Raw genomic sequence first — 55,552 nt, forward strand, 5'->3', positions numbered from 1 at the left:
CCCGGTGCGCCACAGCGAACTCGGCACCTGCTCGTTGGTGTTGGGGCGCGGCATCGGCATGGAGATGACGCGCGCCTCCGGCGCCATGGCCGGGTTGGAGATCTCCGACAGGCGCGGCGCCTGCCCCACGTCGAGCAGCCGTCCGCAGCCGGCGAGCGCCACCGTCAGGGCGAGGAACGGAAACAGGAGGCGGGGCGGGAGCGTGCGCATGGGCGTGTCCTTGATTGGACTCAGAATTTCGCAGAAGCCGCGGAGGGCGGCATGGCGTCCGGAGGCCCGGCAACGGTGACGGTCTGCGGGCCGGTGATGGTGCCGGTGACGACGATGTTGCTGGCGATGTTCATCACCCGCACCAGCTCCCCCACCCCGCCGTCCTGCAGGGCGCGGCCACGCGCCATCAGCTGCAGCGGCCCGTCCTCGTAGACGAGGCTGACCGGCTTGTTGCGCTGGACCACCAGCGGGGCACCGACCGCGGAAGTCTGGATCAGCCGCCCGGCGGAGAGCTGGCGGCGGCTGGCCAGCCCGGCCAAGCTGTCGCGGGAGGTGACTACGGCGCCGTTCAGCCGCTCCAGCGGCATCGGGATGGTGGTCAGGTCGCTGTCGGCAATGACCTCGCCGGGCAGGATGCGGCGCGTCGGCACCGGCACCTCCACCATGATGTCGGCCTTGGCCTTCACCTCGACGATGCGCCCGTTGCTGCTGACCAGCGCGCGGACCAGCCCGCCGCGCGGATCGTAGGACAGGTCGCGCACCGCCTCCACCGGGCCGGAAAAGGGCACGGTCAGCACCAGCGAGACCCGCGCGTCCGGCGGCACCGCCGGGCCGAGCGAAGCCGCCAGCTCCTGCGCCAGCAGCGCCTCCACGGCTCCCTCGCCATCGGAGAGATAGGCCGCTTGGGCGGGCGCACCGAGCAGATGCAGGGCGACCGCGAGTCCGGCCAGATGAAGAACGGAACGCCGCATGGCGGTCACCGCATGTTGGAGAGGGTGGAGGCCATCTGGTCACCGGCCTCGACCACCTTCGCGTTCATCTCGTAGGCGCGCTGGGCGGAGATGAGTTCGGTGATCTCCTGGACGACGTTGACGTTGGAGGATTCCAGATATTTCTGCCGGATGGTGCCGAAGCCCGCCTGTCCGCCGGTGCCGTCCTGCGGCTCGCCCGAGGCGGGGGTAGCGCGGAACAGGTTGTCGCCCATCGCCTCCAGCCCGGATTCGTTGACGAACACGGTCATCACCAGCTGGCCCAGCACGCGCGGGCGGGTCTGCCCGTCGACGAAGGCCTGCACCTCACCCGACGCGTTCACGGCGATCTCCCGCGTGCCCTGCGGCACGGTGACCTCCGGCAGCACGGGGTGGCCGTCGCTGGTCACGATGGTCCCTTCCGGCGACAGCTTGAAGCTGCCGGCGCGGGTGTAGGCGGTCTCGCCCGCCGGCATGCGGATGTTGAAGTAGCCACGCCCCTCGATGGCGAGGTCCAGCTCGTTCCCGGTGGAGGTCAGGTTGCCGGTCGTGTTGATGCGGTTGACCGCCCCCGGACGCACGCCGAGGCCGACTTCGATGCCGGTCGGGATGATGGTGCCGGCGTCGGTGGACTGGCTGCCCTGGCGCCGCTCCGACTGGTACATCAGGTCCTGGAACTCGGCGCGCCCGCGCTTGAAGGCGGTGGTGTTGATGTTGGCGATGTTGTTGGAGATGACCTCGACGTTCAACTGCTGGGCCATCATGCCGGTCGAAGCGATGCTGAGCACGCGCATGGACGCAATCTCCTGGTTTTAAGCGGATTTGCCGAGGCGGTTGATGGCGGAGCGCAGCAGGTCCTGCCCGTCGTCCATCATGCGGGTGACCGACTGGTAGTCGCGCGTCAGTTCCATCATCCGCGACATCTCGGCGATGGACTGGACGTTGGATTGCTCCACCTTGCCCTGGACGATCCGGGTGTCGGGGGCCGGCAGGGGTTGGGCGTCCACGGCGTCGAACAGCACGTCCCCGGTCTGGGCGAGCGCCTGCGGGCTCTCGAAGCGGACGACGCGCAGCCGGGCGATCATCTCGTTGTCGGCGGAGACCAGCCCGTCGGTGCCGATCTCCATCCGGCTGCGGTCGGCCGGGATGACGATGGGCTGCTGGTTGTCGTCCAGATAGGGGAAGCCGCCGGCGTTCACGAGCTGCCCGTCCACGTCGCGGCGCATCCGCCCGTCGCGGGTGTAGCGCGGGCCGTCCGGAGTCTGCACCTGGAGCCAGCCGTCGCCGTCCAGCGCCACGTCGTAGGGGTTGTCGGTCGGCTTCAGGCTGCCGGCGGTGAAGTCGGTGTAGGTGGCGCGGTCGATGGTGAAGGCGATCTTGTCGGACGGCTTCATGCCGCCGCGCTCCATCGCCGCTTCGAACAGCATGCGTTCACCGCGGAATCCCGCAGTGTTCATGTTGGCGATGTTGTTCGCCACGACATCGAGCTGCCGGCGCAAGGCCACTTGCCGCGACAATCCAATGTAAAGGGGATTCTCCATCGCCGGACACCTTCGGTTTGAACGCCGCCTTAACCTAGGTGATGCAGTTTAAAGCCGGGTTTCAACCTGAGGCGCCGCGACGGGAACTGACCGGTGTCTTGGGGGATTTGATTCCGATTTAGATAAAATTTGGGGCAGTCGCGATGCATCCCTGCCGGACCCTGTCCATCTCCCTGGCCCTGCTGTCGGTCACCACCGCCCTCACCGCGCCCGCGAGCGCCGCGGACTCCATACCCGCCCCCATCACCGTGCAGACGGGCGACCACGCCGACTTCTCGCGCCTGGCGCTGGTCAACGCGCAGGGCGCCCCGGCGGTCGATGTCGGGAGCTGCGGCGGGCGCGTCGCCTTTTCGCAGGCGGTCCCCTGGCCGCTGGAGGCGCTGAACGGCACCTATTCGCGACGGCTGACCGGCTTCCAGACGGCCGAGGACGGGCGCAGCCTGACCATGGACTGGCCCTGCGGCGCCCGCGTCACCGTGCGCCGGGAGCGGCGGATCACCTTCATCGACGTCACCGACCCGCCCCGCCCGGCGCGCAAGCCCGGCGCCCCGGTCCCGGCGTCCGAAGGCATCCTGCTGGCCGAGGCGCCCGGCGCGTCGGTGTTTCCGGTGATCGCGCCGCCGGCTCCCGAAGCGGCGCCCGCTCCGGTGGTGGCGGCCCAAGCGGCGCCCGTCAGCCTCGCCGAGCGGCTGAACCCGGTCGCCAGCGCCCATGCGCAACCCATCGTCCAAGCGCCGCAGCCGGTCGCGCCGCAGCCGGTCGCCAAAGCCCCGCCTCCTGCCCCGCCGCCGAAGCCGGAGCCCGCCCGGACGGTGGCCGCCGTCCCGCCATCAGCCATGCCACCATCAGTCATGCCGCCGGTCGCGGCCCCCGCCGTCCAGACCGATCCGCCGATCCGCGCCTTTGACCTGGACGCCTGGGCCGGCGACGACTACCCCGCGCGCAAGCAGCTTCTGGAACAGCGCATCGCCGAGAGCCAGGGCCGCGCGCGGGTGGACGCGCTGCTCGCCATGGCCCGCTTCACGCTGGCCCGCGCCCTGCCGGAAGAGGGCCGCGCCGCGCTGGACGCCGCGGAGAGCCTGACGCCGGGACCGGACCAGCGCTACGAGCTGCGCCTGCTGCGCGACGCCCTCCGCGCGCTGGACGGCACCGCCGATCCCGACGACAGCCAGTTCGTCCGCGCCCAGCCCACCCCCGCGGCCGCCGACCATCATGTCTGGCGCAGCGCCACCCTGGCCCCCAGCCGCTGGACCGCGGCGAAATCGAGCCTGCCCATCGCGCTGAAGCGGCTGCTGTCCTACCCCGTCGACCTGCGCGGCCGTCTGCTGACCCTGCTCGCCGAATCGGCGGGCGAGGCGGCGGACGGCGCGTCGCTGAACCTGATCGTGCTGGAGATGATCACGCTGGACGGCATCGGCTCCACCGACGGGCGGCTCGACTTCTTCCGCGGCCGTCTGGCGGAGCTGCACAACGAGACGGCGGAGGCGCTGGCCCACTACAAGCGGGCCGCCGCCCTGCCAAATCTCTACGGTCACCGCGCCCAGGTGCGCTCCATCGAGCTGCGGCTGGCCAGCGGCGCGCTGGACGATCCCGGCGCCATCGCGGAGCTGGAAAGCCTGCGCTACGCCTGGCGCGGCGGCGATGTGGAGACGGACGCGCTGGCCGCGCTGGGCGCCGCCTACACCCGCGCCGGGCGGATCGACGCGGCGCTCGACATCTTCGGCCTGCTCGGCCGCCGCTTCGGCGCGACGGCGCGCGGCCGCGCGGCGCTGACCACCGGGCGCGGGCTCCTCGACGCGGTGATCGGCCATCTGGAGACAACCCCGGGCAGCGCGCTCGACGCGCTGTCCCTCCAGGTGCGTTACGGCCGCACAGTGATGCTGACCGACGACGACGCCGGCACGCAGCAGCGCCGGCTCGCCCGGCTGCTGGCCCGCGGCGGCTTCACGCTGGAGGCCGCGCGCCTGCTCCACGGACTTGCCGAGACCGCCCGCGGCGCGCAACGCGCCGACATCGGGCTGGAGTTGGCCCGCGTCCTTCTCGACGCCGGGCGCGGGGCGGAGGCGCTGGCCGTGCTCGACCACACCGCCGGTCCCGCGCCGGACGCCCAGGCGGCCGCCCCTGAGATTGCCAGGCGCCGCGCCCTGCTGCGCGCCGAGGCCTTCGCGGCGGAGGGCGAGGCGATGCGCGCCTTCGACGCGCTGCGCGGCCTGACCGGACCCGAGGCGGCGCGCATCCGGGCGGACAGCCTGTTCCGGGCCGGCGAATGGCCGGCGGCCCGTGCCGCCTACGCCGAGCTGCTGGGCGGGCAGGATGCGCCCCTGCCGGACGACATCGCCTTCCACGCGCTGGCCGCCTTCCGGGCGGGCGACGACGCGGCGGTCGCCGCCGCCGCGGAGCGCCACGGCAAGGCGCTGGCCGGGACTCGCTGGGCCGGTCTGCTCGACGCCCTGGCCGTCCCGCCCGACCCGGCGGGCAAGCCGCTGTCCAGCGCCACCGTCGGCGGCCAGCTCGCCGCCGCCGACGCGCTGGCCGGCGTGCTGCGCCGGTGGAAGACGCCCTGACCGCTCCCGCCCCACACGACGGCTCGCTGAGCCCGACCCCTCTTTTCGGCCGAGCCGGAGGACACACATCATGCGTTTGCTGTTCGGAATCGTCGCGGTCTTCCTGAGCGTGCTCGGCGGCTTCGCCGCCATGGGCGGGCGGATGGGCGTGCTGTGGCAGCCCGTGGAGATCGTCATCATCGTCGGCGCCGGCATCGGCGGCTACGTCATCGCCAACTCGATGGCGGTGCTGCGCGCCACGGTGCGCACCATCGGCGCGGTGGCCCGCGGGCGGAACACCAGCAAGGACGAGTATCTGGACCTAATCTCGCTGCTCTACGCCCTGCTGCGGCAGGCGAAGTCCAAGGGCGTGTCGAACATCGAGAGCGACATCGACAAGCCGGACGACAGCCCGATCTTCGCCCAGTACCCCTCGGTCTTCCGCCAGCCGCGCTGCGTCACCTTCCTGTGCGACTACATGCGCCTGATCGCGCTGGGCCAGGACAACCCGCACGATCTGGAAGCCCTGATGAACGAGGAGATCGAGACCATCGGGCGCGAGTTGAACCAAGTGCCGAAGGCGTTGCAGAATCTGGCCGACGCGCTGCCGGCGCTGGGCATCGTCGCCGCCGTGCTGGGCGTCATCAATGCGATGAGCGCGATCAGCGAGCCGCCGGAGGTGCTGGGCCACATGATCGGCGGCGCGCTGACCGGCACCTTCCTCGGCGTGCTGCTGTCCTACGGGCTGGTCGGCCCGATCGCCGCCGCCGCCCGCCATCGCCGCGAGTCGGAGCTGACGCTGTTCATCTGCGTGCGCGCGGGGCTGGGCGCCTATCTGCGCGGCAGCCCTCCGCAGGTCTGCGCGGAGTTCGCCCGCAAGGTGCTGTTCGCCGACACGCAGCCGAGCCTTGCCGAGGTCGAGGTCGCCACCACCCTCTCCTCGCAGGCGAAGGCCCGCGAGGCGAGCCAGCCCGCCTGAGGCCCCGCCATGCCCCGCAAGCGCATCGAGCCGACGATCATCATCAAGCGCCGCTACGGCGAGGAGGAGGAGGAGCACAACAGCGCCTGGAAGCTGGCCTACGCCGACTTCGTGACGGCGATGATGACCTTCTTCCTGATCATGTGGCTGATGAACATCACCACGGTGGAGCAGCGCAAGGGAATCGCCGACTATTTCAACCCGGTGGCCCTGTCCCAGTCCAACTCGGGCGCCGACGGCATGCTCGCCGGGCGGGCGGTGGACAAGACGGGGGCGCTGTCCACCCCCAACGCGCCGGGGGAGCACAGCGTGCCGGTGGCCGCCCCGCCCGTCGTCGCCTCGCTGGGCGAGAGCGACCGCGAGCCCGCCGGACGCAAGGACCCCATGCCCAACCCGCCCGGCGGCCGGAGCCAGACGGACCGCGACGCGCGGGCGGAGCTGGAGGCCCTGCTCGACCGCCAGACCGCGGCGCTGACCGAGCAGCAGGGATTGGAGAAGGCCGAGCGCGACCTGCGCACGGCGCTGGAGACGATGCCGGAGCTGGGGGCGCTGGCCGGCAGCGTCGTGATCGAGCAGACGTCCGTCGGCCTGCGCGTGCAGCTCACCGATCAGGCGAAGGTGTCGATGTACAACGTCGGTTCCGCCCAGATGAACGAGCAGGGGCGCCGGCTGATGCGGCTGGTCGCCGGCGCCGTCGCGTCGTCGCCCAACCGCCTCAGCATCACCGGCCACACCGACGCGCTGGGCTATGCGGACGGGGCGAAGTACGGCAACTGGGAACTGTCCAGCGACCGCGCCAACGCCGCCCGCCGCGAACTGATCGCCGCCGGCGTGCCGGCCCGGCGGATCGTTCGGGTGGAGGGCCGCGCCGACCTCGACCATCTCGACGCCGCCAACCCGCTGGCCCCGCAGAACCGGCGGATCAGCATCACCCTCCTGAAGGCCGCGGCGGGGGAATAGGCCCCCTCAGGTCGGGCTGGTCTTCACCACCGGCCGCGCGCGGAGGAGCTGGACGGTGGTCAGGAAGCCCAGCGCCGCGGCGGCGCTCCCCAGCAGGAAGACGCCGCCGTAGCCCACCCGGTCGGCGAGCAGACCGGCGAGCGGTCCGGTCAGGCCGTAAGCGACGTCCTGGAAGGCCGCGAAGGCGCCGAGCGCGGTGCCGCGGAGTTGCGGCTCGACCAAATGGACGACCTCTCGCCCCATGGCGGGAAAGACCAGCGAGCAGCCGAGCCCCGTCAGGAAGGCGCCGGCCAGCGCGGTGACGGGGTCGCCCGCGGTCCACAGCAGCGCCTGCCCGACCGCCTCCACCGCCAGCGACCCCATCGCCACGCGCAGGCCGCCGAAGCGGTCGGGCAGATGGCCCAGCGCGAAGCGGACGAGCACGAAGCCAAGGCCGAAGGCGGTCAGGCCGAGCCCGGCGTGGGGCCAGCCCTCGCGGACGAAGTGCAGCGAGAAGAAGGCGCCGATGGCGGCGAAGCCGATGCCCTGGAGGCTGACGATGGCGCCCTGGCGCCAGATCCGCCCCAGCACGCTGCGGAAGGGCGGCCGCTCGGCGCCGGGATGGGCCGGGGTCCCTTCCATGCGCCGGATCGCCAGAAGCCCGACGGCGGGCAGCAGCGCGCTGACCGCCATGACGCCGGAGAAGCCGAAGCCGTCGAGCAGCGCCAGCCCCAGCGGTCCGCCCGCCGCGAAGGCGCCGTAGAGCGCCGCCCCGATCAGCGCCAGCACGCGGCCCGAGCGCTGCGGCCCGACGATGCCGATCCCCCAGGCGACCACCCCGACCCCGACGAGGCTTTCGCCGACGCCGATGAGCAGACGGCCCGCCACCAGCACGGAAAAGGCCGCCCATGGCGAGAACGATAGAGGACCGGCGGCCATCGAGACCAGCCCGCCGGCCACATAAAAGGCCAGCCCCCGCCCGACCGCGCGCTTGGCGCCGCGTCGGTCGGAGACGGTTCCGGCAAAGCCGCGGCTGAGGATGGTGGCGAGGAAGGCGCTTCCCACGCCTAGCCCGGCCCAGACATTGCCCATCCCGAGATCCCCGGCGACGAACAGCGGCACGACGGGAAGGGACAGGGCGACACAGAGGTAGGAGACGAAGAGGACGGCGGCCAGGACGATCAGGCGGCCTTGCGCCGGATCGCGCGCCGCCGCCGGCCTTTGATCCGGCCCTTGCTGGGGACCCATGGTGTGCTCCACACTGGTCCCCGCCGATGGCCGTCCGTCCGAACACGCGAACGCACTCCGATCGGCGAGGATCGTTGAGTGCGTTGGTTGACGTTGAACGCTTACGGCCAGCGTGGCTGGCGATGCGGGACAGGGTACCCATCCCGCGGAGAAATGCAACAGGCCGCGACGGTCGCGGCGGGATGGTGCCGGACGACGGGTCTCAGCGGGCCACGTACCAGTCCGTCCGGTGGTTGAAGGCGACGAAGGCGTTCAGCACCGCCGCCCCCAGCATCGAGGCCAGCACGGCCTTCCCGTCGATCACGAAGACCGCCATGGAGAAGATCACCACGTCGAACATGGCCTGGAGCCAGCCGGCGCGGAAGTCCGTCTTCTCCTGGATGTAGAAGGCGAGAATGCCCACCCCGCCGCCGCTGGAGCCGTGGCGGAACAGGCCGATCACCCCGATGCCGATGCAGAAGCCCGCCAGAACCGCCGCCACATAGGGGTGCAGCGCGTCGTAGCGGATCGCCTGCGGCGCCAGCGTGGTCAGCACCGAGATGCTGGTGACCGCCAGAAGCGATTTCGCGGTGAAGCGCCAGCCGATGCGCGCCAGCGCCAGCGCGTAGAAGGGCAGGTTCACCACGAAGAACACCGGGCCGAAATCCAGCCCCGTGGCGTAGGCGATGACGAAGGACAGCCCCGCCGCCTGCCCGGTGATCAATCCGGCGGCATGCAGTATGGAAATCCCGAACGCGGTCATGATGATGCCGAACAGCTGCCCCTGCGCATTATCAAATGCGCTGTGCGCCGCCCGTTTGGTTTCATTTGTTGCAACGGCAGTGTTTGGGGCCACGGATACTGCACTTTTCTTAAGCACGCTCGGCACCTTCCAGACTTCGTTCCATATCGACAGTATCATCAAAGACCAGACCAAGAATAGAGCGGCGTGATTTCGTTCGTCATCCCCGCAATCCGTGGAGCGACGCCGCTTCGCGTTCCCGTCGCCCCTCCCCTCGCCGTCAATTCCTCCGGATGGCGCCGGTTTCCCGGGCGGCGGCGCGGGCGGCGGGACGCGGAATTGCGTGGCCTTGCGGCCATCGTTGTGCCCGCTGCGCAAGAATCGGTCGCACCGACGCCACACGCTTTCTCCGCATCAATCGCCGACACGCAACCCAAGCGCACAAAACTCACGCGATCCGCCGGATTCTTTCGCCGGATAGACCAATCGGACGGCATTCCACATCGCTACAGTCGCACCGTCTGCTGTTCACGCATCCCATGGTCGCATGAGGCTGCGCGAATGATCGACGCCACCAGCGGCCGCCTTTGAAACCGGCCCCACCAGTGAGGAAAGACAATGGCATTTCCGACCGCCGTGAACGACCAGATCACCGATTCCGTCACCCAGGCCAACACCAAGGTCCTGGGCGACGCTCCGGCGATCGCCATGGGCAACCTGTTCCAGGCCACGGCTCAGGCGCTGGCCAACGCGGCCCACAACGCCACCAACGCCCAGCAGCAGTCCTACGTGACCGCGCAGGCCGCCACCACCCAGGGCGTGGCCACGCTCTACTCGATCGACACCGCCTCCACCGGCGTGGCGACGAAGAGCATCCTCAGCACCGGCGTCAAGGGCCTCGGCTCGTAAGCCGGACCCAAGCCGCCGTCGACGTTTCAAACCACCTGCGCCACCCCGCCTTCCATGAGGGATGGCGGGCGGGCGGCAGGCAACCGAAGAGGACGAACAAATGGCTTTCCCGACCGCCGTGAACGACCAGATCACCGATTCCGTCACCCAGGCCAACACCAAGGTCCTGGGCGACGCTCCGGCGATCGCCATGGGCAACCTGTTCCAGGCCACGGCCCAGGCGCTGGCCAACGCGGCCCACAACGCCACCAACAACCAGCAGCAGTCCTACGTGACCATGCAGGCCGCCACGACCATGGGCGTCGCCACGCTCTACTCGATCGACACCGCCTCCACCGGCGTCGCCACCAAGTCGATCCTGGGGAGCTGATGAGCCGACCGGCCAGGACCGGGCGCCCGCGGGCATCCGGAACGGGCCGCCGGCCATCCATCCCGAACCATTCGCCAAGGAATAACGTCAGATGGCTTTCCCGACGGCAGTCAACAGCCAGATCACCGATTCCGTAGCCCAGAGCAACGTCCAGGTCGTTGGCAGCTCGCCGGCGATCGCCATGGGCAACCTGTACCAGGCCACCGCCCAGGCGCTGGCCAACGCGGCCCACAACGCGACCCTGGCGCAGCAGCAGATGTACGTCACGGCGCAGGCCGCCACGACGACGGGCGTCGCGATGCTCTACTCCATCGACACCGCGACCACCGGCGCCGCCACGTCGAAGCTCCTCGGCTGACCGGTCGGCGGGCGCGGCACCCGCCGCCGTCCGCCGCACCGCCGCCGGCGCTTTGGCCTCGAACCAACGCAACATCTGATGTAAGGAGCAAACACGATGGCTTTCCCGACCGCCCTGAACAACCAGATCACGGACTCGGTCTCCCAGGTCAACACCAAGGTCCTGGGCGACGCCCCGGCCGTCGCGATGGGCAACCTGTTCGTCGCCACCAGCCAGGCGCTGTCGAACGCGGCCCACAACGCCACGAACAACCAGCAGCAGTCCTATGTGGTGATGCAGGCGGCGACCACGCAGGGCCTGTCGACCCTGTACTCCGTCGACACGGCCTCGACCGGCGTCGTCACCACCCAGATCCTGGGCCTCTCCTAAGGAGAGCCGGCGGGCCGCCCTCGGGAAACCGGGGGCGGCCTCCGTCACAGGTTGAAGCGCCCGGTCGCGCAGAAGCCCGTGTCCGCAGAAGCTGTGGCGGGAGCCTGAAGGCTGGAGAGTGTGAATGCCGGACGGAAGCTCCGCCAGCCTTGCCGGATCGGTCGCGGCGAACACGGCGATACCGCTTGGCCTGACCCCATCCCTGGCAATGGACATGACCTACGTCGCCATGGCCGACAGCCTCGGCCTGGCCATGCAGAACGCCGTCGCCAACCAGCAGCGCGCCCAGGTCATCACCGAGGCCGCGCTCGCCCAGGTCCTCACGCTGATCATCACCAAGGGAACCGCAAAATCATGAGCGACGAAGGCACCGTGAACACCCAGGTGATCGACGCGACGTCGGACATCGTCACGCTTCTGACGGGACAGTCCCCCGCGCAGTCGTTCGCCATGCTCGACGCCGTGATGGTCGAGACGCTCGGCATGGCGATGCACAACGCCGTGCACCGCCAACAGAACGCCGGCATGGTCAATTCCGCCGCGGTCACCGCCGCCTGCGCCAAGATGCTGTCCGTGCCCTTCCCCACCACGCCCCCGCCGCCGCCGTCGGGGTCGTCCGGTTCGGGCTCGTCCGGTTCGGGGGGCAGCGCGTCGCCGCTGCAGCCGCTGACCCCGCTGCTGACGACCTCGCTCACCACCCTGCCCCCCACGGTCACCGGCGGCTCTGGAAACAGCACCGTCACTGGCGGCACCGGCAACAGCACCGTCACCGGCGGTACCGGAAACAGCACCGTCACCGGCGGGTCGTGATTGACCCCGCGTCCATCTCCCAGCGGCCGGCCGTCCAGGCCACAACGAGCAAGGAGCCTTCATGTCGGAGCCCACGAAGGTCAATGCGCAGATCATTGACGTCATAAACCAGACGCAGACGGCGACCATGAGCCCGCAGGTCGTCACCACCAGCGGCGCGGGGAAAGCCTATCAGGCGGTCGCCCAGTCCACGGCCATGGCCGTGCAGGACGCGACGGACACGCTGCGCAACGTCTCGACCATCGCCACCACGGCGATCGGTGTCGCGATGGCGCAGCTCCTGGCGACGGGCGACCCGAAATACGTCACCGCCTTGACCCAGGCCCAGGGAATGATGACGAGCGCCGCCAACGACTTCACCAGCATCGGTACCGCGGCCTCCACGGTCCTGAATAGCTTCCCGTCGAGCTGACCCTTACGCAGGTGTCCCCACCATGACCGTCTCTGTCGCCAACAAGATGATCCAGAACCGCGCCGGGCTCACCGACCTGGGGCGGCTTGCACTCGCCTTCATCGATGGCGGGTCGGAGTGGCTCGACTGGGCCATCAGCAACGCCGGCCCGCGCTACGATTTCCCGGACGAGAGCACGCTCGTGGAGCAGGTCCAGCAGGGTCTTCACGCGACGCGGCTGGCCCTGCTGCCCAATCTGAAGCTGATGGTCAGCCCGGTGAAGCTGATGACGCTCGGGGTGGACAGCCTGCGCACGCTGGCCGACGCCGAATCCGGCGAGACCAGCGCCACGGTGTCGGCCCAGGTCAAGCGCATCCTCGCCGACCACACTCTCCTGACGCAGGACGACTTCGCCGCCAGCGCGTCCTTCCTCGCCGGGCTGGGAGTCTCCGGGGCTCCGGTCTTCCAGTTCATGGGCTTCGACGAGCAGCTGGCGGTGCAGGAGCTGCTCTACCGCAAGGAAAGCCAGGGGACGGCGAACCCCGAGCTGCAGAAGGAGGCGGCCGCCTTCGCGGTGGAGCAGGCGCGCACCGTGCAGGAGTTCGCGGACTATTATCAGTTCTATCTCATCTACGTGAACCGGCTGGGCTCCCTGACCGCCACGCCGGACGACCGGAAGAAACGGGCCGGCGGCACACTGGACACCATCCTGCCGCAGCTGTTCGGCTTCCTGGAATGCCCGCAGGTCCCCCCGCTGGCCGCCCCGGCGGAGGTGGCGCGGGCGGTTTCCAACTGGCAGAAGCGCGGCCGGCCGGTCGGCTTCGCCCGGCTGTCGGACGGGGCGCTGCAGATCGTCCGCGACACGGCCTTCCGGGACGAGACCGGCGACGCGGTGCGGGTGCTGGTGGCCGGCTATCTCGCCGGGGCGCAGGCCCTGCTGTCGGCGACGCCGCCGCAACGCGGCATCATGGGCCAGGACGGCGCGTCCTGTCTCTTCCCCGTCTTCGGCAAGGGCATCCAGGCGGAAATCCAGATGGGGGCCGCGGGGGTGATCTCGCTGCGCTGCTTTCGCCCCGATCCCCCCGCCACCGCCACCACTGCCACCACTGCCACCACTGCCGCCGCCTGACTCGCCTCAACAGGCCGTGACCGGGGCGGTGCCTTCTGCAGCGCCCTGTGCACCGCTTTCTGCGCCGCCCTCTGCGCCATCCACACCGACCGCCGAAGCCGCGGCGGCGCCGGCGGAGACGCGGACGGCCACGACGGCACGCCCGCCGCAAAACCGAACCGGACGAAGGAGATCGAAGGATGGGCGTTTCCCAGCCCCCCAGCAGCCCGCACCCTGAACCGGCGGCCGCTCCGGCGGCACCGGACGCGGCGGTTCCGGCCACGCCCGCCGCGCCGGCGGCGCCGCCGGCCGACGCTCCGGTCGCAGCGCCCGATACGGCGCCGTTCGAGGCGGGCACCAAGACGCCCGCCGAAATCGCCAGCGCGCTGCTCGACCACGCGGTGAAAAGCGTGAACGCCGCCGCCGAGCAGGCGCTGGCCGCCGTCGAGCAGGCCATCCAGCTCGCCGGCCACGCCGTGGAGGCGATCCCCGGCCTGACCGCCCACCCCGGCGGCCATGCCGACGAGCAGGGCGCGATGTCCCAGGCGAACGAGGCGATGTCCCAGGCGCTTCAGGCCGCCAGCGGAGCCGGAGCCGGCGGTCAGGCGATGCAGCAGGCCAGCGAGCAGCAGCAGAAGGCCGTCGTCGCAGCCAACGAGGCGGCGCAGCAGGCCATGGCCGCAGCGAGCGCGCAGATCGCGCGGGCGATGAACAGCAAGGGCGACCCGGCCCTTTGACGCCGCCGCCACCGACCTGCCGCCCCGGGGTGTCCGCGACGTCGCGCGGTTTCCCGGCTCGCGCGGGGCGGAGGCGTTTCCGCCCGTTTCCGAACCTGGACGCAAATCCGGGCCCCAACCGAGCTGAAGGACATCCCGCATGCCGTCCCGCACGCGCCGGAAATTGATCGTTGTCGCGCCCGAAACTCCGCCCTCCGCCCCGCCCGCCACTCCGGTGGAGGCGAGCATGGACGCGGTGGCCGGTGCCGCAACTCAGGCGCTGGGCCTGCCGGTCGTGCCGTCCTCCCAGCGCGACGTCTCGGACGGCTGGACCGCGGTGGCCGTCCACCCGCTCCAGCCGTCCGAGACGGACTGGCTGCGGATGGTGCGCGGGGCCTCCTTCGGGATCGGAGCGCCCGGCGCGCGGGCCACCGCCGAGACCGCCGCAATCCAGACCGCCGCCATGGAGCGCCTGTTCGTGGCGGGCGAAGGAACGCCGGGCCTGCTGGGCGTGCCACCCGGAGCGGTCTATGAGGGCGAGCGCTTTCCCCTTCCCGACGACCGGCTGAGCGGCGCCCGACGCCTGCTGAAACAGACGTCGGGCGTCGTCGGCGCGGCGAAGGCCGGCCAGCCCATCGGGTCCGACGACATTTCGCGCCGGCTGCGCGGCGTCCGCGACATCCTGCTGCCGCTGATCGAGGCGTTTGCCGGACCGGCGGAGGCGGGTGGCACCGCTCCCTTCCAAGAGGAACGGCGCCAGCTTCGCGGCCTCGACCAGGACATGGCGGCGGCGCAGAGCTGGGACGCGGTGGAAGCCATCATGGCGGGCCTCGCCCGCATCATCGACGGGCTGGACGACGCGGCGCAGGCCGCCGGCGGCGTTCATCTGTCCTACACCGCCGAAGCCGCCTGCCGCCTCCGGCTCGCCATCCGCTTCAAGGTCGCGTCCGACGGGCCGCTTCCCGCGGACCGTCTGGCCGACGCCGACCGCGCGCTGACGCGCCTCCTCAACGGCGGTTATCCGCAACTGGCGGGCTGGCTGCGCAACCGCATGCGGGCGCTGGCGCAGCGGGCGGCCGAGACCGATCCGTCCGGAAACAGCCGCTTCATCGTCCTGGAGGATGGGCGCGGAGGCACCCGCGGGTGGGTCGCCCGGATTCTCGTCAACCCCGCCCTGCCGGCGCCGGCCTGGTTCGCGCTGTTCCAGCGTCTGCACAACGTCCTTGTCATGGCCCTGTTCTCGCTCAAGCTGGAGCTGTACGGACTGCTTCACCGGCTGGCCGGTGCGGCGCCCGCGGACGGCCCGGCGACGGAGGACACCGGAGGCGGGGCGTCGGGCGTCGGGGGAGCGGGCGTCGGAAGCCGGGAGAAGGCGGATTACGGACGCAACGGCTGCGCCGCCGTGCTGGTCGACGTGACCATCCCACGCCACGGCACCCTGGCCGCCCAGCAGCAATGGCGGCGCTTCACCGGCGACTTGCGGCTCGAAGACGGCCTGCCGCGGCCGGGAACAGCCTACCGGATCACCTCGGCCCTGCGGTCGGTCGATGCCCTCTGCCGCTCGGCGCCCCCGCCACGGAACGCGGCTCCGGCGCTGATCGCCAAGCTGCACGGTCTGCTGGCCAACCAGGACCAGACCACGGCGGACGGTATCGCGGCGATCCGCGCCCGCATCCGGGAAGGCGTGGCGCCGCTGTCCCTGAAGGCCATCGACGGGCTTGGCGACATCGCGGTGCAGCGGTTGTTCGTCGTGATCCTGGAGCAGCTCTGCCAGGGCTACGCGCTCGCCACGGACAAGGCGCTGGCGACGGCCTTCGACGGCTGGTTCGCCACCAAGCTTTTCGGTTACGCGGATCTGGCCACCCTGCCCGAGACGGTCTCCGCGGCCATCAAGGCCGCCAAGGACAAGGGCGCCTGGAGCGATGGCGACGCGGCCATCGCGAGCGCCATGGGATTCGGCCTTTGGGTGTCGGCGGCCATGGAAAGCCATCTGGAGAAGCGGGCGGCCTTTCTGCGCAATGGCTTCGAGGATTCCGGGGCGCTGCTGAACCACCTCACCTCCCTGCCCTCGCTGGCGGCGGCGCTGAACGGTCCGGGCATCCAGCCGGTGATTCAGGGTCCCTGGGCCGCGGCGCTGCAGCTGGAGCAGGGCTTGCCAGGGCAAGAGCACGCCGCCGCCGCGGCCCCCGTCGCCATTCTGCTCCAGGACGGTGAGCCCAGGCGCCCGCCGGACGACATCCTCAGCGCCGCCGCCTCGCAGATCGAGGACTGGCTGGCCACCCACCGCAGCAATTTCACGCTGACCCGTGACGGTAGGCAATTGGCCATCGTCTGGCATGACGAGGCGGATCTTGGCCCCTTCCGCTATGCCCCGGTCGGGGCCACGCTCACCGTGACGGGCGCCGCGCCAGGCGCGCCGCCGCCCTCGCTGATCCGGGAACTGCCCGTCGCCGCCCTGTCCGAGACGATCCGCTCGGTCCGCGAGAGCCTCGCGCAGACCGACGACGGCGCCGTCCGCGGCCGGCTGGCCGCCACGCTGAACGCCCTGACCGCCCTCGGCCTGCGCACCGGAGCGCCGGAGGGCGCCGACCCGTCGGTGACGGCGCTGCGCCAGGGCCGGTGCCGCCATCTGATGCTGAGCAGCGCGGAGCTGGCGCAGGGGTCCGCCGCCGAGTACCCGCGCAGCTACCACCCCGACGACGCTTTCCGGATCACCCTGAACGACAACCCCGTCGACGCGGCGCAACGGCTCGGCCCTTCCCCGACCGGCGCCGAGGCGCAACGAACTCTGGACCTGCTCGTCGTGAACCAGGGCAGCGGCGGACGGAGCGCCGACGGACAGCCGCTGCTGTCCCCCGGAACCTGGACGGCGGACGCCCTGGCCGCGAGCGTCGTCGCGCCGTTGATGGCGTCCGGATGGACGGCGCGGACCGTGGTTCTCGACTTCCCCTTCTCGGTCCAAATGCTGGGGGTGTTCGCCCCGCTGTGCGCCGGCGAGGGCCGGATCGTCATGACGCTGGGCGACAGCCTGGAACCGATCATGGACCGGGGGATGTGGGACACCATCCGGCCGGCGCTGGGTCAAGGCGACGCCGAGGCGGTCCGCGACGCCATCGACAGGCAGGTCGCGGCCATGACCGCCGCCGCAGTTGGCCGCCTGCATCTGGACGACATCCTGACCGCGTCCAACGCGGCGATCCACGAGCATCTCGCCAGCCATCCCGACGGACGGGACGCGGTGTCGGTCCTGCGCTGCCTGAAGCCGATCGGCGACGTTCTCCAGGACCCGAACACGCCGCTGGACCGCATCGAAACGGTGCTGCAGGCGCTGCGCGGCACGCCGCTGCCCCGGAACGACTTCGCGGCGGCGGACCAGGCACTGCTCGATGATTTCCCAGGCTCGGCCAAGGACATGACGGCGGATTCGCTGGAACGGTTCCGCGACGCTTTGCGCCGGCGGGTGGAGACCGTGCTGTCCGATCCCGGCTTCCGCATCGGCCTGGACCCGGCATGGCTGGCGGCCCGCCCCCTGTACGGTTCGGAGCTGGACAGCCTTTGGGCCCTCATCGGCAACCGCTGGGCCAACATTCTGGCGCTTGATCCCGGCCTGTCGCGCGGGGCGGGGTACTTCGCCGTCTACGAGGCCACGACCGGCGAGATCAGGCTGGTCAACCTGATCAGATGAACGGAAGCCGATCGATGCGTTGGCATCGATTGCGGGCGTCACCACGGTTCCCGCTTCGCCAAAGAAAACGGCCCCGCCCGAAGGATGACCTCCTCTCGGGCGGGGCCGTTTCCGCGGAGACACTCACAGTTTCGGCGACCACACCTTCGACCGCCTGTTGAGCGCCTCGTAGAGAATGCCATCCAGCAATTTCCGATCCTCCACCAGAAAACTGCCGGCCTGCATCCCCAACAACACCCAGGTCAGTGTCCCGGCGCCGCCCCTGGTGAGGGTGTTCGCGCAATAATCCAGCTTGTCCGTCACATTTTTCAGCTCGTCCAAGCCCTCTGGTTTCGGGTCTTGCCGTTCCAGTTTTTCGATGATTTTCGATGACGCCGTTATGCTGGCGGTAACGCAATTGTATTTGCTGGCACTCTTGTCGAGCATGTACCAGCCGTACAGCATGTTCCCGCTGCTGTTCGCTCCCGTCAGCAACGTCGACCGGTTGTTCTTCAATTCCTCCAGGTCATCCCTGAATGTCTCATACACCGCCTTTGAGACGGGGATGGAGATGACACGCCGGGTGGGGTCCATGAACATCTCTTTGTCGTCGTACCATTTTCCCGGCATCGCGCCACCTTGCTTCAAAGGCGTCGTCTTGATCATGCTGGAGGTCAGCGAGGCCGGGTTGAAGCCCGTCACCGTACGCTGTATCCCACCGTCGCCGGACGCTTCGGCGAAGATCGCGAAATGGCCGGCATAGATGGACGCCAGAGCCTGCAGGGCGCTGTTGGATAGCGGCGATGATTTCATATACCTTAAAAATCGATAGATCCCATTTGCCTGATAGCCAAGCACAGACCTACAGTAAACAATGAAACCCATTGCATCCAATTTGTCCGGATCGACATTCTTGAAATATTCATCGATGTCCTTGTTGCCGGCATACAAGGCCATCTTCTGGCTGGCAACGGCAATGAATCCAACGCAGTACCTATCCATGATCCCACCCGTCTTGCGATGCCGGTCCGATGGCCGGCCATGGAAAAAAGCGGGAACGCCAATGCCGAACCACGCCGGGCCGTGGACGCCGGCACGGAACAGGGAACGTTCCCGTACGCTTCGGACGTTTCGTTGAAATGAGGCGTGAAGGCCGGTTCAGGGCCGCCGGCCGGCTCCCGGCAGGTTGCGCCGGAATTCTCGCGGGCTTTCCCCGACGAGGCGGCGGAAGCTCTTCTCGAAATGGCTGAGGTCGCCGTAGCCGACGCTCATCGCCACTTCGGTGATGGGCAGGCGGCGGTCGGCGGCCAGAAGCTCGCGCGCCTTGTGGATGCGGATGCGGCCAAGCAGACCCTTGAAGGAGGTCTGAAGCTCCGTCCGGAACAGGTAGCTGAGGTGCGACGGGCTGACATGGGCCTGCCGGGACAGCTCATCCAGCGTGATCGGGTCGGCGAAGCGCTCACCCAGGAACACCAGCGCCTTGCGCAGGCCGCCGTGCAGCCGGGCCAGGGCGTCCTGGTCGCGGGTCAGCGCGCAGTGCACCCAATGGTCCGCGGGCGAGGGAGCCGGCGGGACAACGGACGCGGGCTCCGGATGGCCGTTCGGATGGCCCACCGGATGAATGCCGGCCTCCGGGTCCGTCGGCATGGCGCCGCCGACCATCCAGGGGGCGTGGCGGCGCACGTCGCCGTGGCGGATCGGCCGGCCGCCGGTCATCACCGCCAGCCGGGCGATCACCCGCTCCAGCTCGAACAGGTTCTCCGGCCAGCTGTGGGCTTTGCACAGGGCGATCAACTCGTCGGTCCGCGTCTCGTCGGCACGCCCACCGTGGCGCTCCAGGGCGGCGAGGACCAGCGGCTCGATGTCCGCCGGCCGGTCGCGCAGCGGCGGCACGGTGGCGCACAGGAAATCCAGTTCGGCCAGCAGCGGGCGGGAGAAGCGCCCCTCCTCCGCCAGCCGCCGCAGGTCGGCGGTCGTCGAGGCGATGACCCGCGGCTCCCCCATCCCACTGGCCATCCCGGCGGCCGCCCCGGTGGCGGACAGCGGCCAGCCCCCCGGCGCGTCGAGCCATTGGCCGAGCTGGGAGGGCATGTGCTGGACGATTTGCCCCTGAAGGGCCGGGGTCATCTCGTCCACGCCGCTGAGGAACAGGGTGCCGCCTGCGGCCCGCGCGAACCAGTCGGCGGGAGTGCCCGCCGGGTCCGCCCCGTTGACCTGGACGAAGGGGCCGTCGCGCCGCGGCCCGCAGCCGTGGATCGCCGCGGCGAGCTGCGCCTTCTCCGTTCCAAACTCGCCGGTCAGCAGGACGGGCAGCGCGCTGTGGGCGGCCTGCTCCAGGAAGGCGTCCAGCTCGCGCAGCGCCGGGCTCATGCCGACCATCATCAGGGGCCGCCCGAACCGCCGCTCCGCCCAGCGCCGCACCTCGTAGCGCTTGGCCAGATAGCCGCACTGGCGGGCGACGTCCTGCAGCATGGGCGCCTCGGGCGCGGCGCCGTCCGGCGCGCGGTCGAGGACCAGCCGCATCTCGCCGACCGGCGCGTCGGCGTAGGTGATGGGCACCACCACCGCCTCCGGGTCGGCCGCGGCGTCGTTGGGGTCGCCGTCCGCCGTCCAGCACAGGCGCCCGCCCGCCCGATCCTGGGCGAGCACCAGCGTGCCCATGTCCTGGAGCCACAGCGCCCCGCCGCGCAGCGGCGCGCGGTCGGCCAGCCGCCCCATCAGCCCGCCGATCAGGTCCGGCAGACTGCGGAAATCGGCGGAGGCCGGGTGCAGGATCTCGTCCAGCGTGCCACAGACCGACACAGTCATCGCACCGCCTCCTTGGTAAAGCCGTGCCGCGTCTTCCGCGAGCGCCGGACCTTGAAGACGAATGCATGCATCGCGGGGCCGCGATGGCGGTAATCGGATTGATAGGATCGAATCATGACCGGAATCACCTGCCGCCGTTTCAGACAATGGGTTCACAGCCAATCGACGTTTCATGGCGTCAGGGCGTGAAGTCTTCGGCAGACCGGCTTTTTTTCCGGACAAAAGAAAGGGCCGCCCGGCCTCCGGTTTCCCGGCGCCAAGCGGCCCTTGTCAGGCGTGGATCAGTGTGAAGGGGTCAGCGTGAACGGACCAGCGCCACCGGCTTGCGCTCCGCCCCGGCCTCCGGAGCCCGCTCCGCCCCCTCGGCGTAGGCGCGGCCATAGTAGCTGTCGAGCAGGAGCTGGCGGATCTCCGCGACCAGCGGGAAGCGCGGGTTGGCGCCGGTGCACTGGTCGTCGAAGGCGGCCTCGGCGATGGCGCCCAGCCGGGCCAGGAACTCCGCCTCCGGAACCCCGGCGGCCTGGATCGAGGCCGGGATGTCCAGCGTCCGCTTCAGCTCCTCCACCCAAGCCACCAGCGTCTCCACCCGCTCATGGTCGCGGCTGCCGCCGAGACCGAGGTGCCGGGCGATCTCGGCGTAGCGGGCGACGCCCTTGGGCCGGTCGTACTGGCTGAAGGCGGTCTGCTTGGTCGGGATGTCGGCGGCGTTGTAGCGGATGACGTTGGCGATCAGCAGCGCGTTGGCGACGCCGTGCGGCAGGTGGAACTCCGCCCCCAGCTTGTGCGCCATCGAATGGCAGACGCCGAGGAAGGCGTTGGCGAAGGCGATGCCGGCCAGCGTGGCGGCGCTGTGCACCTGCTCGCGCGCCTTGGGGTCCTTGGCGCCGTTGGCGTAGGCGGAGGGCAGATGCTCCTTCAGCAGCTTCAGCGCCTGCAGCGCCTGCCCGTCGGTGTATTCGTTGGCCAGGACGGAAACGTAGGCCTCCAGCGCGTGGGTCACCGCGTCGATCCCCCCGGCGGCGGTCAGGCCCTTCGGCATGTCCATCACCAGATTCGCGTCGATGATCGCCATGGTCGGCGTCAGTTCATAATCCGCGATCGGGTACTTGATGCCGGTGCGCTCGTCGGTCACCACGGCGAAGGGCGTGACCTCCGACCCGGTGCCGGACGTGGTCGGGACGGCAACGAACTGCGCCTTCACGCCCAGCTTGGGGAAGGTGTAGATGCGCTTGCGGATGTCCATGAAGCGCAGCGCCAGATCTTCGAAGGCGACGTCCGGGGCCTCGTACATCACCCACATGATCTTGGCCGCGTCCATCGGCGAGCCACCGCCGAGCGCCAGGATGACGTCCGGCTGGAAGGCGTTGGCGAGCGCCAGCCCGCGCCGCACCACCGCCAGTGTGGGGTCGGCGGCGACCTCGAAGAAGGTCTCCACGGCGAGGCCCAGCCCCTTGAGGATGCGCACGGTCTCGTCGACGTGGCCGTTCTCGAACAGGAAGCGGTCGGTGACGATCAGGCAGCGCTTCTTGCCGCGCAGCTCCTCCAGCGCGAAGGGCAGGCAGCCGCGGCGGAAGTAGATGGATTTCGGCAGCTTGTGCCACAGCATGTTCTCGGCCCGCTTCGCCACGGTCTTGCGGTTGATGAGGTGCTGCGGCCCGACATTCTCGGAGATCGAGTTGCCGCCCCAGGAACCGCAGCCGAGCGTCAGCGACGGCGCCAGCCGGAAATTGTAGAGGTCGCCGATGCCGCCCTGCGAGGACGGCGTGTTGATCAGGATGCGCGCCGTCTTCATCGCTTGCCCGAAATGGCGGATGCGCTCAGGCTGCTGGTCCTGGTCGGTGTAGAGGGCGGAGGTGTGGCCAATCCCGCCCAGCGCGACCAGCGCCGCCGCCTTCTCGCAGGCGTCCATGAAGTCGCGGGCGCGGTAGAGCGCCAGGGTCGGCGACAGTTTCTCGTAGGCGAAGGGCTCGTCCTCGGTCACCGCCTCGACCTCGGCGATCAGCACCTTGGTGTGGGCGGGAACGCTCACCCCGGCCATGGCGGCGATGGCGCCGGCCGACTGGCCGACGATGTCGGCGTTGAGCGCGCCGTTCTTCAGCAGCACCTTGCGCACCGCGTCGGCGTCCGCCGCCGACAGGATGTGGCCGCCATGGTGGGCGAAACGGTCGCGCACCGCGTCATAGACGGCGTCCACGACGATGGCCGACTGCTCCGACGCGCAGACCACGCCGTTGTCGAAGGTCTTGGACATCAGGATGGAGGCGACGGCCCGCTTGATGTCGGCGAATTCGTCGATCACCGCCGGGGTGTTGCCGGCGCCGACGCCGATGGCCGGCTTGCCTGAGGAATAGGCCGCCTTGACCATGCCCGGCCCGCCGGTCGCCAGGATCAGGTTGATGTCGGGGTGGTGCATCACCGCGTTCGACAGCTCCACCGAGGGCTCGTCGATCCAGCCGATGATGTCCGGCGGCGCGCCGGCCTCCACCGCGGCCTGGAGCACGATCCGCGCGGCCTCGCAGGTCGCCTTGCGGGCGCGGGGGTGCGGCGAGAAGACGATGCCGTTGCGCGTCTTCAGGCTGATCAGGGCCTTGAAGATGGCCGTCGAGGTCGGGTTGGTCGTCGGCACGATGGCGCAGATCAGGCCCACCGGCTCGGCGATCGTCATGATGCCGTATTCCGGGTCCTCCTCCAGGATGCCGCAGGTCTTCTCGTCCTTGTACTTGTTGTAGATGTATTCGGAGGCGAAGTGGTTCTTGACGACCTTGTCCTCCATCACGCCCATGCGCGTCTCGGCAACCGCCAGCTTCGCCAGCGGGATGCGCGCGTTGGCAGCGGCCAGGGCGGCGCTGCGGAAGATGCGGTCCACGGTCTCCTGCGGGAAGCCGGCGTAGACTTTCTGCGCCTCCCGGACCCGAAGGACGAGGTCGTTGAGGTCTGCAAGCGTGGTGACGGGCATATCGTGTCGCCTCTGCGGTTGGCGCGCCGCCGGCCCCTTCGGGCCGGTCCTGGACAACGGGTGCGGGCGGACTGTCACCCTTCAAACACCGGCATCCAGGGCACGCACGGAAAATCGGTCATGCCGGGCGGCGCTTTGGTCCTGTCCGCGCGGCAGGGAAACTATCCCCCGAGCATGGGTGAGGGACCATGACTCAGGTCAAAACTGGTATGACCACTTTCGGGGTAGTGCCACCCCCAACCCGCCCGGCCGGACCGGAAAAATCTCTTCCGATCGGGTGTCGAATTGCGCTGGACAAGCGCTCCGCTTCTTCTTATAAGACGCCCCCGCACGCAGCGGCGCCCAGGTAGCTCAGTTGGTAGAGCAGGGGACTGAAAATCCCCGTGTCGGCGGTTCGACTCCGTCCCTGGGCACCATTCTCCTCACGGTCCTGTTCGAGGAGATGGTGTTCCGGCCACACTGGCCGAACCCGGACGTTGCGCTCCATTCTCCCATGTCTTTGGTTCGATCCGGCGTCCCGATGGCGCACCACGACCGTCTTCTGCGCAAGCGAAACGCAGCCGGTTCAGACAGACACGCCCGACAGATCACAGCCGCAACGACGCCTTTCACCGCCCCGATCGCCGATAAGAAGCAGGCATCTTCCCGGCATTCCCGAAAAGTTGTAAACACTCCCATAAGAATTCGCGGGAGGGGAATCCGATGTTCAGCGCCGTTCAGCCGAGTCGCCGCACCTTCCTGGTCGGGGCGGGCCGTTTCGCCGCCGCGTCGGCGCTCACCAGCGTCACCCCCTTCCCCGCCATCGCGGAACCGCGTCCCCACCGGATCGCGGCCTCGGCGCTCAAGGATCTGGCCGGGGCCGTCCAGGGTGGCGTCGTGCTGCCCGACGATCCGTTCTTCGACGATTACGCACGCCCAAACAACCTGCGTTTCCGGACGCTTCCGACCGCCATCGCGCGCTGCGCAAGCGAGACGGACGTGCAGGCTTGCGTCGCCTGGGTGAGGAAGCACGGCGCCCGCTTCGCCGTGCGCAGCGGCGGGCACAATTACGCGGGCTTCTCCACCACCCCCGGCCTGCTCATCGACATGACGCCGCTCAGCACGATCACCCCCCTGCCCGGCGGGGACGGTCTGGTCAAGGTGGGCGGCGGCGCCCTGAACGGCATGGTCTATCAGGCGCTCGAACGGCTGAACCGCACCGTCACCCACGGGCGCTGCACCACCGTGGGGGCGGCGGGCTTCCTGCTGGGCGGCGGCATCGGCTTCAACATGCGCATGTTCGGCATGGGGTCGGACCTGCTCCAGGCCACGAGCATCGTCACCGCGGACGGCGCGCTGCATGCCGATATCCAGGACAGCGGCGACGGCAGCGACCTGTTCTGGGCCTGCCGCGGCGGTGCCGGCGGGAATTTCGGGATCAACACGTCCTTCACCCTGCGCACCTTCCCGGTGGAGACGGTCACCTTCTTCGACATCACCTGGACCACGGATGTGGGCGAGGTGCTCCACACCCTGCTGACCCGTCTGGCGGACGCGCCGCCGGAGTTCGGCAGCAAGATCAACGTCACCAAGCCGGCGCGCGGCAGCGGCGATCCGCGGCTCACCGTCTCCATTCTCGGCCAGTTGCACAAGTGCGGCACAACGGTGGAGGCGATCATCGGCCCGGTCCTGGAGAAGGCGTCGAAGACGAGGATCGACCGTGACATGGCCTATTGGCCGGCGCAGGACCTGCTGAGCGAATTCACCTACCCCTACTTCTATCAGGAGAAATCCTCCTACATGAGGGCGGCGGACATCACGCCCGAGTCCGTCGTCACCATGATCCGCCTCGCCGAGCGCATGCCGGGCACCAGCATGGCCAACGCCTTCAAGTTTTTCCAGGTCGGTGGCCGGATCAACGCCACCACGGCGGACGCCACCGCCTACGTCCACCGCGGCTACGACTGGCTGTTCTCCTCCGAGGTGAACTGGTGGAACCGGAAGGATCCGAAGTCCCTGGTGGATGAAAATCTGGCGTGGCAGGAGCGGTTCTACGCCACCGTCAACGCGACCACCAGGGCGGTGGGCGCCTTCCAGAACTTCCCCGACCCGTCCTTGAAGGACTGGTCGTCGGCCTATTACGGCGGCAATTACGGCCGGCTGCGGCGGGTGAAGACCGCGTACGACAAAGACGATCTGTTCACCTACCGGCAGGGCATCAAGCCGTTGTAACGGCGCTGCCGGTCGATCTTTGGCGCCGCTATCCGCCCTTCGGCGGAGAATCCGGGCGCCAAAGCCCCTGCTCGCCTGTTATCGTAGCGGGAAGCCTCTCGCACCACGGGGTCCGGGCATGGAAGAAAAGCTGATCGCCTACATCGGCCGGTTGAAGGAGCAGATCGCCACCCTGCGCTCCGCCGACTTCACCACCCCGGAGGAACGGGTGTCCTGCGAGGCGGTGGCCGACAGCCTGGAACTGGTCGTGCGCGAGTTGACGGACCTTATCGAGATCCGCTGACCGGCGCCCCGATGCTTTCAAAAACCCCGGCGCGCTCCAGCGTGACGGGCATTGCGTTGGGCGGCCACAGCGTGTCCGGGGCGAGGCCCAGCCAGCGGCACAGCGCGTGCCATGTGCCGGCGTGCGCCACCACCAGCGGCGGCCGCCCGTCCGCCGGAACCGGCAAGCCCTCCAGCGCAGCGGCGACGCGGGTCTGGAAGGCGGTGAGGCTTTCGCCGCCCGGCACCTCTTCGCGCAGGAGGTCCCCCGGCACGGCGCCCCCTTCCAAGTCACCCCAGCGCCGCTCCTCCAGACCGTGAACGACGGTCACCGGCAGGCCGAGCGCTGCGCCGATGACGCCGGCGGTTTCCAGCGCGCGCCGCTGCGGGCTGGAGTGAATGGCGGCAATTGGATTTCCCTGGGCGGCCAGCGCCGCCGCCGCCGCGTGGGCCTGTGCCCGCCCGCGCTCGGTCAGAGACACATCGCGCGACCCGGCCAGCCAGCCGCCGACGTTGCTCTCCGTCTCGCCATGCCGGCAGAAGACGAGACGGTTCAGCATGCCGAGGCCGCGGACAGCGCCCCCGTCAGGTCGCCGAAGCGCTCCAGGATGCCGTCATGGGGAAGACTGTCGAGCGGCACCCGCGCGTAGCCGTAGCGCAGCACCAGCACCCGCGCCACCCCGGCGGCGCGGGCGGCGGCCACGTCATGCTCGTTGTCGCCGACGAAGACGGTCTCCTCCGGCCGGACATCCATCAGGTCGAGCAGGCCGAGCACCGGTTCGGGCGAGGGCTTGCGGGTGGGGAAGCTGTCGCCGCCGACCACCGCCGTGAAGCGGTCCGCGATGCCCAGGTCGGCGAGCAGCCGCCGGGTCGCCGCCATCGGTTTGTTGGTGCACACCCCCAGTTTCAGCCCGGCCGCGGACAGCGCCGTCAGCGTCTCCGCCACGCCGGGATAGAGCGCGCTGTGGGCGCTGGGGTCGGCCTCGTAGATGGCGAGGAAGCGGCGGGTGTGGGCCGCCGTCTCCTCCGCTCCCGGCAGGCCGCCGGTGGCGGTCAGGACCCGCTCCACCAGCTTGGCCACGCCGTCGCCGATGAAGGAGCGCACCGCCGGCAGATCGACCGGCTGGCGGCCCAGCTCAGCGAGGAGGGCGTTGGAGGCGTGCATCAGGTCGGCGGCGCTGTCCACCAGCGTGCCGTCGAGGTCGAAGGCGACGGCACGCAAGGACGTGCGGTTCGGAAGGCTGGTCACCGGAATGCGACTCCTATCGGCGCAGGAAGCGGGCCTTGTCGGCCGCGAGGTCGAGGGTGATCGGGGTGTCGGTCGGCAGCAGCGCGTCGCCGGCCTGGTGCGGGGCGTCAACCTGCACCTGCTGCCCCCCGATGTCCACCGCGTAGCGGATCGAGGCGCCCAGGAACTCGCGGTGCCGCACCACGCCCATCAGCCGGACATGGCCGGCGCGCGGCGGCCCGCCGTCCTGGCGGATAAAGAGGTTCTGCGGGCGGAACATCAGCTTGCCCTCGGCCCCCGGCTCCACGCCGTGCGGCAGCGGGATCGGCACGCCGCCGCCCATGACGAAGGCCGTCCCGCCGTCAACGGCGCGCACCTGCCCTTCCAGCACGTTGGCGGTGCCGAGGAAGCCGGCGACGAACAGGTTGGCCGGGTGGTCGTACAGCTCCTGCGGGGTGCCGACCTGCTGGACGATGCCGTCCTCCATCACCGCGATGCGGTCGCAGATGGTGTTGGCCTCCTCCTGGTCGTGGGTGACGAAGATGGTGGTCAGCCCCAGCTTGCGCTGCAGGCTCAGCAGTTCCTGGCGCATCTGCACGCGCAGCTTGGCGTCCAGGTTCGACAGCGGCTCGTCCAGCAGCAGCACCTTCGGCTCGATCACGATGGTGCGGGCAAGCGCGACGCGCTGCTGCTGGCCGCCGGAGAGCTGCGACGGCCGGCGGTCGGCCAGATGCTTCAGCCCGACGAGGTCGAGCGCCGCGTCCACCCGCCGCTCGATCTCCGCGCGCGGCACGCGCCGCTCCTCCAGCCCGAAGGCGACGTTGCGGCGCACCGTCATGTGCGGCCACAGCGCGTAGCTCTGGAACACCATGCCGACGTCGCGCTTGTGCGCCGGCAGGCCCGAGATGTCGCGCCCGCCGATCGTCACCGCCCCGCGCTGCGCCGTGTTGAAGCCGGCGATCAGCCGCAGCAGCGTGGTCTTGCCGCAGCCCGACGGGCCGAGGAAGGCGAAGAACTCGCCCGGCCTGATGTCGAGATGAATGTCCTTCAGCACGCGGTGGCTGCCGTAGGACAGGTCCACGCCGTCGATGCGGACGCCGACGCTCTCCATCCCGGCGGCCAGGGAGGTGGGGGAGAATTGATGGTTCATGGTGGCGGTTCCCCTCAATGGTCCTGGCCGCGCTCGCGCCGGCCCCGCTCGATGATGACGTGCGACAGGTAGGTGCCCAGCCCGACGATGACGACGGCGAAGACGCCCAGCGCCGCCCCCGGACCGCGCCCGGCCGCCGACTGCATGTAGACGTAGAGGCCGTAGGCCAGCGGCGCGTCGCTCTGCGAATGGACCAGCATGATGGTCGCCGACAGCTCGACCGCCGCGGTGGCGAAGCTGGTGACGAACCCGGCCAGGATGCCGCCGGACATCAGCGGCACGACCACCCGGCTGATGGTGCGCAGCTTGGTGGCGCCCAGATTCTCGGCCGCCTCCTCCAGCGAGTTGCTGACCTGCTGCAGGGCCGCGGTGCAGGCGCGCAGCGCATAGGGCAGGCGGCGGATCGCCAGCGCGAAGACCAGGATCAGCCAGAAGCCGGACAGCGGCTGACCGGTGAAGGGCATGGGCACGTCGTAGAAGCTGCGCAGATAGCCGATGCCCAGCACCACGCCCGGCACCGCCAGCGCCGCCATGGCGATGTAGTCCAGCCATTGCCGGCCCGGCAGCTTGCTGCGCAGCACCAGATAGGCGATGGCCGTGCCGATCACCACGTCGAGCAATGCCGCCAGCGAGGCGTAGAGCAGCGTATTGGTGATGTACTGGCCGCTCTCCAGGAAGACGGTCCCGTAATGCTTCATCGTGAAGGCGTCGGGGAACGGGCTGAAGGACCAGATCGTCGCGAAGGACAGCAGGGTCAGGCCGATGTGCGGCGCCAGCACCAGCACCAGGATCAGCAGCACGACCGCGTAGGCCGCCACCAGCTCCAGCGGCTTCATGCGCCGCCGCGCCAGACCGCCGCCGCCGCGCTGGACGGTCGCGTAGTCCTTGCCCTTCATCGCCAGCGCCGACACCCAGAGGGCGAGCAGCGAGCAGACGATCAGCACCACCGAGATCACGTAGCCCATCGGGTCGGCGATGCCGATGGAGGAGATGCGCAGGTAGGCCTGCGGCGCCAGCATGTCGTTGACGTTGAGCAGCAGCGGCGTGCCGAGGTCGTCGAACACCTTGATGAAGACCAGCGACGCGCCGGCGACGTAGCCCGGCATGGCCAGCGGGAAGACGATGCGGCGGAACAGCCGGAAGCCGTGGCAGCCGAGGTTCTGCGCCGATTCCTCCATCGCCCGGTCGATGTTCTTCAGGCTGGCCGACAGGTTGATGAGGATGAACGGGAAATAGTGGATGCTCTGCACGAAGATGACGCCGTTCAGCCCCTCCATGAACGGGATGGAGATGCCGAAATGGTCGCGCAGCAGCAGGTTGACCGTGCCGTTGCGCCCGAACAGGAGCTGCATCGCCACCGCGCCGATGAAGGGCGGCATGATCAGCGGGATGATGCCCAGGCTCTGGATCAGCACGGCGCCGCGGAACTCGAAGCGCGTCGTCAGATAGGCCAACGGCAGGGCCAGCGCGCTCGCCACCACCACCGACATGGCGGAGACGTAGAAGGAGTTCCAGAACGACCGCATGAACAGGTCGTTCCGGAAGAAGTCGGCGAAGTTGATCAGGGTGAAGGACCCGGTCGTCTTGTCCTGGAAGGCGACGAAGATGACCTGGACGACCGGCACGACGAGGAACAGCAGCAGGAACAGCGCGATCAGCACAGCCGCCACCGCCGGCCCCGGCCGCACGCGCGCGATGCTTTCGCGCGTGAGCGCAAGAGACGTCATGGTTCAGCCCAATGGTATCGGGGGAGAAGGCGAGGCGGGGCGCCCGCGCGGGGCGCCCCTCCCGTCACGCTCGGGTCAGCGGGCCAGCGCCAGGGCCTCTTCGGCCTTCTTGCGGGCGGCGGCGTAGTTGTCCTTGGCGAAGGCGGCCCACTTCTGCTCGACCTGGGCCTGACGCTCCGGCACGGCGTCGGTGGCGCTCTTGCGCTCCACCGTGAAGGCGCCGGAGAGCTGCGGGTCGGCGGCCTCCTGGGCGGTCACCGGCATGGCGGCGACGAGATCGCGCGCCTCGGCCAGCAGCGCCTTGGCCTTGTCGTTGGGCTTCTTGGCCAGCGCGGCGTCGGCCTGATGGATGGCGCGGGTCGCCGCCTTCAGCCCGTCGAGCTGGAAGGTGATGAGCTGGTCGAACAGCGCGTCCACCACGTTGTAGCGGGCCTGCGACACCTCGACGTCGAAGTTCACCTGCGAGCCCAGCGAGGTGTCCTTGAACGGGTTGGGGTAGTCGGCCGGGGCCTTGGCGTAGGTCGCCGGGTTGACCGGCAGGCGGCGGATGGCCGGCTGCAGCAGGACCTCCTGGCCCTGGGGCGACAGGATGAAGTCGACGAAGGTCTCGGCGGCGGCCTTGTTGGGGGCGTTCTTCACGATGCCGATGTTGGCCGGCACGATGGTGGTAACCGTCGGATAGGCGAACTCCACCGGGAAGCCCGAGGCCTGGGACGACAGCGCGAAGAAATCGATCACGATGCCGATGCCGAAGCTGCCGGAGTTCACGCCGTCCGGCACGCCGAAGCTGCGCTCGGTGATGGTGCGGTAGTTGCCGGCGATCTCCTTGTTGGTCCGCCAGCCCTTCTCCCAGCCCTCGCCCTGGAGAATGGTCTCGATGGTCAGGTGCGTGGTGCCGGAGCGCGATGGGGCGGAGATGGCGACGTGGTCGTAATAGACAGGCTTGGCGAGGTCCGACCATTCCTTGGGGGCCGGCAGCTCGTTCGCCTTCATGTAGCGGCTGTTCCACATGATGCCGTAGCCCGAGGCGGCGAAGCCGGCGTACATGCCCTCGGGATCGTTGATCGGGTAGGCGCCGACCTTCTCCGGGATGCCCTCGACCTTCGGCTTGTAGGCCTGCAGCAGGTTGGCGCCCTTCAGAACCTCGAAGGCGTCGGGGGCGGAGGCCCAGAACAGGTCGGTGCCGTTGTTCGACGCCGTTTCCTGGAGATACTTCACGCCCGCGTTGGTGTTGCGGTTCAGAACCTCCAGCGTGACCTTCGGATAAGCCTTCTGGAAGGCCTGCTGGAAGGCGCTGGTCAGGTCCTTCGGGAAGGAGGTGACGACGACCAGCTTGCCCGACGGGTCCTGGGCGAAGGCGGCGGTGCTGGAAGCGAGCAGGACGGCCAGGGCGGCCGCGACGCCGTGCAGCGTGCGAGACATAGGTATGGTTCCTCCCAGTGTTTTTCTGCGCGCTCTTTCAGCAATCCGCGTGCCAGACCGTTCGCAGGCGAATTCACTGGGGTGGCGCTCGGAGAATGGGTAAAGCCGGTAACATCGGGCGGCTGTGATGGGTAACGGCGGGAACATTCCAGACTCTCGTCCCCACGGGGCGCATCGGACATCCGCTCCGCCCGGCCACAAAGAAGATAATGCCGCGGCCGAAAGCGTTACCGCCTTTCAAAGTATTCATACTCTCCTTGAATGGGTTCGTGCGGTGCATCGGTGATAGAATAGAGTATTTAAAATAAAAACAAATCGCAAAAACCCCGCAAGACGCTGACAAAACACAATATAATATACCAGTCCATTTAAAACACAATCGTATTCCCAAAAATATTGTCATTTATAGAGCGGATTTGCGCGCCTTGACCGCCGATCATGATTGCTATTTCACTTGACGCTCTCTCCGATCAACGATGCGCGCGCAAAATGAACTTTTGAAGGAATCGCCATGTCATGGCTTCATTCGATCGTCAATCAATCCCCGGAAATCGCGTTATTTCTCTCCCTGGCCGGCGGCTATTGGATCGGCAAATTTCAATTCGGTAAATTTCAGCTTGGCGGTGTCGCCGGATCATTGCTGGTCGCCGTGGTGATCAGCCAGATTGGCGTATCGGTCGACAACGGCGTCAAAGCGGTTCTGTTTGCTTTGTTCATTTACGCGGTCGGCTTTGAAAGCGGACCGAAGTTCTTTCAATCGCTCGGCCGGCAGTCGATCCGCGAAATCGTCCTGGCGGCGGTTCTCGCAATCAGCGGTCTGGTCACCGTCGTGATCATGGCCCGCTTGACCGGTCTCGACAAAGGCTTGGCGGCGGGCATCGCGTCCGGCGGGCTGACCCAGTCGGCAATCATCGGCACCGCCAGTTCCGCCATCGGCAAGCTCGGGCTGCCAGCGGAGGAGGTGCAGCGCCTCCAGGGCAACGTCGCGGTCGGCTACGCCGTCACCTACATCTTCGGGTCGTTCGGCGCCATCCTGGTCTGCGTCAACCTGCTGCCCTGGATCATGAAGCGCGGCATCCGCGACGACGCCATCAAGGCGGAAACCGCGATGCTGGCCGGCGCCCATTTCCTGGCGCGGGGCGAGGAATACGCCATGCCGCCCCTGGTCGGGCGCCTCTACCGCATCGAGCGGGCGGCGGGACGGACGGTGGCGCAGATCGAGGCGGACTCCACCGACGGTCCGGTCAGCGTGGAACGGGTGAAGCGCAACAACGCGCTGATCGGGTTGCAGCCGGACCTGCGGCTGGAGGCCGGGGACGTCGCGCTGCTGGTCGGGAGGCGGTCCGGGGTGGTCGGCCTCGCCGACACGCTCGGCCCGGAGCTTCAGTCCTCGCAGGGCATGGACCTCATCATGCTGGTGCGCGACGTCGCCATCACCAACCCCGCCTTCGTGCACCGAACCGTCGCCGAAATCCGCAAGCTGTCCTCCGCCAACCTGTACCACGGCGTCTATGTGACCGGCCTCAAGCGGAGCGACCGGCCGCTGCCGATCGCCCCCGACACGGTGATCGAGGCCGGCGACGTCGTCACGCTCTACGGCACCGCCGAGGACGTGCAGCGCGTCGCCACGTCGGTGGGGACGGAGGTCATCGCGAGCAACAAGACCGACTTCATCTATCACGGGTTGGGTCTGGCGCTGGGCCTGCTCGTCGGCCTCGCCGTCATCCGCATCGGCGACATCCCGCTGACGCTGGGCAGCGGCGGCGGCGCCCTGCTGGCCGGTCTGCTGTTCGGCTGGTACCGCACCCGCAACCTCGCCATCGGCAACATGCCGACGCCGGCCTCCACGCTGCTGCGCGACCTGGGTCTGGCCGGCTTCGTCGCCGTGGTCGGCCTGCAATCGGGCCGGCAGGCCGTCAGCACCGTGATCGAAAGCGGGCTGAGCATCTTCCTGGTCGGCGTGGTCGTGACGCTGGTGCCGATGATCATCACCCTGTTCGTCGGGCGGTACCTGCTGGGCTACGACAACGCGGCCATCTTCGCCGGCGCGCTCGCCGGATCGCGGAGCGCCAACCCCGCCTTCGGCGAGGTGCTCGACAAGGCGGGCAACTCCATCCCGACCGTTCCCTTCGCCATCACCTACGCGCTGGCGAACGTCTTCCTGACCCTGCTGGGGCCGCTGGTGGTGGCCTTCGTGTAATCCATGCGAGGAGATCCCCTGATGGACTCTGTCGATTACAGCCGATACGCGAAGCTCAGTCCCTTCGAACTGAAGGACGAACTGATCAAGCTCGCCTCCGGCCGCGAAAACCGGCTGATGCTCAACGCGGGGCGCGGCAACCCGAACTTCCTGGCGACCCTGCCGCGTCGGGCCTTCTTCCGGCTGGGCCTGTTCGCCGTCGCCGAGGCCGAGCTGTCCTTCTCCTACATGCCGAACGGCGTCGGCGGCCTGCCGCGGATCGAGGGCATCGAGGGCCGGTTCGAACGCTACGTTTCGGAGCACCGCGACCAGGAGGGAGTCGTGTTTCTCGGCCGTGCGCTGAGCTATGTGCGCGACCAGCTCGGCCTGTCGGGCTCCGGCTTCCTGCACGAGATGGTGGAAGGGGTGCTGGGGGCGAACTACCCGGTGCCGCCGCGCATGCTGACGATCAGCGAGGACGTCGTCCGGCACTATCTGGTGAAGGAGATGGTCGGGGGTTTCCTGCCGCCCGGCAGCGTCGATCTGTTCGCGGTCGAGGGCGGCACCGCGGCGATGACCTACATCTTCAATTCGATGAAGCAGAACGGGCTGGTCGAGCGGGGCGACAAGGTCGCCATCGGCCTGCCGGTCTTCACCCCTTACATCGAGATTCCGGAACTCGACGAATACGGGTTGACGGAGGTCGCCATCAACGCCGACCCGGCCAAGGGCTGGCAGTACCCGGACGCCGAGCTGGACAAGCTGAAGGACCCGGCGATCAAGGTGTTCTTCTGTGTCAACCCCAGCAACCCGCCCTCGGTCAAGATGGACGACCGCAGTCTCGACCGCATCGCCGCCATCGTGAAGACCGAGCGGAAGGACCTGATCATCCTGACGGACGATGTCTACGGCACCTTCGCCGACGATTTCCGGTCGCTGTTCGCCGTCTGCCCCGAAAACACCATGCTGGTCTATTCCTTCTCGAAGTATTTCGGGGCGACGGGGTGGCGGCTGGGCGTGATCGCCACCCACAAGACAAACGTCTGCGACCAGCGGATCGCCGGCCTGCCGGAGGAGCGCAAGGCGGCGCTCGACCGCCGCTACGGCTCGCTGGTGCCGGACGCGCGCGCCCTGCGCTTCATCGACCGGCTGGTCGCCGACAGCCGCACCGTGGCGCTGAACCACACCGCCGGGCTGTCCACGCCGCAGCAGGTGCAGATGGTGCTGTTCTCGCTGTTCGCCCTGATGGACGAGCAGGACGGCTACAAGGCCGAGCTGAAAAAGGTCATCCGCCGGCGCGAGGCCGCCCTGTACCGCGAGCTGGGCCTGCCAACGCAGTCCGACCCGAACGCGGTGGACTACTACACGCTCCTCGATCTGGAGGACATCGCGCTGAAGCTCTACGGCCCGGACTACGCGGCCTGGGTGAAGGCGAACTTCGTTCCGAACGATCTGCTGTTCCGCATCGCCGCGGAAACCGGCATCGTCCTGCTGCCGGGCAAGGGCTTCGGGACCCTGCAACCGGCCGCCCGCGTCTCGCTGGCCAATCTGAACGAGTACGAGTACGCGGCGATCGGGCACTCGCTGCGCGAAATGGCCGACCAGTCCTACGAGGAGTTCAAAAGGCAACGGCAGAACGGGAAGACACCGGACGGCAAGACGAAGCCCAACTGACCGCCCCCGCCCGCTTTCATTCCTCGGTGAAGTCGCCGCGGTGAAGACCGTGGTGGCGCATCTTCAGGTACAGGGTCTTGCGGGTGATGCCCAGCTTGTCCGCCGTCTCGCCGACCCGCCCGCCGCAGCGGGCCAGCGCGTCCTCGACGAGTTGCTTTTCGATGCGGTCCATCTGCTCGGCCAAGGGCTCGATCCCGCCGCCCGCTCCGGTCACCGGTCCGCCCGCCAGACCGTCACCAAAGCCCAGAGCCATGCGCTCGGCGACGTTGCGCAACTCGCGGACGTTGCCCGGCCAGCCGTGGGCGGCCAGACGGGCCAGCGCCGCCGCGTCCACCGGCGGCGCCGGACGGCGGGCGCGGGCCGCGGCGGCGTCGAGGAAATGGCGCAGCAGCAGCGGCACGTCCTCCCGCCGCTCGCGCAGGGGCGGGAGCGGCACGGTGACCACGTTGAGGCGGTAGTACAAATCCTCGCGGAACTTGCCCTCCCCGGCCTGCCGCAGCAGATCGACCTTGGTGGCGGCGACCACGCGCAGGTCCAGCGGGATCGGCCGGTTGCCGCCGACCCGCTCGATCACCCGCTCCTGCAGCACGCGCAGCAGCTTGACCTGGAGATGCATCGGCATGCTCTCGATCTCGTCGAGGAACAGCGTACCGCTGTCAGCGTGCTCCAGCTTGCCGATGCGCCGCCCCTGGGCGCCGGTGAAGGCGCCGGGCTCGTGGCCGAACAGCTCGCTCTCGATGATGGTGTCGGGCAGAGCGCCGCAGTTCAGGGCGACGAAGTTGCCGGCCCGCCGCCGCCCGGCGTCGTGCAGGCTGCGGGCGATCAGCTCCTTGCCGGTTCCGGTCTCGCCGAACAGCAGGACGTCCACCTCCGCGTCGGCCAGCCCGGCCACGGCGGTGCGCAGCCGCTCGATGGCGGCCGACCGGCCGATGATGCGCGCCTCCAACGAACCGCCGCCGGCCAGCTGCGCCCGCAGGCTGCGGTTCTCCAGCACCAGCCGCCGGTGCTCCAGGGCGCGGCGCACCACCTCCACCAGATGGCTGGGCTCGGCCGGCTTCTCGATGAAGTCGTAGGCGCCGCCGCGCACCGCGCGCATCGCCATGGCGATGTCGCCGTGCCCCGTCACCAGCACCACCGGCACCTCCGGGTCGGCGGCGCGCACCCGCTCCAGCAGGGCGAAGCCGTCCAGTCCGGGCATGCGCACGTCGGTCACCACCACGCCCCGCCAGGACGGGCCGAGCCGATCCAGGGCGTCTTCGGGCCGGGTCGTCGCCTCCACCGCGAAGCCTTCCAGCTCCAGCGTCTGGCGGCTGGCGTCCAGCACCTCGTGGTCGTCGTCGATCAGAAGAACGGTCATGCGATGTCGCTCAGGCACGGGTCAGGGTCAGCAGGAAGGCGGTTCCGCCGGGGCCGCTCTCGGCCACCGACAGGGCACCGCCGAAGTCCCGCACGATGTTGTAGGAGATCGAGAGGCCGAGACCCAGCCCGGCGCCCACCGGCTTGGTCGTGAAGAAGGGGTCGAAGACCTGCCCGGCCACCGCGTCGGGGATGCCGGGACCGCTGTCGCGCACCATAATGCGGACGGTGTCGTCCGCCGCCTCCGCGGCGATGGCGACGCGGCGCTGGGGGGCGCCGGCCACGGCGTCCAGCGCGTTGCTCAGTAGGTTGACCAGCACCTGCTCCAGCCGCACCTCCTCGGCGCGGACGCGCAACGGCTCGCCGTCTTCCGGCAGCTCCACCACCAGCTCCACCGCCTCCTCGCGCAGCCGGTCGCCGAACAGGGAGAGCGCGCCCTGCGCCACCGGCGCCAGCTCGACCGCGCCCAGCCGGGTGTCGGGGCGGCGGGCGAAGCGCTTCAGATGGTTGGTGATGTTGGCCATGCGGGCGGTCAGGTCGGCGATCTTGCCGAGGTTGCCCTCCGCCTCCGCGACCCGCCCGAGCGCGATCAGCTTGCGCCCGTTGTGGGCGTAGGAGCGGATGGCCGACAGCGGCTGGTTCAGCTCGTGCCCCACCCCGGCGGCGAGCTGGCCCAGCGCCGCCAGCTTGCCGGCCTGCACCAGCTCCGCCTGGGTGTCGCGCAGGTCGCGCTCGGCGCGCTGGTGCTCGGCGATGGACCGCTCCAGCCGCGCGTTGGTGGTGCGCAGGTCGGCGGTGCGCTCCGCCACCGTGCGCTCCAGAAGCTGCTGCGCCTCCACCCGCTCCGTCATGTCCGTCAGGGTGACGATGAAGCGCTGCTGCTGGCGCCGCCGGAAGGGGCGGATACCCACTTGGACCGGCACCGGACGGCCGTTCGGCCGCCGCCCGGCGGTCAGGATGGAGAGGGACGGCGCCGCCTCGTCCGGCGCCGCGCGGGCCTCGCGGAAGAAATCCTCCACGCGCCGCGCGCCGGCGGGGTCCAGCCGGTCCGCCAGACGCCCATCCGCCCCGCCCTCCGGCGCGGCGATCAGGGCGGCGGCCAGCGGGTTGACGAACTCGATCACCCCGTCGGCATCGGTGGTCGCCAGCCCGGCCTGGGCGTTGTCGATGATGGCCTGGGCGTTGGCCTCCTCCACCGCGATGGCGGTGTCGCGGAAGACCAGAAGCGCCGCGGCCATCTGCGACAGCTCGTCGTTGCCGCCCAGCGGGATGTCCGCCTTCAGGTTGCCGGCGGCGATCTCGTGCGCCGCGCTGCCCAGCCGCGTCAGGCGGGAGATGATGCTGCGGTTGACGTACAGCCAAGCCACCAGCACCGCCACCAACAGGCTGACCAGGGCGCTCGCCAGCAGGGCCGACCGTCCCTCGGCGATGGCCTGGGCCGACCGCGCCGCGGCGGCGCGCGAGGTGGTTTCCACCGATTGCACCTGCTGTGCGATCAGGCCGTTCAGCCGGGCCACCAGGGTCCGGTTCTCGGCCAGCAGGCCCTGCCCCTGGTCGGCCGCGGCCAGCTCCGCGCGGCGCAGCTCCGGGACGCTGCCCTCGCCGCGGGCCAGCTCCAGCAGGCGGGAGACCAGCTGCGCCAGCGACACGCCATCCGCCCAGTCCGCCAGGGTGGCGAGGTCGCGCTGCAGCCGGTCGGCCGTCTCCTCCAGGAACCCCGCGTTGTCGTCCAGCGCCTCGGTGGTGGCGAGCGTCGCGGCCCGCGCGATCAGCCCGACCGCGAGGTTGCCGTTCGCGCCGATCTGAAGCACCGCCTCGCTGCGCCGGCTTTCCGCGCGCAGGACGCGGACCGCCTCGGCGGAGCGGGTGCCGGCCTCGACGAGGTCCAGCGCGCTCTGGATGTTGAAGCGGGCGTCGGTGACCAGCGGCTCGATCTCGTCGAGGAAATCGGCGTGCAGCCAGCGCAGCCGCTCGATGCCCTCCTGGTTGCGGCGGGCCAGCGCCAGCCGGTGCCGCACGGTGGCGTCGAGGTCGGTCAGGTTGTGGCCGAGGGCGTCCACCAGCGGGCGCAGCCCGGGAACGCCGCGCTCCCCCTCCGCCGCCAGCGCGCGAAGCGCGGCGAGCCGGCGGCCCAGCGCGTCGCGGATGGCCCCCAGCTCCTGCTCCGTCTGGGCGTTGGCGAGGATCGGCGCGGTGGCGATGATGCTGCCGCCCTCCTCCGCCAAGCGCGCGGCAAGGCCCAGGGCGGGCAGATGGTTCTCCGCGAATTCGTCGAGCGTGCCGCCCAGCCGGTCGTAGGACAGCCAGCCCAGCCCGCAGGCGACCACCGACAGCGCCGCCACCGCGACGAAGGCCAGCAGCAGCCGCGCCCGGATGCCGAACCGCACGGGGCCGGCGGGCTGCCCGGCGACGGCCTCCGCGCTCACGGCCAGACCCCTTCGCCGCTGGCCACACGCAGGATGATCAGCGCGCGCTCCGCCAGGGCCAGCGCCTCGTCCAGCCGCTGTTGGGAGAAGGCCCGCCACGCGGCTTCCAGCTCCGCCTGCCGGCTGGACACGGGAAGCCCGCGCGCCGGCCGGCGCAGCGCCATGGAAAAGGCGGGGTCGGCGGCCTCCGCGGTGGAGACCGGGACGGCGGTGGCCGCCGCCCGCGCGGCGCGCAGCAGGTCGGCCGCCACCGGCTCGTGGGCGGCGGCACCATAGAGGGCGGAGAGGCGCGCCTCCCCCTCGTGGATCAGCTGCCAGACCCGGTTCAGCGTCTTGACCCGGAAGGTCACCAACTCGTCGAACAGCAGGTTCACCAGCTCGTAGCGGGCACCGGACAGAGCGCGGTCGAACAGGAACAGGTCGTCCCCGGTCTCCGTCCGGTAGGGGTCGGGATAGCCGGCGGGGGCCGCCGCGTAGGCATCGGGCCGCACCGGCAGCCGCTGGATGTCCGGGCGAACCAGCAGCGTCTGACCGGCCGGCGACAGCAGGAAATCGATGAAGGCCCCGGCCCCCTCCGGGTTCGGCGCACCGCGCAGCAGCGCCACGCTGGCGGGAAGGAACAGGCTGTCGGCGGGATAGGCGAAGCGCAGGTCCTCCTCCTCCGACCCGGCGGACTGTCCGAGGAAATCAATGCTCAGCCCGACGCCGAAGCGCCCCTTGGCGACGCCGTCCACCACGCCGTAGCTGCGCGCCGTCACGGTGGCGAGGTTGCCGGCGATCTCCAGCCACGTCGCCCAGCCGCGCTCCCACCCCTGCATCTGCAACACGGTTTCGACCATCAGATGCATGGTGCCCGACCGCGACGGCGCGGTGATGCCGAGATGCCGGGCGTAGACGGGGCGGCGGAGATCCTCCCACCGCCTGGGCGCCGGCAGGCCGTGCCGATCCAGATAGCGCTGGTTCCACAGCAGCCCGTAGCCCGACAGCGCGAAGCCGAGATAGGCGCCGTCCGGATCGTTGATCGGCTGGTTTCCCACGGTCGGCGGCGCCCCCGTCGGGCGGGCGGTGAGCGGCTGCAGGCGCTTGGCCGCCTTCAGCACCTCGAAGGCGTCGGGGGCGGATGCCCAGAAGACGTCCACCCCATCGTCGCTCCGCTCCTGCAACTGGCTGATCGCGGCGGTGGTCTTGGTGTTGACGATGCGCAGGCGCCAGTCCGGGTGCGCCGCCTCGAAGGCCTCGCGCACCGGCTCGTAGAAGCCCGCGGGAAAGGAGGTCAGCACCGTGACGGCGGTGCGGGTCTCCCGCCCGGCCGCGCTCTCCGGCGGCAGGACGGGAAGCAACAGAAGTGCGGCGATGAGACGCCCGGCGAAGGCACGCAATCCGGTCATGGCGGGCGCCACTGTGCGGCGGCCTTCGTCTGTTTGTCCAACGGTTCCGTCACATCGCCCCGTGCCGTGGGGGCGGCCGGCCCGGCCTCACGCCGGCTCGTAGAAGCGCACCAGCTCCGACGCCGGGACCGGACGCCCGATCAGATAGCCCTGGAGCTGGTTGCAGGACTCGTTCTTCAGCAGGGTCCGCTGCTCCTCCGTCTCCACGCCCTCCGCCGTGACGGCGATGTCCAGGCTCTTGGCAAGCGCCAGGATGGTGCGGATGATCGACAGGGACTCGCGGTTCTCCGCCATCAGCTGGACGAAGGAGCGGTCGATCTTCAGCTTGTCGAAGGTGAATTTCTGCAGGTAGCTGAGGCTGGAATAGCCGGTGCCGAAATCGTCCAGGGCAATGCGCACCCCGGCGGCCTTCAGGGCGCTCAGCGCCGCCAGGGCGCGCTCGGTGTCGTCGATCATCACCCCCTCGGTCACCTCGATCTCCAGCCGGTGCGGCGCCATCCCCTCCTCCTCCAGGATGCCGAGGATGGTGGCCGGGAGGTCGGAATGGCGGAACTGGACCGGCGACAGGTTCACCGCCACCTTGACCGGATCGGGCCAGTTCCGGGCGTCCCGGCAGGCGGTGCGCAGCACGAATTCGCCGAGCTGCATGACCAGCCCGCTTTCCTCGGCCAGCGGCACGAACTCCGACGGCGGGATCATGCCGCGCTCCGGGTGCTTCCAGCGCACCAGCGCCTCGAATCCCAGGACGCGGTGGGTCCGGCAATCCTCCAGCGGCTGGTAATGGACGCTGAGCGCGCCGTCGCTCAGCGCTTGGCGCAGATCGCGCTCCAGGCCGCGGCGGGCCTGCAGACGCTCGTCCATTTCCGCCTCGAAGAAGCGGAAGGTGTTCCGCCCCTCCGATTTGGCACGGTAAAGGGCGGTGTCGGCGTGCTGGAGCAGCGCTTCGGCCCCGCTGCCGTCCTGCGGGAACAGGGCGATGCCGACGCTCGCCCCGACCACCATGCGCTGGCCGTCCAGCTCGGCGGGCAGGCCCAGCGTCTTGACCAGCCGGTCGGCCAGGGCCAGAGCCTCGCCCGGCTGGGCGATGCGGTGCAGCACGGCGAACTCGTCGCCGCTCAGCCGCGCCACCGTGTCGTGGCTGGGCACCGCCTCCAGCATGCGGCGCGCCATCTCCTGCAGCAGCCGGTCGCCCGCCGGGTGGCCCAGCAGGTCGTTCACCGCCTTGAAGCGGTCGAGATCCAGATAGAGCACCGCCACCCCGGTGCGCGCCCGCCCCGCGCTGGTCAGCGCGCCGTTCAGCCGGTCGAGGAACAGGGAGCGGTTGGGCAGGCCGGTCAGCAGGTCATGGTTGGCCATATGGCGGATGCGCTCCTCCGCCCGCTTGCGCTCGCGGATGTCGCGGACGGCGACGACGCGGGCCGGACGGCCCTCGTGCGTGATGTCCTGCCCGTGCGCCTCGACCATCACCAGCGTGCCGTCGTCGTGCAACAGGTCCAGTTCGACCCGCTCGGAGGTCGGATGGGTCAGCTTGCGCTCGATGTCGGAGCGGCGGTTCTGCACCACGAAGCGCAGCATGGACTGGCCGATGAAATCGACCTGCGGCTTGCCCAGCAGCTCCGCCATGGCGCGGTTGACGTCGAGGACCACGCCGTCGCGGTGGATCACGATGCCTTCCGTCGTGGCGTCGGCAAGCTGGCGGAACCGTTCCTCGCTGGCGCGCAGACGGTCCGCCTCGTGCGCCGTGCGCGCGGCCAGCCGTTGGTCCATGATGGCCCCGGCGAGGCCAAGCGCCATCACCACCGTGGCCGTCACTGCGATGGCGACCGCCAGCAGGCCCGGTTCCATGATCTGGTCTGACATGTCGTGCAGCGGGTCGGGGATCAGCGTGACGCCGGCCATGCCGGTGAAATGCAGCCCGCAAATGCCCAGCGCCAGCAGGGCCGCCCCCGCCGCCAGCCCCTTCAGCGATCCGATCCGCAGGGCGGCGGTGAAGCCCGCCCCGGCGAGCAGGACGCCCAGGCCCAGCGACACCGCGACGTACGCCGGGTCGTAATGCAGGTTGGCCGGCACCTGGAGCGCCGCCATGCCGGTGAAATGCATGGCGGTCGCCGCGGCCCCGGCGATGGCCCCGCCCAGCGGGGCGGCCAGCCGCCCGCCGCCGATGGCGTGGCGGATGCCCACCGCGGCGCCGCCGATGGCGATCAGGCTCGACAGGACCGTCAGGCCGATGTCGTAGCCCGTGGGCAGGCTCGTCTGGAAGGCCAGCATGGCGATGAAATGGGTCGCCCACACGCCGCCGCCGGTCGCCGTCGCGGCACCGGCCAGCCACCCCCAGCGCGCCCTTCCCACCGCCGCCGCGGCGCGGCGGGCAAGGTTCAGGGACACCCAGGCACCGAATCCACAGACCGCCCCCGCCAGCAGCACGAGCCACAGATCGTGTTGCTGGGTTATGCAGGCATACACACGCATCATCCGGCGTTCATCCCGTTCCGGCGGCTCGACGCCGCTTGATCCGATTACCTTAATCTTTTGGTACGTTAATAATCCTTTTTCGGATCCGTCCGGAGCGCGGAATCGGCATGCGTAAGTTGCACGGTTGCTACAGTCGGTAGCGCAGCGCGTCGACCAGCGCGGCCAGGGCCGGGGGGATCTGCCGGCGGCTGGGGTAGTAGAGGTAATAGCCGGGAAACGGTGTGCACCAGTCGTCCAGCACGCGGACCAGCCGCCCGGCGGCGACATGCTCCGCCACCTCGTCCTCGAAGATGTAGGCCAGCCCCCGCCCGTCCAGGACGGCGGCCATGATGACGTCCATGTCGTTGGAGACCAGCGATCCCGACACCCGGACGTTCACCGGGTGGCCGTCCTCCTCGAACTCCCAGACATAGACGGCGCCGGACGTGGTGAAGCGGTAGTTGATGCAGTCGTGCCCGGCCAGATCCTGCGGGGCGCAGGGCACCGGACGCTGCGCGAAGTAGGAGGGCGCGCCGACGATGGCCGCCCGGATGTCCGGGCCGATGCGCACCGCGATCATGTCCTTTTCGAGCTGCTCGCCCAGCCGGACCCCGGCGTCGAAGCGGCTGGCCACGATGTCGGTCAGGCTGCTGTCGATGGACAGTTCCACCTGCACCTCCGGATAGTCGGTCAGGAAGCGCGACAGCACGGGCCACAGCACCCGGACGGCGGCGTGCTTGCCGGTGGTGATGCGCAGCGTGCCGGCGGGCTTCTCGCGCAGTTCCCCCACCGCCGCCAGCCCGGCGGCGATGTCGTCCAGCGCCGGCCGCAGGGTGCGGAGCAACCGCTGCCCGGCTTCCGTCGTGGACACGCTGCGGGTGGTACGGGCCAGCAAACGCAGGCCCAGCCGGTCCTCCAGCGCCTTCATGGCGTGGCTGAGCGCGGATTGGGACATCCCCAGCCGGGCCGCCGCCCGCGTGAAGCTCCCCTCCTCCGCCACGACGGCGAAGGCCGCCAGATCGCTGAGGTCGTTCCGGTTCATTCATGCACCAAATTCATAAGCTCAAGCGGATTGTACCGGCTATTCGGCTCGCAGCGAAGCGGTTAGGATGATCGTGGTCACGTTTGCGGGCCGAACGAACGGATAGGGCCGGCGCTTCCGCGGAAGACCAACTCCCACACTGGGATGTTTGCCACGCCCGCCGAACGGGACCACACTGCACACGGTCTTTTCGAAGCTGGGATTCACGCAGGAATTGCCCGCCGAAGGCCCGCATCATAATACCCGACAGGCAGAGTCGAGAGACAGGGATCATCCGATGATTCGTTTGAACATCAACGGGCAGGACCGGGACGTCGACGTGCCCGGCGACATGCCGCTTCTGTGGGTCCTGCGGGACGAATTGAACCTGACCGGCACCAAGTTCGGCTGCGGCATCGCCCAGTGCGGCGCCTGCACCGTCCATATGGACGGCACGCCGATCCGCGCCTGCCAGACCCCGGCGGAATCCGCCGCTGGCACGAAGATCACCACGATCGAGGGCGTGTCCGGCACGGTCGCCCAGGCCGTCCAGGCCGCTTGGCAGAAGCTGGACGTGGTGCAGTGCGGCTACTGCCAGTCCGGCCAGATCATGAGCGCCGTGGCGCTGCTGACCGACAACCGCAACCCCACGGACGACGACATCGACGCGGCGATGGACGGCAACGTCTGCCGCTGTGCCACCTACCCGCGCATCCGCGCGGCCATCAAGGACGCCGCCAAGGCGATGGGGGCCTGAGCCATGCTGAACCAGCTCATCAAGCAGGCGGCGGCGGACGTCGCCGCGCCCTCGCGCCGCGGCTTCCTCAAGGGGGCCGGCGGCGCCCTGGTTCTCGGCGCCATGCTGCCCCGGACGGGATTCGCCAGCGAGGCCGCCGCCCCCAAGGTCGTCGGCCCGGCGGACCCGCGGCCGCAGGCCTTCATCCGCATCGCCGCCGACGACACGGTCACCGTGCTGGTCAAGCATCTGGACAAGGGCCAGGGCATCATGACCGGCCTGACCACCATCGTCGCGGAGGAGCTTGACGCCGACTGGGCGCAGATGCGCGGCGCCTTCGCCCCGGCGGACGGCGCGCTCTACGCCAACCACTTCTTCGGTATCCAGGGCACCGGCGGCTCCACCGCCGTCGCCAACAGCTGGGACGAGCTGCGCATGGCCGGCGCCGCCGCCCGCGCCATGCTGGTCGCCACCGCCGCGGCGCGCTGGTCGGTCCCGGCCTCGTCCGTCACGGTGGAACAGGGCGTTGTCCGCCACGCCGCCTCCAACCGCAGCGCCCGCTTCGGCGAGCTGGCGGAGGACGCGGCGAAGCTGCCCGTCCCGCAGAACGTCGCGCTGAAGGACGCCAAGGACTACAAACTCATCGGCAACCCGTCGCTGCACCGGCTGGACCATGTGTCCAAGACCGACGGCACGGCGATCTTCGCCATGGACATCCGCCGCCCCGGCCAGGTGACGGCGGTGATGGCCCGCTCCCCCCGCTTCGGTGGCACGGTGAAGTCGGTGGACGCCGCCGCGGCGAAGCAGGTGCCGGGCGTCCTGGACGTGCTGACCGTGCCGAGGGGCGTCGCGGTCGTCGCCAAAAACACCTGGGCCGCCATGAAGGGCCGCGAGGCGCTGACGGTGGAGTGGGACGACGCCAAGGCGGAGATGCGCGGCACCGAGGAGATGCTCGCCGACTACCGCAAGCTGGCCGACCAGCCGGGCAACGTGGCCACCGACACCGGCGACGCGGCGAAGGCGCTGGCCGGCGCCGCCAAGGTGATGGAGGCGGAGTTCGTCTTCCCCTACCTCGCCCACGCCCCGATGGAGCCGCTGAACGCGACCGTGGAGCTGAACCCGGACGGCGGCTGCACCATCTGGGCCGGCTCGCAGTTCCAGGGGGTCGAGCAGAAGGTCGTCGCCGCCATGCTGGGCTGCAAGCCGGAGCAGGTGGCCATCAACACCGTCTGGGCCGGCGGCAGCTTCGGCCGCCGCGCCACGACCGACGCCGACTACATCGCCGAGGCGGTGTCCATCGCCAAAGCCTATGGCAAGGCTCCGGTCCATCTGGTGTGGACGCGCGAGGACGACATCCACGGCGGCCGCTACCGCCCGCTGTTCCTGCACAAGGTGAAGGCCGGCCTCGACGCCTCCGGCAAGCTGGTGGCATGGCGGCAGAAGATTGTCGGGCAGAGCTTCATGGAGGGCACCCCGTTCGAAGCCGTGATGGTCAAGAACGGCGTGGACGCGACCTCGGTCGAGGGGTCCTCGGACATGGCCTACGCCGTGCCGAACCTGTACGTCGATCTGCAGTCGCCGAAGTCCCCGGTCACCACGCTGTGGTGGCGCTCGGTCGGCCACACCCACACCGCCTACGCCAAGGAGGTGATGATCGACGAGCTGGCCGCGGCGGCGGGCAAGGACCCGGTGGCCTTCCGGCTGGAGATGCTGAAGGACCACCCGCGCCTCCAGGGCGTGCTGAAGCTGGCGGCGGAGAAGGCCGGCTGGGGCCAGCCGCTGCCCAAGGGCAAGGGCCGCGGCATCGCCGTGCATGAGAGCTTCAGCAGCTTCGTCGCCCACGTCGCGGAGGTCTCGGTGGACGAGCAGGGCCGCGTGACCATCGACCGCGTGGTCTGCGCGGTGGATTGCGGGCAGGTCGTAAACCCCAACATCGTCGAGGCGCAGATCTCCGGCGGCACCGGCTGGGCCATCGGTCACGCGCTGCGCGATGAGATCACGCTGACCGGCGGGCTGGTGGACCAGAGCAACTTCGACACCTACCAGCCGCTCCGCAATTCGGAGATGCCGCCGGTCGAGGTGCACATCCTCCCCTCCACCGCCCGTCCGACCGGCGTCGGCGAGCCCGGCGTGCCGACCGCCGCCCCGGCGGTCGCCAACGCGGTCTTCGCCGCCACCGGCAAGCGCCTGCACCACCTGCCCTTCACCCGCTCGGGCATGGTGTAAGCTCCGTCACGTTGAAAACAGCCCCTCTTCCCGTCCAGGGAGAGGGGCTTCTTTTTTTGGCTGTTCGCATGTCGCGGTTGATCCGACCCTCAGCGAAGCAGCGCCCCGGCTGCGACCTTATGTGGGGTTCGGAGTTATGGGCGCGCCGATCCGCAGCAGATTGCCGTCCGGATCGATGTGGGCAAACTCGCGCAGGCCATAGGGCGTGTCGGCAGGGGCGGTCAGACGACCATCGACTTTGGCGGCCTGCCACGCCGCATACAATGCATCAGCGTCGTTGACGTAGAGATAGCAAGCCACCGTTGAGCGTGCTGGTTCCAGATTGGGAACCCGCGTCAAGTGAAGGGTCACGTCGCCCCAGGCAAGAAAGCCATAAAAGGGGTCCTCATCCGTATCAGTGTAGGCGGACGCCTCGAAGCCAAGGCGCCGGTAATGGGCGAGCGCGGCGCGCACGTCGCGGACCGGCAAAATCGGCGTTACCCGTTCGAACTCAACAGCCATCGTGCTCTCATCCCCAGTCGCCAACCGTAACCCACGATGCAGGAAAGGCGCGGCGAAGCACAAGCCTGAGGGGGCCGACCTCAACGGGGCTCGGAAACGGACGAATGCGCGGTGCAGTGTGTTCGCGCCCTTTTTTGCTCTCCAACCACGAAATGCGAACATCCCTTTTTTCAGCGCTCGAATTTCGTCGCCATGATGATCGACGAGGTCGTGCGCTCGATGCCGTCGATGGCGCCGATGCGGTCGATCAGCGCGTCCATCTCCTCCATCGTTCCGGTCCGCACCACGGCGATCAGATCGTGCGCGCCGCTGATGGCGTGGAGCGCCCGCACCTCGGGAATCCGCTTCAACGCCTGGACCACGGCGGCGGTCAGCTTGGGCGACAGGTTGATGGAGACATGGGCGCGGATCATCCGGCGCGCCGTCTCGTCCGACAGCCGCACCGTGTAGCCGGCGATCACCCCGCGCTCCTCCAGCCGCTGGATGCGGCTCTGCACCGTGCTGCGCGACACGCGCAGGCGGCGGGCCAGCGCGGCGGTGGGCTCCCGAGCGTTGTCCTGAAGCGCGTCGAGAAGATGCTGATCCAGCTCGTCCATCATATCGCCGGCCTTTCCGTCAATCTGCCGACATGTTTGAAGCGTTTCGGCACCCTGTACCCTGCACATCGACAGGCCGTCCGGTCAAGATTGCGTCATAACGACGCAAACCAACGAAGCGGGGGTACGGGACGATGCGCGACATTCTTCTGATGGGCGGCGGCAAGATCGGCGAGACCATCGGCGACTTCCTGAAGGCCACGGGCGATTACCGGGTCACCGTCGCCGACCGTTCGGCGGAGGCGCTGGAGCGGCTGCCGACGCACCCGCGGATGGAGACGCGCGTGGTGGACGCCGCCGATCCCGCCGACCTCGCCGAGGCCATGCGCGGCAAGTTCGCGGTGCTGAGCGCACTGCCCTACCACCTGACGGTCGGCGTGGCGGAAGCGGCGCGGGACGCCGGCACCCATTACCTCGACCTGACGGAGGACGTGGCGAGCACGCGGCGTGTCAAGGAGCTGGCCGACGGCGCGCGCTCGGCCTTCATTCCGCAATGCGGGCTGGCGCCGGGCTTCATCTCCATCGTGGCCAACGATGTGGCCTCGCGCTTCGACGCGCTGGACACGGTGCGGATGCGCGTCGGCGCCCTGCCGAAATACCCGTCCAACGCCCTGAACTACAACCTGACCTGGAGCACCGAGGGCGTCATCAACGAGTATCTGGAGCCCTGCGAGGCCATCGTCGAAGGCCGCCTCGTCTCCGTCCCGCCGCTGGAAGAGCGCGAGGAGTTCTCCCTCGACGGCGTGCTGTACGAGGCGTTCAACACCTCGGGCGGCCTCGGCACGCTGTGCGAGACGCTGGCGGGGAAGGTGCGGACGCTCAATTACCGCTCCGTCCGCTATCCGGGGCACCGCGACCTGATGAAGGCGCTGCTGCACGACCTGCGGCTGGGCAGCCGGCGGGAGCTGCTGAAGGACATCCTGGAGCATTCGATCCCGGCAACCCTTCAGGACGTCGTGCTGATCTTCGTGACGGTGACCGGGACGAAGCGGGGCCGGCTGCTCCAGGAAACCTACGCCAACAAGATCTATGGGCGGGAGATCGGCGGCACCTTCTACAACGGCATCCAGATCACCACCGCGTCGGGCATGTGCGCCGTGCTCGACCTGCTGTCCGACGGCACGCTGCCGCAGCGGGGCTTCGTGAAGCAGGAGGAGGTGCGCTACGCCGACTTCATCGCCAACCGCTTTGGGCGCAACTACGCGATGACCGACGCGGCGCCCCAGCAGGGATCGCAGCAGGGGGTGGGGCGCGCCGCCTGAGCGGGCGCCCCTTCCCAACCGAGCCGCGCCTCAGATCACCTCGCGGGCGCGGCCCTTGAAGACGGTGGCGGCGATCTTCAGGGCGTCGGGGGTGCCGCGGGCCAGCGCCTCGGTGAAGTGCAGCGCCTGCTTGGCCTGGACCTTCGGCGGCATCGGCGGCTCGTTGGTGTCGACGAGGCAATCAACCACCACCGGTCCGGGATGGGCGAGGGCGGCGTCCAGAATGGCGCCGCAGTCCTTCGGGTCGGTGACGGTGAAGCCCTTGCCGCCGCAGGCCTCGGCCACCTTGGCGAAGTCGATGGGCTGGAGGTCGCAGACATACTCGGGGTTGCCGAGCATGGCGATCTGCTCCCACTTGATCTGGCCGAGCGAATTGTTGTTGTTGATGATGACCTTGATCGGCAGCTTGTACTTCACCGCCGTGGCGAAGTCGGCCATCAGCATGGAAAAGCCGCCGTCCCCGACATAGGCGATCACCTGCCGTCCGGGATGGGCGAGCTGGGCGGCGATGGCGTAGGGGACGCCCGGCGCCATGGTGGCGAGGTTGCCGGACAGGGAGTGCATCTGGCCGCGCCGCGCCGGAATTTGCCGCGCCCACCAAGTGGCGATGGTGCCGCTGTCGCAGACGACGATGGCCGTGTCGGACAGGCGCTTTCCCAGCTCCCACGCGACGACCTGCGGCTTCATCGGCAGGTCAGGGCGGGTGCCGCGCTCCTCCATCAGCTTCATCCACTCCGCCTTGCCCGCCTGCGCCGTCTTCAGGAAGGAGCGATCCTCGTGCCGCCGCACCCGCTCGGTCAGGATGTCCAGCGCCAGCCCGCAATCGCCGACCAGCCCGGCTTCCACCGGGTAGCGCAGGCCGATGCGCGCCGCGTCGATGTCGATCTGGATGGCGCGGGCCTGCCCCGGCTTCGGGTAATACTCGATGTAGGGGAAGGTCGAGCCGGCGATCAGCAGCGTGTCGCAGGTCTCCAGCGCCTCCTGCGAGGGGGCGGTGCCGAGCAGCCCGACCTGCCCCGTCGTGAAGGGGCTGTCGTCCGGCACCGCGGCCTTGCCCAGCAGCGCCTTGACGATCACCGCCCCCAGCTTGTCGGCCAGCCTTTCGAGCTGGTCGGTCGCCCTCAGCGCGCCCTGGCCGGCCAGGATGACGATGCGCTTCCCGGCGTCGAGGACCTCCACGGCGCGGCGGGTCTGCGCCTCCGACGGGACGGGAAGCTGGGGGGCGAACAGGGCGGTGTTGTGGCCCTTCACGTTGCGCGGCGCCCGCATGTCGGCGCCGATGGCCTGCTCCTGCAAATCGACGGGGATGGTGATGTGCGACACGCCGCGGTGGGCGAGCGCGGTGCGGCAGGCGAGGTTGGCGATGTTGCGGACGTGCGCCGCCCCCATGATGCGCTGGTTGTAGAGCGCGACGTCCTGGAACACCTTGTCCAGTTCCACATCCTGCTGAGTGTAGGTGCCGACGAGGTCGTGGTATTGCAGCCCAGTGATCGCCAGCACCGGCTGGTGGTCGAGCTTGGCGTCGTAGAGGCCGTTCAGCAGATGCAGCCCGCCGGGGCCGGAGGTGGCGATGCACACGCCCAGCCGCCCGGTGAACTTGGCGTAGCCGCAGGCGGCGAAGGCCGCCGCCTCCTCGTGACGGACCTGGATGAAACGGATCTCGTCCTGGCGGCGGCGCAACGCCTCGACGATGCCATTGATGCCGTCGCCGGGCATGCCGAAGATCGTGTCCACACCCCAATCCACCAGAACATCCACCAGGATGTCGGAAGCCGTGCTCGCCATAAGGGAGTCTCCGTCGCAAACGGTCGTGATGAAGTCGCTCGATCCATCGGCAACCGAGCGGAGCCGGGACGGTTCCCCGAACAATGGGACGTTCTTAGCCCTTGACCTCAAGTTAAGTTGAGGTTTTAGAGTGACGCTTAATGTATCTGGCATGCCAGTGATGCCCCGTTCAGTCCAGGCGTCCAAAGGCAGGCCGGAGTGCAGGATGGAGCAACCACCCGGGCGGGCGAAAGAATGACGACAACCGGTCTAACGGAGAATGCGCAGCGGTCGGCGGCAACGACGCGGTCGATGCGCGTCCATCATATGGCGCGCGTCACACCGCAAGTGCTGCTGGTGGAGCTTCGCGACCCGAACGGCGAGGACCTGCCGCCCTACGAGCCGGGCGCGCACATCGACGTGCATCTGCCGGACGGGGCGGTGCGCTCCTACTCGTTGTGCGGCGACCCGGCGGATCGCTCCGCCTATCGGATCGCCGTTTTGAATCTGCCGGGCGGGCGGGGATCGCGCTTCATCCATGGGGAATTGCGGCTCGGCACCGCCGTCACCGTCGCTCCGCCCCGCAACAACTTCCGCTTCGACGCCGCCCCGCGCACCCTGTTCATCGCCGGGGGCATCGGCATCACGCCTCTGCTGCCGATGATCCGCGCGGCGTCGCGCCGGGGAGCCGACTGGGTCCTGCATTACTGCGTGCGCAGCGCCGCCGAGGCGCCGTTCCTCGCCGAGCTTCGCGAACTGGGCAACGGCGAGGTGGTGCTCCACGCCGCGGACGAAGGCCGGCGGCTGGCGGTGGCCGATCTGCTCGCGGCGACGCCCGACGATGCCCTCGTCTACTGCTGCGGCCCGCAGCGCTTGATGGACGCGGTCGCGGATGCGGCGCGGCCGTCGCAGGACGTGCGCTTCGAATGGTTCACGCCGCGCGCGGATGCGGGGCGTGACGCGGCGCCGGACGATCGCTTCGAGGTCGTCTGCGCCCGCTCCGGCGTGACCGTCACGGTGAAGGAGGGGGTGAGCGTGCTGGACGCGCTCGACGCCGCGGGCGTTTCCGTCGCCTCGTCGTGCGAGCAGGGCATCTGCGGCACTTGCGAGACGGCGGTGCTGGAGGGGGAGCCTGACCATCGCGACAGCGTCCTGTCCGACGCCGAACGCGACGCCGGAAAGACGATGATGATCTGCGTGTCGCGCGCCCGCAGTGCACGCCTGGTTCTGGACATTTAACCACAACACGGGGACGAGGGGGAGAATTCATGACCGAGAACGATCTGCAACGGCTGGGGCTGGCGCTGCTGAACAGCCCGGCCGAGGCCATCGCCTATTCCGACCGCGAGGGCATCATCCGCTTTTGGAACGCGGGGGCAGAGCGCGTGTTCGGCTTCACCGCCGACGAGGCGCTCGGCCAGTCGCTGGACATCATCATTCCGGACCGTCAGCGCCAACGCCATTGGGACGGCTACGATCAGGTGATGAAGACGGGCGAGAGCCGTTACGGCAGCGGCGATCTTCTGTCGGTGCCGGCGACGCGCAAGGACGGAACCCGCATCTCGGTGGAGTTCACCATCGTGCCGTTGAAGGACGCCGATGGGACGATGATGGGGATGGCGGCGGTCATGCGCGACGTCACCGCCCGGTTCGACGAAGTGAAGGCCCTGCGCCGCCAAGCCGCCGGACGCTAAAACGCCCATGGATGCCCGGGCTTCCAAAATCGGAACCCTCCCGGACGGGGTCCGTTGAGAGGAGGCGATACCTTCAAGACATCAGCGTAGGGAGTGCGTCATGCGCAATCTGATGATCGCGGCGTCGGCCGCGATGCTTCTGGCCGCCTGTTCGGGCATGGATGGCGGCGGAACAGGCAGCAGCGGGATGAACAGCGGCGGCCCCGGCAGCGGCCTCACGGGCGGCGGCACGTCCGGCAGCCAGGGCGTGGACGAGCCCAACGTCAACCCGAACGGGACCAGTTCCAGCCCCGGCCCCTATAACGGCGGTTCTTACTACGGGTCGGGCGTGAGCGAGCCGCAAAGCCGCACGCGGTCGCCCAACGAGTCCGGCATGGACCAGGGCATGACGCGCCAATCCCTGCCGAACCGCTCCGGGACCGGGTGGTAACCCGCAACGGCACGGCCATCCCGCGGAATTCCGGACCCGAGCGAATAGGGGGAGCCTGACCGGCCTGCGCTGGAACCTGCGGCGGTCCGCGAGGTTCCTACCCTGCCGGACGTGCCGGCTGGGTTTCAGAACGCGCAGGAGCGGTCCATGCTGAAATGGGCGTTGATCTTTTTCGTGGTGTCTCTGGTCGCCGGCGCGCTCGGCTTCACCAACGTGTCGTCGGCCACCGCGGGAGTCGCGAAGATCCTCTTCGGGATCGCACTGATCATCTTCCTGGTCTTCCTGGTCCTCGCCCTGCTGGCCGGCGAGGTGATCTTCTGATCCGTCAGCGGAGCCCCGCTGACTGGGGACGGAGAATGGACAGCGCGCGGGCGAAGGCCTGATCGTTGGCCGCGTTGGGGATGCCGTTGGACGGCGGGACGGACTGCCCGTCCTCCGCGGCCGGCTCCGCGATGGTCTCGTCGGGCTGGATGCCGATCTGGTGAATGGACTGGCCCGACGGCGTGTAGTAGCGCGCCGTGGTCAGTTTCAGCGCCCCGCTGTCGAAGGGGATGACGCTCTGGATGATCCCCTTGCCGAAGGTCGTCGTGCCGATCACCGTGGCGCGCCGGTGGTCCTTCAACGCTCCGGTCAGGATCTCCGCGGCAGAGGCCGATTTCGCGTTCACCAGCACCACCAGCGGCAGGCCGTCCGTCTCGTCGCCGGGGGTGGCGGTGTAGGTCTTGTCCGCCCCGCGCCCGGGGCCGCGGGCGGTCAGGATCGTTCCCTTGTCGAGGAAGGCGTCGGCGACGCGGACGCTCGCCTGCACCAGCCCGCCGGGGTTGTCGCGCACATCGATGATGAAGCCGCCGATGTCCGACCCGATCCGCTCGCGCAGTGAGCGGATGGCCGTGCTGACCCCGGTGGCGGTCTGGCGGTCGAAGCGGGTGATGCGGATGTAGCCCACCGTCCCGACGGCGGCCAACCGGACCGAGGGGATGCGCAGCTTGCCGCGGACCACGCTGACCTCGAAGGGGTCCGGCGTCCCGGCGCGCAGGACGGTCAGCGACACCGCCGCCCCTTCCGGCCCGCTCAGCATCTGCTTGACGGTCGCCAGCTCCGCTCCGCCCACCGGCTGCTGGTCCACCGCCAGGATCACGTCGCCGGAGCGCAGCCCGGCGGCCTCCGCCGGGGATTCAGGAACGGTCTCGACAATGCGGACGCGGGTGCCGTGGGCCTCGTAGCGGATGCCCAGCCCGGCGAAGGCGCCGTCGTTCGACGCCTGCAACTGCCGGTATTCGCCGTCGTCGAGATAGGCGGAGTAGCGGTCCCGCCCGGCCATGGCCCTGATGGCGATGTCGACCAACTCATGGTCGGTCAGCGGCTCGACATACTGGCCGCGGATGGTGCGCAGCGCCCGCAGGAAGCGGTCGACCTCCTCCGCCTCCGTGCTGTGGCCGTAGGGGATGGAGTCGCCTGCGGCCTGCGCGCTCCGTCCGGTGGTCATGCCCCCCGGGATCGCGAGGAAGGCGCAAAGGGCGGCGGCGGTGACGAGGCGCAGCTTCACGGCGGCAATCTCTCGGGATTGGAGCGGCGATGCTTCGAAATTAGCCGTGAATTGGTTTATGTACCGTTAACCATAACCGGAACGTGTTAGACCTTGTCCGCGTCGATGGACCGCCGCCATACCGGCTCGGACAGGCGCTCGACCAGGAAGTCGGCCAGCACCCCGACCTTCGCCGGGCGTGTGCGGGCTGACGGCGTGACGAAGTAGAGCCCGCCTTTCGGCAGCGACCAGTCGGTCAGGATGGCGGTCAGCCGCCCGTTCGCCAGATGCTCCGCGGCCATGAACTCCGGCAGTTCGGCGATTGCCAGCCCCTCCAGGAGCATCGGCACCAGGGCGTCGGCGTTGGTGACGCGCAGCGGGCCGGACGGCGTCACACTCTCCTCCTCGCCGGCGCCGTTGGTGAAGTGCCAGATGTCCTTGCGCCGCCGGTAGGCGTAGCCCAGGCAATGGTGGTTCTTCAGGTCGCGTGGATGCAGGGGCAAGCCGTGGCGGGCGATGTAGCCGGGGGCGGCAAGGACGACGGGGGCGATGGGGCAAAGCCGCCGCGCCACCAGCGAGCTGTCCGGCAGCACGGCGATCCGCAGCGCGGCGTCGAAGCCCTCCCCCACCAGATCGACGGTCGCGTCGCTCAGATGCAGGTCGATGGAAACCTCCGGATAGAGGCGGAAGAAGTCCGGCAGCAGGGGCGCCACCCAGCGCAACCCGAACGACATTGGCACCGCCAGCCGGATCAGGCCGCGCGGGCGGCTGGACAGCTCGCGCGCCGCGTTCTCGGCCGCCTCCGCCTCGTCATAGAGGCGCATCGCGCGCTCGGCCAGGGAATGGCCGAAATCGGTCAAGGCCAGCCGGCGCGAGGTGCGGTTGAACAGCCGTCCGCCCAACCGTTCCTCCAGCCGGCCGACCGCGCGCGACAC

49 protein-coding genes and 1 tRNA gene (2 of these 50 cut by a window edge) are annotated in these 55,552 nt (G+C 69.4%); 26 read left to right on the forward strand and 24 right to left on the reverse strand.

Annotation, left to right across the window (positions count from 1 at the left end; all coding sequences use genetic code 11):
* The 4 genes in view from flgH to flgF are tightly spaced (at most 20 nt apart) and all read right to left on the reverse strand, a layout consistent with a single transcriptional unit that may run on beyond the window.
* A protein-coding gene (gene flgH / locus ABAZ39_RS31865; protein ID WP_040138285.1) for a flagellar basal body L-ring protein FlgH crosses the window boundary here: on the reverse strand, positions 1-210 show its 5' end (the start). The gene continues 534 nt to the left of window position 1, outside the view; only the first 210 of its 744 coding nucleotides appear in the window; it begins with the start codon at positions 208-210; its stop codon lies off the left edge, out of view.
* Positions 211-230: 20 nt separating this feature from the next.
* Complete coding sequence (gene flgA, locus ABAZ39_RS31870) at positions 231-962, reverse strand: flagellar basal body P-ring formation chaperone FlgA (RefSeq protein ID WP_247881806.1); 732 nt, start codon at positions 960-962, stop codon at positions 231-233.
* Positions 963-967: 5 nt separating this feature from the next.
* Positions 968-1,753, reverse strand: a complete 786-nt coding sequence (gene flgG / locus ABAZ39_RS31875) for a flagellar basal-body rod protein FlgG (RefSeq protein ID WP_040138287.1) — start codon at positions 1,751-1,753, stop codon at positions 968-970.
* 18 nt (positions 1,754-1,771) lie between these two features.
* On the reverse strand, positions 1,772-2,464 hold the full coding sequence (flgF, locus tag ABAZ39_RS31880; protein ID WP_247881807.1) for a flagellar basal-body rod protein FlgF: 693 nt from the start codon (positions 2,462-2,464) through the stop codon (positions 1,772-1,774).
* Between the two features lie 179 nt (positions 2,465-2,643).
* Here flgF and ABAZ39_RS37445 point away from each other — a divergent pair, with 179 nt between their 5' ends.
* From ABAZ39_RS37445 to ABAZ39_RS31895, 3 genes are all read left to right on the forward strand, one after another.
* Positions 2,644-5,064 (forward strand): hypothetical protein, encoded by a 2,421-nt coding sequence (locus ABAZ39_RS37445; RefSeq protein ID WP_051658809.1) that lies wholly within the window; start codon positions 2,644-2,646, stop codon positions 5,062-5,064.
* A gap of 70 nt (positions 5,065-5,134) precedes the next feature.
* A complete protein-coding gene (gene motA / locus ABAZ39_RS31890; protein ID WP_040138289.1) occupies positions 5,135-6,022 on the forward strand; it encodes a flagellar motor stator protein MotA in 888 nt (295 codons plus the stop codon).
* A gap of 9 nt (positions 6,023-6,031) precedes the next feature.
* Complete coding sequence (locus ABAZ39_RS31895) at positions 6,032-6,982, forward strand: flagellar motor protein MotB (RefSeq protein ID WP_040138290.1); 951 nt, start codon at positions 6,032-6,034, stop codon at positions 6,980-6,982.
* A 6-nt stretch (positions 6,983-6,988) separates the two neighbouring features.
* On the opposite strand, the gene ABAZ39_RS31900 is transcribed toward ABAZ39_RS31895, so the two are convergent.
* On the reverse strand, positions 6,989-8,209 hold the full coding sequence (locus ABAZ39_RS31900; RefSeq protein WP_040138291.1) for an arabinose transporter: 1,221 nt from the start codon (positions 8,207-8,209) through the stop codon (positions 6,989-6,991).
* 202 nt (positions 8,210-8,411) lie between these two features.
* Positions 8,412-8,951, reverse strand: coding sequence for a YitT family protein (locus ABAZ39_RS31905; protein ID WP_247881809.1), 540 nt, complete (start codon positions 8,949-8,951; stop codon positions 8,412-8,414).
* Here ABAZ39_RS31905 and ABAZ39_RS36455 point away from each other — a divergent pair.
* From ABAZ39_RS36455 to ABAZ39_RS31955, 11 genes are all read left to right on the forward strand, one after another.
* The gene (locus tag ABAZ39_RS36455) at positions 8,950-9,141 is read left to right on the forward strand and encodes a hypothetical protein (protein ID WP_162473423.1); all 192 of its coding nucleotides are present in this window, start codon (positions 8,950-8,952) and stop codon (positions 9,139-9,141) included. The two genes, ABAZ39_RS31905 and ABAZ39_RS36455, sit on opposite strands and share 2 nt — an antisense overlap.
* A gap of 407 nt (positions 9,142-9,548) precedes the next feature.
* Complete coding sequence (locus ABAZ39_RS31910) at positions 9,549-9,839, forward strand: RebB family R body protein (protein WP_014200159.1); 291 nt, start codon at positions 9,549-9,551, stop codon at positions 9,837-9,839.
* A 100-nt stretch (positions 9,840-9,939) separates the two neighbouring features.
* Positions 9,940-10,209: a RebB family R body protein gene (locus ABAZ39_RS31915; RefSeq protein ID WP_014200160.1), complete on the forward strand. Its 270-nt coding sequence runs from the start codon at positions 9,940-9,942 to the stop codon at positions 10,207-10,209.
* Between the two features lie 91 nt (positions 10,210-10,300).
* The gene (locus ABAZ39_RS31920; RefSeq protein ID WP_014200161.1) at positions 10,301-10,567 is read left to right on the forward strand and encodes a RebB family R body protein; all 267 of its coding nucleotides are present in this window, start codon (positions 10,301-10,303) and stop codon (positions 10,565-10,567) included.
* Between the two features lie 96 nt (positions 10,568-10,663).
* Positions 10,664-10,936: a RebB family R body protein gene (locus ABAZ39_RS31925; RefSeq protein ID WP_014200162.1), complete on the forward strand. Its 273-nt coding sequence runs from the start codon at positions 10,664-10,666 to the stop codon at positions 10,934-10,936.
* A gap of 124 nt (positions 10,937-11,060) precedes the next feature.
* Positions 11,061-11,294, forward strand: coding sequence for a RebB family R body protein (locus ABAZ39_RS31930; RefSeq protein ID WP_040138293.1), 234 nt, complete (start codon positions 11,061-11,063; stop codon positions 11,292-11,294).
* Positions 11,291-11,746, forward strand: coding sequence for a RebB family R body protein (locus ABAZ39_RS35305; RefSeq protein WP_081863483.1), 456 nt, complete (start codon positions 11,291-11,293; stop codon positions 11,744-11,746). The genes ABAZ39_RS31930 and ABAZ39_RS35305 overlap by 4 nt, the downstream gene beginning before the upstream one ends.
* A 61-nt stretch (positions 11,747-11,807) precedes the next feature.
* A complete protein-coding gene (locus ABAZ39_RS31940) occupies positions 11,808-12,158 on the forward strand; it encodes a hypothetical protein (RefSeq protein ID WP_035680645.1) in 351 nt (116 codons plus the stop codon).
* A gap of 22 nt (positions 12,159-12,180) precedes the next feature.
* The gene (locus ABAZ39_RS31945) at positions 12,181-13,266 is read left to right on the forward strand and encodes a hypothetical protein (protein ID WP_040138294.1); all 1,086 of its coding nucleotides are present in this window, start codon (positions 12,181-12,183) and stop codon (positions 13,264-13,266) included.
* A 179-nt stretch (positions 13,267-13,445) separates the two neighbouring features.
* Positions 13,446-13,982 (forward strand): hypothetical protein, encoded by a 537-nt coding sequence (locus ABAZ39_RS31950; protein WP_040138295.1) that lies wholly within the window; start codon positions 13,446-13,448, stop codon positions 13,980-13,982.
* 139 nt (positions 13,983-14,121) lie between these two features.
* Entirely contained in the window at positions 14,122-17,646 is a 3,525-nt protein-coding gene (locus tag ABAZ39_RS31955) for a hypothetical protein (protein ID WP_144243677.1), read from the forward strand.
* A gap of 123 nt (positions 17,647-17,769) precedes the next feature.
* On the opposite strand, the gene ABAZ39_RS31960 is transcribed toward ABAZ39_RS31955, so the two are convergent.
* From ABAZ39_RS31960 to adhE, 3 genes are all read right to left on the reverse strand, one after another.
* The gene (locus ABAZ39_RS31960; RefSeq protein WP_040138297.1) at positions 17,770-18,627 is read right to left on the reverse strand and encodes a hypothetical protein; all 858 of its coding nucleotides are present in this window, start codon (positions 18,625-18,627) and stop codon (positions 17,770-17,772) included.
* A gap of 156 nt (positions 18,628-18,783) precedes the next feature.
* On the reverse strand, positions 18,784-20,433 hold the full coding sequence (locus tag ABAZ39_RS31965; protein WP_040138298.1) for a helix-turn-helix domain-containing protein: 1,650 nt from the start codon (positions 20,431-20,433) through the stop codon (positions 18,784-18,786).
* Positions 20,434-20,728: 295 nt separating this feature from the next.
* Entirely contained in the window at positions 20,729-23,389 is a 2,661-nt protein-coding gene (adhE, locus tag ABAZ39_RS31970) for a bifunctional acetaldehyde-CoA/alcohol dehydrogenase (RefSeq protein WP_040138299.1), read from the reverse strand.
* Positions 23,390-23,729: 340 nt separating this feature from the next.
* On the opposite strand from adhE, the gene ABAZ39_RS31975 reads away from it, so the two are divergent.
* The 3 genes from ABAZ39_RS31975 to ABAZ39_RS36385 all read left to right on the forward strand — a co-directional run bounded on the left by ABAZ39_RS31975 (position 23,730) and on the right by ABAZ39_RS36385 (position 25,883).
* Positions 23,730-23,805 (forward strand) — tRNA-Phe (locus tag ABAZ39_RS31975).
* A 286-nt stretch (positions 23,806-24,091) separates the two neighbouring features.
* Positions 24,092-25,600, forward strand: a complete 1,509-nt coding sequence (locus ABAZ39_RS31980; RefSeq protein ID WP_040138300.1) for an FAD-binding oxidoreductase — start codon at positions 24,092-24,094, stop codon at positions 25,598-25,600.
* A 118-nt stretch (positions 25,601-25,718) separates the two neighbouring features.
* The gene (locus tag ABAZ39_RS36385; protein ID WP_014199676.1) at positions 25,719-25,883 is read left to right on the forward strand and encodes a hypothetical protein; all 165 of its coding nucleotides are present in this window, start codon (positions 25,719-25,721) and stop codon (positions 25,881-25,883) included.
* Here the strand turns inward: ABAZ39_RS36385 and ABAZ39_RS33630 are convergent.
* The 5 genes from ABAZ39_RS33630 to ABAZ39_RS32005 form a co-directional block, all read right to left on the reverse strand.
* Positions 25,867-26,421: a histidine phosphatase family protein gene (locus tag ABAZ39_RS33630; RefSeq protein ID WP_051658810.1), complete on the reverse strand. Its 555-nt coding sequence runs from the start codon at positions 26,419-26,421 to the stop codon at positions 25,867-25,869. The genes ABAZ39_RS36385 and ABAZ39_RS33630 overlap by 17 nt on opposite strands.
* The gene (gene gph, locus ABAZ39_RS31990) at positions 26,415-27,110 is read right to left on the reverse strand and encodes a phosphoglycolate phosphatase (protein WP_040138301.1); all 696 of its coding nucleotides are present in this window, start codon (positions 27,108-27,110) and stop codon (positions 26,415-26,417) included. The genes ABAZ39_RS33630 and gph overlap by 7 nt, the downstream gene beginning before the upstream one ends.
* Positions 27,111-27,123: 13 nt before the next feature.
* Positions 27,124-28,239, reverse strand: coding sequence for an ABC transporter ATP-binding protein (locus tag ABAZ39_RS31995; protein WP_040138302.1), 1,116 nt, complete (start codon positions 28,237-28,239; stop codon positions 27,124-27,126).
* A gap of 14 nt (positions 28,240-28,253) precedes the next feature.
* Positions 28,254-29,966: an ABC transporter permease gene (locus ABAZ39_RS32000; RefSeq protein WP_035674852.1), complete on the reverse strand. Its 1,713-nt coding sequence runs from the start codon at positions 29,964-29,966 to the stop codon at positions 28,254-28,256.
* A 75-nt stretch (positions 29,967-30,041) separates the two neighbouring features.
* Positions 30,042-31,388: an ABC transporter substrate-binding protein gene (locus tag ABAZ39_RS32005; RefSeq protein ID WP_040138303.1), complete on the reverse strand. Its 1,347-nt coding sequence runs from the start codon at positions 31,386-31,388 to the stop codon at positions 30,042-30,044.
* 511 nt (positions 31,389-31,899) lie between these two features.
* On the opposite strand from ABAZ39_RS32005, the gene aspT reads away from it, so the two are divergent.
* Complete coding sequence (aspT, locus tag ABAZ39_RS32010) at positions 31,900-33,588, forward strand: aspartate-alanine antiporter (protein ID WP_040138304.1); 1,689 nt, start codon at positions 31,900-31,902, stop codon at positions 33,586-33,588.
* Positions 33,589-33,609: 21 nt separating this feature from the next.
* Positions 33,610-35,241 (forward strand): bifunctional aspartate transaminase/aspartate 4-decarboxylase, encoded by a 1,632-nt coding sequence (locus ABAZ39_RS32015; protein ID WP_040138305.1) that lies wholly within the window; start codon positions 33,610-33,612, stop codon positions 35,239-35,241.
* A gap of 16 nt (positions 35,242-35,257) precedes the next feature.
* On the opposite strand, the gene ABAZ39_RS32020 is transcribed toward ABAZ39_RS32015, so the two are convergent.
* From ABAZ39_RS32020 to ABAZ39_RS32040, 5 genes are all read right to left on the reverse strand, one after another.
* Positions 35,258-36,598, reverse strand: a complete 1,341-nt coding sequence (locus ABAZ39_RS32020) for a sigma-54-dependent transcriptional regulator (protein ID WP_040138306.1) — start codon at positions 36,596-36,598, stop codon at positions 35,258-35,260.
* 10 nt (positions 36,599-36,608) lie between these two features.
* Positions 36,609-39,023: an ATP-binding protein gene (locus ABAZ39_RS32025; protein WP_051658811.1), complete on the reverse strand. Its 2,415-nt coding sequence runs from the start codon at positions 39,021-39,023 to the stop codon at positions 36,609-36,611.
* Complete coding sequence (locus tag ABAZ39_RS32030; RefSeq protein WP_040138307.1) at positions 39,020-40,411, reverse strand: ABC transporter substrate-binding protein; 1,392 nt, start codon at positions 40,409-40,411, stop codon at positions 39,020-39,022. The genes ABAZ39_RS32025 and ABAZ39_RS32030 overlap by 4 nt, the downstream gene beginning before the upstream one ends.
* A gap of 87 nt (positions 40,412-40,498) precedes the next feature.
* Positions 40,499-42,883: a bifunctional diguanylate cyclase/phosphodiesterase gene (locus tag ABAZ39_RS32035; protein WP_040138308.1), complete on the reverse strand. Its 2,385-nt coding sequence runs from the start codon at positions 42,881-42,883 to the stop codon at positions 40,499-40,501.
* Positions 42,884-43,010: 127 nt separating this feature from the next.
* Positions 43,011-43,904 (reverse strand): LysR family transcriptional regulator, encoded by an 894-nt coding sequence (locus ABAZ39_RS32040; protein ID WP_040138309.1) that lies wholly within the window; start codon positions 43,902-43,904, stop codon positions 43,011-43,013.
* A 277-nt stretch (positions 43,905-44,181) separates the two neighbouring features.
* Between ABAZ39_RS32040 and ABAZ39_RS32045 the strand changes: the two genes are divergently transcribed.
* Entirely contained in the window at positions 44,182-44,640 is a 459-nt protein-coding gene (locus ABAZ39_RS32045; RefSeq protein WP_014199673.1) for a (2Fe-2S)-binding protein, read from the forward strand.
* A gap of 3 nt (positions 44,641-44,643) precedes the next feature.
* The gene (locus ABAZ39_RS32050; RefSeq protein ID WP_051658812.1) at positions 44,644-46,845 is read left to right on the forward strand and encodes a xanthine dehydrogenase family protein molybdopterin-binding subunit; all 2,202 of its coding nucleotides are present in this window, start codon (positions 44,644-44,646) and stop codon (positions 46,843-46,845) included.
* 117 nt (positions 46,846-46,962) lie between these two features.
* On the opposite strand, the gene ABAZ39_RS32055 is transcribed toward ABAZ39_RS32050, so the two are convergent.
* Together ABAZ39_RS32055 and ABAZ39_RS32060 are read right to left on the reverse strand one after the other, a co-directional pair.
* Positions 46,963-47,346, reverse strand: coding sequence for a bleomycin resistance protein (locus ABAZ39_RS32055; RefSeq protein WP_040138310.1), 384 nt, complete (start codon positions 47,344-47,346; stop codon positions 46,963-46,965).
* Positions 47,347-47,516: 170 nt separating this feature from the next.
* Positions 47,517-47,945, reverse strand: coding sequence for an Lrp/AsnC family transcriptional regulator (locus tag ABAZ39_RS32060; protein ID WP_040138311.1), 429 nt, complete (start codon positions 47,943-47,945; stop codon positions 47,517-47,519).
* A 131-nt stretch (positions 47,946-48,076) separates the two neighbouring features.
* On the opposite strand from ABAZ39_RS32060, the gene ABAZ39_RS32065 reads away from it, so the two are divergent.
* The gene (locus ABAZ39_RS32065; RefSeq protein WP_040138312.1) at positions 48,077-49,204 is read left to right on the forward strand and encodes a saccharopine dehydrogenase family protein; all 1,128 of its coding nucleotides are present in this window, start codon (positions 48,077-48,079) and stop codon (positions 49,202-49,204) included.
* Between the two features lie 30 nt (positions 49,205-49,234).
* Here the strand turns inward: ABAZ39_RS32065 and ABAZ39_RS32070 are convergent, their stop codons facing one another.
* Positions 49,235-50,989, reverse strand: a complete 1,755-nt coding sequence (locus ABAZ39_RS32070) for a thiamine pyrophosphate-dependent enzyme (RefSeq protein ID WP_040138313.1) — start codon at positions 50,987-50,989, stop codon at positions 49,235-49,237.
* Between the two features lie 291 nt (positions 50,990-51,280).
* On the opposite strand from ABAZ39_RS32070, the gene ABAZ39_RS32075 reads away from it, so the two are divergent.
* The 4 genes from ABAZ39_RS32075 (at position 51,281) to ABAZ39_RS35315 (ending at position 53,413) form a co-directional block, all read left to right on the forward strand.
* Positions 51,281-52,207 (forward strand): PDR/VanB family oxidoreductase, encoded by a 927-nt coding sequence (locus tag ABAZ39_RS32075; protein ID WP_040138314.1) that lies wholly within the window; start codon positions 51,281-51,283, stop codon positions 52,205-52,207.
* A gap of 29 nt (positions 52,208-52,236) precedes the next feature.
* A complete protein-coding gene (locus tag ABAZ39_RS32080; RefSeq protein WP_040138315.1) occupies positions 52,237-52,662 on the forward strand; it encodes a PAS domain-containing protein in 426 nt (141 codons plus the stop codon).
* A gap of 100 nt (positions 52,663-52,762) precedes the next feature.
* Positions 52,763-53,092 (forward strand): hypothetical protein, encoded by a 330-nt coding sequence (locus tag ABAZ39_RS32085; RefSeq protein ID WP_040138316.1) that lies wholly within the window; start codon positions 52,763-52,765, stop codon positions 53,090-53,092.
* A 147-nt stretch (positions 53,093-53,239) separates the two neighbouring features.
* The gene (locus ABAZ39_RS35315) at positions 53,240-53,413 is read left to right on the forward strand and encodes a DUF1328 domain-containing protein (RefSeq protein WP_014199667.1); all 174 of its coding nucleotides are present in this window, start codon (positions 53,240-53,242) and stop codon (positions 53,411-53,413) included.
* Positions 53,414-53,417: 4 nt separating this feature from the next.
* Here the strand turns inward: ABAZ39_RS35315 and ABAZ39_RS32095 are convergent, their stop codons facing one another.
* Together ABAZ39_RS32095 and ABAZ39_RS32100 are read right to left on the reverse strand one after the other, a co-directional pair.
* The gene (locus ABAZ39_RS32095; RefSeq protein WP_051658813.1) at positions 53,418-54,638 is read right to left on the reverse strand and encodes a S41 family peptidase; all 1,221 of its coding nucleotides are present in this window, start codon (positions 54,636-54,638) and stop codon (positions 53,418-53,420) included.
* An 86-nt stretch (positions 54,639-54,724) separates the two neighbouring features.
* Positions 54,725-55,552, reverse strand: partial view of a LysR family transcriptional regulator gene (locus ABAZ39_RS32100; RefSeq protein ID WP_040138457.1) — the 3' portion only. 105 nt of this gene lie beyond the right edge of the window; 828 of the gene's 933 nt are visible here — the last part of the coding sequence; the start codon falls outside the window, past its right edge; the stop codon is at positions 54,725-54,727.

It is taken from the genome of Azospirillum argentinense (assembly GCF_000632475.1).
GTDB lineage: Bacteria > Pseudomonadota > Alphaproteobacteria > Azospirillales > Azospirillaceae > Azospirillum > Azospirillum baldaniorum.

What these genes read in the sequence shown, in the direction of transcription:
- ABAZ39_RS32070 (WP_040138313.1), bottom strand. Translation starts at nt 50,989, where the DNA reads ATGGCGAGCACGGCTTCCGACATCCTGGTGGATGTTCTGGTGGATTGG.
- ABAZ39_RS36385 (WP_014199676.1), top strand. Translation starts at nt 25,719, where the DNA reads ATGGAAGAAAAGCTGATCGCCTACATCGGCCGGTTGAAGGAGCAGATC.
- ABAZ39_RS31930 (WP_040138293.1), top strand. Translation starts at nt 11,061, where the DNA reads ATGCCGGACGGAAGCTCCGCCAGCCTTGCCGGATCGGTCGCGGCGAAC.
- ABAZ39_RS35305 (WP_081863483.1), top strand. Translation starts at nt 11,291, where the DNA reads ATGAGCGACGAAGGCACCGTGAACACCCAGGTGATCGACGCGACGTCG.
- ABAZ39_RS31940 (WP_035680645.1), top strand. Translation starts at nt 11,808, where the DNA reads ATGTCGGAGCCCACGAAGGTCAATGCGCAGATCATTGACGTCATAAAC.
- ABAZ39_RS32030 (WP_040138307.1), bottom strand. Translation starts at nt 40,411, where the DNA reads ATGACCGGATTGCGTGCCTTCGCCGGGCGTCTCATCGCCGCACTTCTG.
- ABAZ39_RS31910 (WP_014200159.1), top strand. Translation starts at nt 9,549, where the DNA reads ATGGCATTTCCGACCGCCGTGAACGACCAGATCACCGATTCCGTCACC.
- ABAZ39_RS32035 (WP_040138308.1), bottom strand. Translation starts at nt 42,883, where the DNA reads ATGATGCGTGTGTATGCCTGCATAACCCAGCAACACGATCTGTGGCTC.
- ABAZ39_RS35315 (WP_014199667.1), top strand. Translation starts at nt 53,240, where the DNA reads ATGCTGAAATGGGCGTTGATCTTTTTCGTGGTGTCTCTGGTCGCCGGC.
- ABAZ39_RS31925 (WP_014200162.1), top strand. Translation starts at nt 10,664, where the DNA reads ATGGCTTTCCCGACCGCCCTGAACAACCAGATCACGGACTCGGTCTCC.
- ABAZ39_RS32055 (WP_040138310.1), bottom strand. Translation starts at nt 47,346, where the DNA reads ATGGCTGTTGAGTTCGAACGGGTAACGCCGATTTTGCCGGTCCGCGAC.
- ABAZ39_RS31950 (WP_040138295.1), top strand. Translation starts at nt 13,446, where the DNA reads ATGGGCGTTTCCCAGCCCCCCAGCAGCCCGCACCCTGAACCGGCGGCC.
- flgA (WP_247881806.1), bottom strand. Translation starts at nt 962, where the DNA reads ATGCGGCGTTCCGTTCTTCATCTGGCCGGACTCGCGGTCGCCCTGCAT.
- ABAZ39_RS31905 (WP_247881809.1), bottom strand. Translation starts at nt 8,951, where the DNA reads ATGACCGCGTTCGGGATTTCCATACTGCATGCCGCCGGATTGATCACC.
- ABAZ39_RS31915 (WP_014200160.1), top strand. Translation starts at nt 9,940, where the DNA reads ATGGCTTTCCCGACCGCCGTGAACGACCAGATCACCGATTCCGTCACC.
- ABAZ39_RS37445 (WP_051658809.1), top strand. Translation starts at nt 2,644, where the DNA reads ATGCATCCCTGCCGGACCCTGTCCATCTCCCTGGCCCTGCTGTCGGTC.
- ABAZ39_RS33630 (WP_051658810.1), bottom strand. Translation starts at nt 26,421, where the DNA reads ATGCTGAACCGTCTCGTCTTCTGCCGGCATGGCGAGACGGAGAGCAAC.
- ABAZ39_RS32040 (WP_040138309.1), bottom strand. Translation starts at nt 43,904, where the DNA reads ATGAACCGGAACGACCTCAGCGATCTGGCGGCCTTCGCCGTCGTGGCG.
- ABAZ39_RS31945 (WP_040138294.1), top strand. Translation starts at nt 12,181, where the DNA reads ATGACCGTCTCTGTCGCCAACAAGATGATCCAGAACCGCGCCGGGCTC.
- ABAZ39_RS36455 (WP_162473423.1), top strand. Translation starts at nt 8,950, where the DNA reads ATGATGATGCCGAACAGCTGCCCCTGCGCATTATCAAATGCGCTGTGC.
- ABAZ39_RS32045 (WP_014199673.1), top strand. Translation starts at nt 44,182, where the DNA reads ATGATTCGTTTGAACATCAACGGGCAGGACCGGGACGTCGACGTGCCC.
- ABAZ39_RS31895 (WP_040138290.1), top strand. Translation starts at nt 6,032, where the DNA reads ATGCCCCGCAAGCGCATCGAGCCGACGATCATCATCAAGCGCCGCTAC.
- motA (WP_040138289.1), top strand. Translation starts at nt 5,135, where the DNA reads ATGCGTTTGCTGTTCGGAATCGTCGCGGTCTTCCTGAGCGTGCTCGGC.
- ABAZ39_RS32065 (WP_040138312.1), top strand. Translation starts at nt 48,077, where the DNA reads ATGCGCGACATTCTTCTGATGGGCGGCGGCAAGATCGGCGAGACCATC.
- ABAZ39_RS32015 (WP_040138305.1), top strand. Translation starts at nt 33,610, where the DNA reads ATGGACTCTGTCGATTACAGCCGATACGCGAAGCTCAGTCCCTTCGAA.
- ABAZ39_RS32020 (WP_040138306.1), bottom strand. Translation starts at nt 36,598, where the DNA reads ATGACCGTTCTTCTGATCGACGACGACCACGAGGTGCTGGACGCCAGC.
- ABAZ39_RS31995 (WP_040138302.1), bottom strand. Translation starts at nt 28,239, where the DNA reads ATGAACCATCAATTCTCCCCCACCTCCCTGGCCGCCGGGATGGAGAGC.
- ABAZ39_RS31960 (WP_040138297.1), bottom strand. Translation starts at nt 18,627, where the DNA reads ATGGATAGGTACTGCGTTGGATTCATTGCCGTTGCCAGCCAGAAGATG.
- flgG (WP_040138287.1), bottom strand. Translation starts at nt 1,753, where the DNA reads ATGCGCGTGCTCAGCATCGCTTCGACCGGCATGATGGCCCAGCAGTTG.
- ABAZ39_RS31980 (WP_040138300.1), top strand. Translation starts at nt 24,092, where the DNA reads ATGTTCAGCGCCGTTCAGCCGAGTCGCCGCACCTTCCTGGTCGGGGCG.
- adhE (WP_040138299.1), bottom strand. Translation starts at nt 23,389, where the DNA reads ATGCCCGTCACCACGCTTGCAGACCTCAACGACCTCGTCCTTCGGGTC.
- ABAZ39_RS31900 (WP_040138291.1), bottom strand. Translation starts at nt 8,209, where the DNA reads ATGGGTCCCCAGCAAGGGCCGGATCAAAGGCCGGCGGCGGCGCGCGAT.
- ABAZ39_RS32050 (WP_051658812.1), top strand. Translation starts at nt 44,644, where the DNA reads ATGCTGAACCAGCTCATCAAGCAGGCGGCGGCGGACGTCGCCGCGCCC.
- ABAZ39_RS32000 (WP_035674852.1), bottom strand. Translation starts at nt 29,966, where the DNA reads ATGACGTCTCTTGCGCTCACGCGCGAAAGCATCGCGCGCGTGCGGCCG.
- ABAZ39_RS32005 (WP_040138303.1), bottom strand. Translation starts at nt 31,388, where the DNA reads ATGTCTCGCACGCTGCACGGCGTCGCGGCCGCCCTGGCCGTCCTGCTC.
- ABAZ39_RS32085 (WP_040138316.1), top strand. Translation starts at nt 52,763, where the DNA reads ATGCGCAATCTGATGATCGCGGCGTCGGCCGCGATGCTTCTGGCCGCC.
- aspT (WP_040138304.1), top strand. Translation starts at nt 31,900, where the DNA reads ATGTCATGGCTTCATTCGATCGTCAATCAATCCCCGGAAATCGCGTTA.
- ABAZ39_RS32080 (WP_040138315.1), top strand. Translation starts at nt 52,237, where the DNA reads ATGACCGAGAACGATCTGCAACGGCTGGGGCTGGCGCTGCTGAACAGC.
- ABAZ39_RS31955 (WP_144243677.1), top strand. Translation starts at nt 14,122, where the DNA reads ATGCCGTCCCGCACGCGCCGGAAATTGATCGTTGTCGCGCCCGAAACT.
- ABAZ39_RS31965 (WP_040138298.1), bottom strand. Translation starts at nt 20,433, where the DNA reads ATGACTGTGTCGGTCTGTGGCACGCTGGACGAGATCCTGCACCCGGCC.
- ABAZ39_RS32075 (WP_040138314.1), top strand. Translation starts at nt 51,281, where the DNA reads ATGCGCGTCCATCATATGGCGCGCGTCACACCGCAAGTGCTGCTGGTG.
- ABAZ39_RS31920 (WP_014200161.1), top strand. Translation starts at nt 10,301, where the DNA reads ATGGCTTTCCCGACGGCAGTCAACAGCCAGATCACCGATTCCGTAGCC.
- ABAZ39_RS32060 (WP_040138311.1), bottom strand. Translation starts at nt 47,945, where the DNA reads ATGATGGACGAGCTGGATCAGCATCTTCTCGACGCGCTTCAGGACAAC.